The organism is Rhodococcus sp. YH1 (assembly GCF_009939605.1).
Classification (GTDB): domain Bacteria; phylum Actinomycetota; class Actinomycetes; order Mycobacteriales; family Mycobacteriaceae; genus Rhodococcus; species Rhodococcus aetherivorans.
In genome coordinates this window covers 1-49,309 of sequence record NZ_WVTE01000223.1, presented here as the reverse complement: position 1 = coordinate 49,309, position 49,309 = coordinate 1, and the positions used below count along the sequence as shown (strand labels likewise).

49 protein-coding genes and 2 tRNA genes are annotated in these 49,309 nt (G+C 70.7%); 19 read left to right on the top strand and 32 right to left on the bottom strand.

Annotated elements, in window-relative coordinates:
* Positions 1 to 292 precede the first annotated feature (292 nt).
* From AIIKEEIJ_RS18680 to AIIKEEIJ_RS18670, 3 genes are all read right to left on the bottom strand, one after another.
* Positions 293 to 490, bottom strand: a complete 198-nt coding sequence (locus tag AIIKEEIJ_RS18680) for a hypothetical protein (RefSeq protein WP_029547229.1) — start codon at positions 488 to 490, stop codon at positions 293 to 295.
* 286 nt (positions 491 to 776) lie between these two features.
* Positions 777 to 849, bottom strand: a tRNA-Thr gene (locus AIIKEEIJ_RS18675).
* Positions 850 to 914: 65 nt separating this feature from the next.
* Positions 915 to 2,102 carry a DNA polymerase III subunit delta' gene (locus tag AIIKEEIJ_RS18670; protein ID WP_029547228.1) on the bottom strand — a complete coding sequence of 396 codons (1,188 nt, stop codon included), beginning with the start codon at positions 2,100 to 2,102 and terminating at the stop codon, positions 915 to 917.
* 94 nt (positions 2,103 to 2,196) lie between these two features.
* Between AIIKEEIJ_RS18670 and AIIKEEIJ_RS18665 the strand changes: the two genes are divergently transcribed.
* On the top strand, positions 2,197 to 2,583 hold the full coding sequence (locus AIIKEEIJ_RS18665) for a VOC family protein (protein WP_050034523.1): 387 nt from the start codon (positions 2,197 to 2,199) through the stop codon (positions 2,581 to 2,583).
* A gap of 4 nt (positions 2,584 to 2,587) precedes the next feature.
* On the opposite strand, the gene AIIKEEIJ_RS34070 is transcribed toward AIIKEEIJ_RS18665, so the two are convergent.
* From AIIKEEIJ_RS34070 to AIIKEEIJ_RS18645, 4 genes are all read right to left on the bottom strand, one after another.
* Complete coding sequence (locus tag AIIKEEIJ_RS34070) at positions 2,588 to 3,262, bottom strand: helix-turn-helix domain-containing protein (RefSeq protein WP_006940060.1); 675 nt, start codon at positions 3,260 to 3,262, stop codon at positions 2,588 to 2,590.
* A 32-nt stretch (positions 3,263 to 3,294) separates the two neighbouring features.
* Entirely contained in the window at positions 3,295 to 6,228 is a 2,934-nt protein-coding gene (gene topA, locus AIIKEEIJ_RS18655) for a type I DNA topoisomerase (RefSeq protein ID WP_029547225.1), read from the bottom strand.
* A 135-nt stretch (positions 6,229 to 6,363) separates the two neighbouring features.
* Positions 6,364 to 6,951: a hypothetical protein gene (locus tag AIIKEEIJ_RS18650; RefSeq protein WP_006941359.1), complete on the bottom strand. Its 588-nt coding sequence runs from the start codon at positions 6,949 to 6,951 to the stop codon at positions 6,364 to 6,366.
* 129 nt (positions 6,952 to 7,080) lie between these two features.
* The gene (locus AIIKEEIJ_RS18645; protein ID WP_003935252.1) at positions 7,081 to 7,284 is read right to left on the bottom strand and encodes a cold-shock protein; all 204 of its coding nucleotides are present in this window, start codon (positions 7,282 to 7,284) and stop codon (positions 7,081 to 7,083) included.
* Between the two features lie 391 nt (positions 7,285 to 7,675).
* On the opposite strand from AIIKEEIJ_RS18645, the gene AIIKEEIJ_RS18640 reads away from it, so the two are divergent.
* Positions 7,676 to 10,021, top strand: coding sequence for a DEAD/DEAH box helicase (locus AIIKEEIJ_RS18640; protein ID WP_161996313.1), 2,346 nt, complete (start codon positions 7,676 to 7,678; stop codon positions 10,019 to 10,021).
* Positions 10,022 to 10,030: 9 nt separating this feature from the next.
* Here AIIKEEIJ_RS18640 and AIIKEEIJ_RS18635 read toward each other — a convergent pair whose 3' ends face one another.
* Genes AIIKEEIJ_RS18635 through ssd form a run of 7 tightly spaced genes read right to left on the bottom strand, consistent with a single transcriptional unit; the run spans position 10,031 to position 14,591 of the window.
* Entirely contained in the window at positions 10,031 to 10,375 is a 345-nt protein-coding gene (locus AIIKEEIJ_RS18635; protein ID WP_044476208.1) for an Rv3654c family TadE-like protein, read from the bottom strand.
* Entirely contained in the window at positions 10,372 to 10,686 is a 315-nt protein-coding gene (locus AIIKEEIJ_RS18630; protein ID WP_072634213.1) for a TadE family type IV pilus minor pilin, read from the bottom strand. The genes AIIKEEIJ_RS18635 and AIIKEEIJ_RS18630 overlap by 4 nt, the downstream gene beginning before the upstream one ends.
* A 17-nt stretch (positions 10,687 to 10,703) precedes the next feature.
* Positions 10,704 to 10,907 (bottom strand): DUF4244 domain-containing protein, encoded by a 204-nt coding sequence (locus AIIKEEIJ_RS18625; protein ID WP_006941350.1) that lies wholly within the window; start codon positions 10,905 to 10,907, stop codon positions 10,704 to 10,706.
* Between the two features lie 42 nt (positions 10,908 to 10,949).
* Entirely contained in the window at positions 10,950 to 11,588 is a 639-nt protein-coding gene (locus AIIKEEIJ_RS18620) for a type II secretion system F family protein (protein WP_072634206.1), read from the bottom strand.
* Positions 11,552 to 12,352 carry a type II secretion system F family protein gene (locus AIIKEEIJ_RS18615; protein ID WP_072634205.1) on the bottom strand — a complete coding sequence of 267 codons (801 nt, stop codon included), beginning with the start codon at positions 12,350 to 12,352 and terminating at the stop codon, positions 11,552 to 11,554. Before AIIKEEIJ_RS18615 ends, AIIKEEIJ_RS18620 begins: the two co-directional genes overlap by 37 nt.
* Positions 12,349 to 13,521, bottom strand: a complete 1,173-nt coding sequence (locus AIIKEEIJ_RS18610; protein WP_050036261.1) for a TadA family conjugal transfer-associated ATPase — start codon at positions 13,519 to 13,521, stop codon at positions 12,349 to 12,351. Before AIIKEEIJ_RS18610 ends, AIIKEEIJ_RS18615 begins: the two co-directional genes overlap by 4 nt.
* Positions 13,518 to 14,591 carry a septum site-determining protein Ssd gene (gene ssd, locus AIIKEEIJ_RS18605; RefSeq protein WP_006941338.1) on the bottom strand — a complete coding sequence of 358 codons (1,074 nt, stop codon included), beginning with the start codon at positions 14,589 to 14,591 and terminating at the stop codon, positions 13,518 to 13,520. Before ssd ends, AIIKEEIJ_RS18610 begins: the two co-directional genes overlap by 4 nt.
* 377 nt (positions 14,592 to 14,968) lie before the next feature.
* Here ssd and AIIKEEIJ_RS18600 point away from each other — a divergent pair, with 377 nt between their 5' ends.
* Positions 14,969 to 15,811 (top strand): HAD-IB family hydrolase, encoded by an 843-nt coding sequence (locus AIIKEEIJ_RS18600; RefSeq protein WP_006941337.1) that lies wholly within the window; start codon positions 14,969 to 14,971, stop codon positions 15,809 to 15,811.
* Between the two features lie 409 nt (positions 15,812 to 16,220).
* Here AIIKEEIJ_RS18600 and AIIKEEIJ_RS18595 read toward each other — a convergent pair whose 3' ends face one another.
* Positions 16,221 to 16,973 (bottom strand): oxidoreductase, encoded by a 753-nt coding sequence (locus tag AIIKEEIJ_RS18595; protein ID WP_161996312.1) that lies wholly within the window; start codon positions 16,971 to 16,973, stop codon positions 16,221 to 16,223.
* A gap of 204 nt (positions 16,974 to 17,177) precedes the next feature.
* On the opposite strand from AIIKEEIJ_RS18595, the gene acs reads away from it, so the two are divergent.
* Positions 17,178 to 19,115, top strand: a complete 1,938-nt coding sequence (acs, locus tag AIIKEEIJ_RS18590) for an acetate--CoA ligase (protein WP_161996311.1) — start codon at positions 17,178 to 17,180, stop codon at positions 19,113 to 19,115.
* Between the two features lie 71 nt (positions 19,116 to 19,186).
* Here the strand turns inward: acs and AIIKEEIJ_RS18585 are convergent, their stop codons facing one another.
* Positions 19,187 to 20,560 carry an MFS transporter gene (locus AIIKEEIJ_RS18585; RefSeq protein WP_161996310.1) on the bottom strand — a complete coding sequence of 458 codons (1,374 nt, stop codon included), beginning with the start codon at positions 20,558 to 20,560 and terminating at the stop codon, positions 19,187 to 19,189.
* Between the two features lie 196 nt (positions 20,561 to 20,756).
* On the opposite strand from AIIKEEIJ_RS18585, the gene nhaA reads away from it, so the two are divergent.
* The 3 genes from nhaA to AIIKEEIJ_RS18570 are packed head-to-tail and all read left to right on the top strand — an operon-like array spanning position 20,757 to position 23,424.
* On the top strand, positions 20,757 to 21,974 hold the full coding sequence (gene nhaA, locus AIIKEEIJ_RS18580; protein ID WP_029547217.1) for a Na+/H+ antiporter NhaA: 1,218 nt from the start codon (positions 20,757 to 20,759) through the stop codon (positions 21,972 to 21,974).
* Positions 21,971 to 22,471 (top strand): phage holin family protein, encoded by a 501-nt coding sequence (locus AIIKEEIJ_RS18575; protein WP_006945547.1) that lies wholly within the window; start codon positions 21,971 to 21,973, stop codon positions 22,469 to 22,471. The genes nhaA and AIIKEEIJ_RS18575 overlap by 4 nt, the downstream gene beginning before the upstream one ends.
* An 8-nt stretch (positions 22,472 to 22,479) precedes the next feature.
* Positions 22,480 to 23,424 carry an alpha/beta fold hydrolase gene (locus AIIKEEIJ_RS18570; protein WP_006945554.1) on the top strand — a complete coding sequence of 315 codons (945 nt, stop codon included), beginning with the start codon at positions 22,480 to 22,482 and terminating at the stop codon, positions 23,422 to 23,424.
* Positions 23,425 to 23,436: 12 nt separating this feature from the next.
* Here the strand turns inward: AIIKEEIJ_RS18570 and AIIKEEIJ_RS18565 are convergent, their stop codons facing one another.
* Genes AIIKEEIJ_RS18565 through nth form a run of 4 tightly spaced genes read right to left on the bottom strand, consistent with a single transcriptional unit; the run spans position 23,437 to position 26,774 of the window.
* Entirely contained in the window at positions 23,437 to 24,627 is a 1,191-nt protein-coding gene (locus AIIKEEIJ_RS18565; RefSeq protein ID WP_006945555.1) for a MarP family serine protease, read from the bottom strand.
* A complete protein-coding gene (locus tag AIIKEEIJ_RS18560) occupies positions 24,624 to 25,322 on the bottom strand; it encodes an NUDIX domain-containing protein (RefSeq protein WP_161996309.1) in 699 nt (232 codons plus the stop codon). The genes AIIKEEIJ_RS18565 and AIIKEEIJ_RS18560 overlap by 4 nt, the downstream gene beginning before the upstream one ends.
* Positions 25,319 to 25,942: a TlpA disulfide reductase family protein gene (locus AIIKEEIJ_RS18555; RefSeq protein ID WP_161996316.1), complete on the bottom strand. Its 624-nt coding sequence runs from the start codon at positions 25,940 to 25,942 to the stop codon at positions 25,319 to 25,321. The genes AIIKEEIJ_RS18560 and AIIKEEIJ_RS18555 overlap by 4 nt, the downstream gene beginning before the upstream one ends.
* 37 nt (positions 25,943 to 25,979) lie before the next feature.
* On the bottom strand, positions 25,980 to 26,774 hold the full coding sequence (nth, locus tag AIIKEEIJ_RS18550) for an endonuclease III (RefSeq protein WP_037201375.1): 795 nt from the start codon (positions 26,772 to 26,774) through the stop codon (positions 25,980 to 25,982).
* Between the two features lie 72 nt (positions 26,775 to 26,846).
* On the opposite strand from nth, the gene AIIKEEIJ_RS18545 reads away from it, so the two are divergent.
* Positions 26,847 to 27,116, top strand: a complete 270-nt coding sequence (locus AIIKEEIJ_RS18545) for a hypothetical protein (RefSeq protein ID WP_029547213.1) — start codon at positions 26,847 to 26,849, stop codon at positions 27,114 to 27,116.
* Between the two features lie 198 nt (positions 27,117 to 27,314).
* Positions 27,315 to 27,989: a Crp/Fnr family transcriptional regulator gene (locus AIIKEEIJ_RS18540; RefSeq protein WP_003935274.1), complete on the top strand. Its 675-nt coding sequence runs from the start codon at positions 27,315 to 27,317 to the stop codon at positions 27,987 to 27,989.
* Positions 27,990 to 28,051: 62 nt separating this feature from the next.
* Here AIIKEEIJ_RS18540 and AIIKEEIJ_RS18535 read toward each other — a convergent pair whose 3' ends face one another.
* The 3 genes from AIIKEEIJ_RS18535 to AIIKEEIJ_RS18525 all read right to left on the bottom strand — a co-directional run bounded on the left by AIIKEEIJ_RS18535 (position 28,052) and on the right by AIIKEEIJ_RS18525 (position 29,557).
* Positions 28,052 to 28,840: an MBL fold metallo-hydrolase gene (locus tag AIIKEEIJ_RS18535; RefSeq protein ID WP_161996308.1), complete on the bottom strand. Its 789-nt coding sequence runs from the start codon at positions 28,838 to 28,840 to the stop codon at positions 28,052 to 28,054.
* Positions 28,841 to 28,907: 67 nt separating this feature from the next.
* Complete coding sequence (locus AIIKEEIJ_RS18530) at positions 28,908 to 29,387, bottom strand: RidA family protein (RefSeq protein WP_006945565.1); 480 nt, start codon at positions 29,385 to 29,387, stop codon at positions 28,908 to 28,910.
* Between the two features lie 5 nt (positions 29,388 to 29,392).
* Positions 29,393 to 29,557 (bottom strand): DUF4177 domain-containing protein, encoded by a 165-nt coding sequence (locus AIIKEEIJ_RS18525; RefSeq protein WP_006945567.1) that lies wholly within the window; start codon positions 29,555 to 29,557, stop codon positions 29,393 to 29,395.
* Positions 29,558 to 29,599: 42 nt separating this feature from the next.
* On the opposite strand from AIIKEEIJ_RS18525, the gene AIIKEEIJ_RS18520 reads away from it, so the two are divergent.
* Together AIIKEEIJ_RS18520 and AIIKEEIJ_RS18515 are read left to right on the top strand one after the other, a co-directional pair.
* Entirely contained in the window at positions 29,600 to 30,613 is a 1,014-nt protein-coding gene (locus AIIKEEIJ_RS18520; protein WP_006945568.1) for an ArsA-related P-loop ATPase, read from the top strand.
* Entirely contained in the window at positions 30,610 to 31,749 is a 1,140-nt protein-coding gene (locus AIIKEEIJ_RS18515; RefSeq protein ID WP_029547210.1) for an ArsA family ATPase, read from the top strand. Before AIIKEEIJ_RS18520 ends, AIIKEEIJ_RS18515 begins: the two co-directional genes overlap by 4 nt.
* 25 nt (positions 31,750 to 31,774) lie before the next feature.
* On the opposite strand, the gene AIIKEEIJ_RS18510 is transcribed toward AIIKEEIJ_RS18515, so the two are convergent.
* Positions 31,775 to 32,098 carry a WhiB family transcriptional regulator gene (locus AIIKEEIJ_RS18510; protein WP_026137870.1) on the bottom strand — a complete coding sequence of 108 codons (324 nt, stop codon included), beginning with the start codon at positions 32,096 to 32,098 and terminating at the stop codon, positions 31,775 to 31,777.
* A 301-nt stretch (positions 32,099 to 32,399) separates the two neighbouring features.
* Between AIIKEEIJ_RS18510 and AIIKEEIJ_RS18505 the strand changes: the two genes are divergently transcribed.
* Entirely contained in the window at positions 32,400 to 34,751 is a 2,352-nt protein-coding gene (locus AIIKEEIJ_RS18505) for a penicillin-binding protein (RefSeq protein ID WP_161996315.1), read from the top strand.
* 43 nt (positions 34,752 to 34,794) lie between these two features.
* Here the strand turns inward: AIIKEEIJ_RS18505 and AIIKEEIJ_RS18500 are convergent, their stop codons facing one another.
* Positions 34,795 to 35,271 (bottom strand): GatB/YqeY domain-containing protein, encoded by a 477-nt coding sequence (locus tag AIIKEEIJ_RS18500; RefSeq protein ID WP_006945572.1) that lies wholly within the window; start codon positions 35,269 to 35,271, stop codon positions 34,795 to 34,797.
* Between the two features lie 65 nt (positions 35,272 to 35,336).
* Here AIIKEEIJ_RS18500 and AIIKEEIJ_RS18495 point away from each other — a divergent pair, with 65 nt between their 5' ends.
* The 3 genes from AIIKEEIJ_RS18495 (at position 35,337) to AIIKEEIJ_RS18485 (ending at position 37,085) form a co-directional block, all read left to right on the top strand.
* Positions 35,337 to 36,290, top strand: a complete 954-nt coding sequence (locus AIIKEEIJ_RS18495; protein ID WP_161996307.1) for a metallophosphoesterase — start codon at positions 35,337 to 35,339, stop codon at positions 36,288 to 36,290.
* Between the two features lie 54 nt (positions 36,291 to 36,344).
* Positions 36,345 to 36,418: transfer RNA gene (locus tag AIIKEEIJ_RS18490), tRNA-Pro, on the top strand.
* Positions 36,419 to 36,614: 196 nt separating this feature from the next.
* The gene (locus AIIKEEIJ_RS18485; RefSeq protein ID WP_161996306.1) at positions 36,615 to 37,085 is read left to right on the top strand and encodes a DUF5994 family protein; all 471 of its coding nucleotides are present in this window, start codon (positions 36,615 to 36,617) and stop codon (positions 37,083 to 37,085) included.
* Positions 37,086 to 37,105: 20 nt separating this feature from the next.
* Here AIIKEEIJ_RS18485 and AIIKEEIJ_RS18480 read toward each other — a convergent pair whose 3' ends face one another.
* Positions 37,106 to 37,828 carry a TetR/AcrR family transcriptional regulator C-terminal domain-containing protein gene (locus tag AIIKEEIJ_RS18480; protein ID WP_238406466.1) on the bottom strand — a complete coding sequence of 241 codons (723 nt, stop codon included), beginning with the start codon at positions 37,826 to 37,828 and terminating at the stop codon, positions 37,106 to 37,108.
* A 114-nt stretch (positions 37,829 to 37,942) separates the two neighbouring features.
* Here AIIKEEIJ_RS18480 and AIIKEEIJ_RS33705 point away from each other — a divergent pair, with 114 nt between their 5' ends.
* From AIIKEEIJ_RS33705 to AIIKEEIJ_RS18470, 3 genes are all read left to right on the top strand, one after another.
* The gene (locus AIIKEEIJ_RS33705; protein WP_006945579.1) at positions 37,943 to 38,071 is read left to right on the top strand and encodes a hypothetical protein; all 129 of its coding nucleotides are present in this window, start codon (positions 37,943 to 37,945) and stop codon (positions 38,069 to 38,071) included.
* 66 nt (positions 38,072 to 38,137) lie between these two features.
* Complete coding sequence (locus AIIKEEIJ_RS18475) at positions 38,138 to 39,379, top strand: fatty acid desaturase (RefSeq protein WP_161996305.1); 1,242 nt, start codon at positions 38,138 to 38,140, stop codon at positions 39,377 to 39,379.
* Positions 39,380 to 39,430: 51 nt separating this feature from the next.
* Positions 39,431 to 40,450 (top strand): ABC transporter substrate-binding protein, encoded by a 1,020-nt coding sequence (locus AIIKEEIJ_RS18470; RefSeq protein ID WP_006945587.1) that lies wholly within the window; start codon positions 39,431 to 39,433, stop codon positions 40,448 to 40,450.
* A 12-nt stretch (positions 40,451 to 40,462) separates the two neighbouring features.
* On the opposite strand, the gene AIIKEEIJ_RS18465 is transcribed toward AIIKEEIJ_RS18470, so the two are convergent.
* The 3 genes from AIIKEEIJ_RS18465 to AIIKEEIJ_RS18455 form a co-directional block, all read right to left on the bottom strand.
* Positions 40,463 to 41,227, bottom strand: a complete 765-nt coding sequence (locus AIIKEEIJ_RS18465; protein WP_161996304.1) for a maleylpyruvate isomerase family mycothiol-dependent enzyme — start codon at positions 41,225 to 41,227, stop codon at positions 40,463 to 40,465.
* Positions 41,228 to 41,292: 65 nt separating this feature from the next.
* A complete protein-coding gene (locus AIIKEEIJ_RS18460) occupies positions 41,293 to 42,744 on the bottom strand; it encodes a family 43 glycosylhydrolase (RefSeq protein WP_161996303.1) in 1,452 nt (483 codons plus the stop codon).
* A gap of 139 nt (positions 42,745 to 42,883) precedes the next feature.
* Positions 42,884 to 44,668, bottom strand: a complete 1,785-nt coding sequence (locus AIIKEEIJ_RS18455) for a cholesterol oxidase substrate-binding domain-containing protein (RefSeq protein ID WP_161996302.1) — start codon at positions 44,666 to 44,668, stop codon at positions 42,884 to 42,886.
* 291 nt (positions 44,669 to 44,959) lie between these two features.
* Here AIIKEEIJ_RS18455 and AIIKEEIJ_RS18450 point away from each other — a divergent pair, with 291 nt between their 5' ends.
* The gene (locus tag AIIKEEIJ_RS18450) at positions 44,960 to 46,090 is read left to right on the top strand and encodes an LLM class flavin-dependent oxidoreductase (protein WP_161996301.1); all 1,131 of its coding nucleotides are present in this window, start codon (positions 44,960 to 44,962) and stop codon (positions 46,088 to 46,090) included.
* Between the two features lie 14 nt (positions 46,091 to 46,104).
* Here AIIKEEIJ_RS18450 and AIIKEEIJ_RS18445 read toward each other — a convergent pair whose 3' ends face one another.
* The 3 genes from AIIKEEIJ_RS18445 to AIIKEEIJ_RS18435 all read right to left on the bottom strand — a co-directional run bounded on the left by AIIKEEIJ_RS18445 (position 46,105) and on the right by AIIKEEIJ_RS18435 (position 49,275).
* The gene (locus AIIKEEIJ_RS18445) at positions 46,105 to 46,899 is read right to left on the bottom strand and encodes a metal-dependent hydrolase (protein WP_006945629.1); all 795 of its coding nucleotides are present in this window, start codon (positions 46,897 to 46,899) and stop codon (positions 46,105 to 46,107) included.
* A gap of 143 nt (positions 46,900 to 47,042) precedes the next feature.
* Complete coding sequence (locus AIIKEEIJ_RS18440) at positions 47,043 to 47,516, bottom strand: Dps family protein (protein ID WP_006945630.1); 474 nt, start codon at positions 47,514 to 47,516, stop codon at positions 47,043 to 47,045.
* A 298-nt stretch (positions 47,517 to 47,814) separates the two neighbouring features.
* Positions 47,815 to 49,275 (bottom strand): catalase, encoded by a 1,461-nt coding sequence (locus AIIKEEIJ_RS18435; protein WP_161996300.1) that lies wholly within the window; start codon positions 49,273 to 49,275, stop codon positions 47,815 to 47,817.
* Positions 49,276 to 49,309 lie beyond the last annotated feature (34 nt).

Sequence of the window (49,309 nt, the reverse complement as noted above, 5' to 3'; positions counted from 1 at the left end):
GAACACGCGCACACCATCGCTCCGCACTTTTCAGTGCTTCACTCCGGGGCAACCGTTCCAGCCTAACATCGGGGGCTTTCGGAATCAAAATCCGCGGCCGATCCGATCTCAGGAGCGATTGGAAACCCTACCAGAAGGTTTTCAATCGGGTTAATCAGGCGCCTTCGTCCAACCTCGTTTTCCCGGGCCCCTGCGGGCCGGGTCGGTGTCCGTGTCGCTCTGACCTGGAATAAGTTACGTGAACATTGCGCTCTCACCAAATCGCCTGGTCAGACCGCTTTTCTGCGCCGAGTCAGGGCACCCAGTACTTCACGGCCAGCTCCTCCACGACGGCATCGCCCTCGGCGGCCTGCTCCAGCAGCGCCAGGTCGAGGTCGATGTCGATGAGCCGGGGGTTGTCCCCTTCGGCGTCACCGAGAGGGCGCCCGCCGTCTTCGCCGCGCTGGCGCAGAATCTTCGCTCGCACCCGCTCTTTCAACGACTCACTCATAAGTCGAGTGTACTGAGGGGGCGCCGCCCGAGCGGGGTGCCGAGCGGCGAAGACCGACCTAGTGGTCGTCGTCGCGCCGGCGGAACACGCGCATCGCGGTGGGGATGAGAACGACCAGAGCGCCGACGATCAGAACGATCGAGAAAATTTCCAGAAGCACACGTGCCATCATCCGGCACGGAGGGCGCCGGCGGGCGACTTCGTCGTGGGCGAGCGGACCGGAAGGGTCCCCCGGTCGACGAAGGCCCTCCACCCGTCTTCCGGGTGAAGGGCCTTCGTCGCTCCGAGCTGCCTGCGAGAATCGAACTCGCGACCTTTTCATTACGAGTGAAATGCTCTACCGACTGAGCTAAGGCAGCGTGCCTGACGGCGCGCACGAGTTTAGCGCCTACCCCCCTGTCCAATGCAAACCACCCCTCGCCGCCTACCGGAATGCCGAGCTCAGCCGGGCCGCCATGGCGGCCACCGCGAAGCGCGGTTTGACGTTCTGTGCGAGAACCTCACGGCATTCGAGGATCGCCTCGATGCAGGTCAGCAACGCCTCCGGCCGGGCCCGCGAAGCCAGGTCGGAGGCACGCTCGGCCATGTCGGGATGGTTGGCGGTGCCGGAAGCGCCCAGGGAACGTGCCAGCGCATCCCGGTAGAGACCGGCCAGATCGATGAGGGCGCGGTCCATGATGTCGCGCTCGGTCCGCGTGCGCCTGGACTTCTGGGTGCGTTCGAGGTCCTTGAGGACGCCGGCCGCACCGCGGAGCGCCCCGGCGGCGCCCTTACCGGTGCCACCGGCGCCGAGAGCCGTCCGGAGTTCCTCGGTCTCGCGCTCGTCGCGCGCGACGCTGATCTCCTTCGCCTCGGCCTCGGCACGCTGGACCAGCTCGTCTGCGGCGGTGTAGGTGGTCGCGGGGCGGAGCACGGCTTCGGCCAGATCCAGCGCACGCCGCCGGCTGGCGCGGGCGGACTCGTCGGTGGCCAGACGCCGGGCACGGCCGACGTGGCCGCCGCTGATCGACGCCGCCCAGCTCGCGGTCTCGGCGTCGAGCCCGTCGCGTTCGCGCAGGACCCGGGCGATCGCGTCCGGGCTGGGCGTGACGAGTGCGACGTGCCGGCATCGCGAGCGCAGGGTCACGGAGATGTCCTGCGGATCGATCGACGGCGCGCACAGCAGGAACACCGTGCGTTCGGGCGGTTCCTCGACGACCTTGAGCAGCGCGTTCGCGGCGCCCTCGGTGAGCCGGTCCGCGTCCTCGATCACCACGACCTGCCACTGCCCGGTGCTCGGGCGACGCGAGGCGGTCCGAACGATGTCGCGCATCGCCTTGACGCTGATCGTGAGCCCCTCGGGGATCACCCGACGGACGTCGCCGTGGGTGCCGGCCATGGTGGTGCTGCATGCGTGGCAGTGACCGCAGCCCGGTGCCGCGGGGTCGGTGCACTGCAGGGCGGCGGCGAAGCAGAGGGCGGCGATCGACCGCCCGGAGCCGGGGGGCCCGGTGAACAGCCACGAGTGCGTCATCCGAGAACCGGCTCCGCCCCCGCGCGCGGCGGTGGCCGCGGCGGTCAGTTCGGTCTCCACGTCGCGCTGGCCGACGAGACGTTCGAAGACACCGGGCATGGCCTCAGCGTAGCGACCGGCTCCGACGCGGCCGGTGCGTCGGCCGTCCGAAACCTTCAAGACGGCGACGTCGCGGCGGCCTAGCGTCACCGTCATGACTGCACAACTCGCGCTGGTCGGGCTCGTCGTCGCCGACATGACCCGTTCCTTCGACTGCTATCGCCGCCTCGGGCTGGACCTGCCCGCCGGCTCCGACGAACCGCACTACGAGACGACGCTGCCGGGCGGGCTCCGCCTGGCGTGGGACACCCTCGAATCGGTCCGGACCTTCCATCCGGGCTTCCGGCCGGGCACCGGTGGTCCTGCACTCGCGTTCGACTGTGGTTCACCAGCGGATGTGGACGCGACGTACCGCGACCTGCTGGAGGCGGGATGCACGAGCGTGCTCGAACCGTGGGACGCGTTCTGGAAGCAGCGGTATGCGAGCGTGCACGATCCCGACGGGCACAGCATCGAACTGTTCGCGGCCTTGCCCGCGTGACCGCTCAGCGAACGAGCGCGCCGAGCGTAACGCCGGAGAGGGCGCGTACCTCCCGTGCGAGGTGGGCCTGGTCGCTGAAACCGCACTCGGCCGCGACGTCGGAGAACGACCGGCCGGCGCGCGCGAGACCGACCGCGCGACGGAATCGCAGCACGCGCGCCAGCGTCTTCGGACCGTAGCCGTAGACCCGCAGCGCGTGCCGGTGCAACCGCCGCGCACTCCAACCCATCGACGTCGCCACCTCGGCGACGGACGCTCCGGCGCCGAGCTGCGACGCGATGCCCGTCTCGACGCTGCGGTCGACGCCGTCCAGGCGGCGCCGCGTCTCGTGCAGGAGCGCACCGAGCGGGTCGGACTCCGCGGCCGACACCAGGCGACGAACGTGCGCCTCGGGCCGGATGCGGTCCAGCGGTACGCGCGCGTCGCGCAGCTCGGCCGCGTCCACCCCGAGCACCGCCGGCCCCACCCCGGGACCGAACCGCACCGCGGTCAGGTCCCGGCGGGTGCCCAGGTCGGAGAACTGGGCGCGGGTATCCGGTCCTGCCACCAGGAAGCCGTCCTCGTGCCAGATCAGATCCGTGCAGCCGTCGGGCAGCACGGACGTTCCGGCCGTACCCGCGGTCCTCGTCGCCGTCCACACGAGCACGCCGGGTATGCCGGACGCCGCCTCGCGGTACACACGGCGAGGATAGGCCGCCGCTCCGGGGAGGGTCACTCCTTCTTCGCGGCGGCCTTCTTCGCGGTCGTCTTCTTTGCCGCGGTCTTCTTGGCGGCCGTCTTCTTGGCCGGAACCTTCTTGGCCGCGGTCTTCTTCGCGGTCTTCTTCGCCGGGCCCCGGGCGCGACGATCCGCGAGCAGCTCGGAGGCGCGTTCGTCGGTGATGGTGTCGACCTCGTCGCCCTTGCGGAGGCTGGCGTTGGTCTCGCCGTCCGTGACGTACGGGCCGAAGCGCCCGTCCTTGATCACCATCGGGCTGCCACTGACCGGGTCGGTGCCCAGCTCCCGCAGCGGCGGCGTGGCGGCGGCCTGCCGACCGCGGCGCTTGGGCTCGGAGTAGATCTTCAGCGCCTCCTCGAGGGTGACGGTGAACATCTGCTCCTCGTCGGCCAGCGACCGCGAGTCGGTGCCCTTCTTCAGGTACGGCCCGTAGCGGCCGTTCTGGGCGGTGATCTCCTCGCCCGTCGCGGGGTCGACCCCGACCACCCGCGGCAGCGACAGCAGCCGCAGGGCGTCCTCGAGCGTCACCGTCGACAGTTCCATCGACTTGAGCAGCGAGGCCGTGCGCGGCTTGGGGCCGGCCGCCTTCTTGGCGGCCTTCTTCGCCGGCGCCTTCTTCGCGGCCTTCTTCGTCACGGTGGCCGTGCCACCACCAGTCGCGGTGCCGCCCGCCGAGGGTGCCTCCTCGACCGGGATGGGCGTGATGTCCGGTTCCGGCTCCGGCTCCGGTTCGCGCAGCAGCTCGGTCACGTACGGACCGAAGCGGCCCTCCCGCGCGACGATCTCGTTGCCGCTGGCCGGGTCGACGCCGAGGACCCGGCCCTCCTGCGGGGTCGAGAACAGCTTCTCCGCGTACTCGAGCGTCAGCTCGTCCGGCGGCAGGTCGTCGGGCAGGTTCGCCCGCTGGGAGACCGGTTCCCCGTCGGGGGAGTCGGGATTGGGGACCATCCGCTCGAGATAGGGGCCGAACCGGCCGACGCGCACGTGGATCTCCCGGCCCTCGGCGTCGTCGAACAGCCGGATCGAGTTGATCTCGCGGGCGTCGATGTCCTCGAGGTTCTCTCCGACCATCTTCTTCAGGCCGCCCTCGCGCGCCACCGAGTTCTCGGCGCCGTGGGCACCACCGAAGTAGAAGCTCGTCAGCCAGTCGGTGCGCTGCTCGTGGCCGCCCGCGATCTCGTCGAGGTCGTCCTCCATGGCGGCGGTGAAGCCGTAGTCGACGAGGCGTCCGAAGTGCGCCTCGAGCAGCCCGATGACCGCGAACGCCACCCACGACGGGACCAGGGCGCTGCCACGCTTGTAGACGTAGCCGCGGTCGAGGATGGTCTTGATGATCGACGCGTACGTCGACGGCCGGCCGATGCCGAGATCCTCGAGCGCCTTGATCAGGCTGGCCTCGGTGTAGCGGGCCGGCGGGTTGGTCGAGTGGCCGTCCGGATCGAGCTCGGTCGCGGTGACGCGCTGTCCCTCGGACAGGTTGGGCAGCCGGGACTCGGCGTCGTCGGACTGGCCGCCGGCCTCCTCGTCGACGCTCTCGACGTACGCCTTGAGGAAGCCCGGGAAGGTGATGGTGCGGCCCGACGAGGAGAACGTGCACTCCTCGCCGCTCGCGGCGGTGCCGGTGATGCGCAGCGTCAGGGTGGTGCCCCGCGCGTCGGCCATCTGGGAGGCGACGGTGCGCTGCCAGATGAGCTCGTAGAGCCGGTACTCGTCGGTGTCGAGGCGTGAGTGCAGCTCGCCGGGCGTGGCGAACACGTCGCCGGCCGGACGGATCGCCTCGTGCGCCTCCTGCGCGTTCTTCACCTTGCGGGTGAACTGCCGCGGGGTGGGGTGCACGTACTGCGCGCCGTACAACTCGGTGGCCTGCGCCCGGGCGGCGGAGATCGCGCTCTCGGACAGGGTCGTCGAGTCGGTACGCATGTACGTGATGTAGCCGTTCTCGTACAGGCGCTGCGCGATGCGCATCGTGCGCTCTGACGAGAACCGCAGCTTGCGGCCCGCCTCCTGCTGCAGGGTCGACGTCATGAACGGCGCGTACGGCTTGCGGGTGTACGGCTTGCTCTCGACCGACGTCACCGTCAGGTCGACACCGTGCAGGGCCTCGGCGAGCCGTCGCGCGTACGCCTCGTCGAGCACGACGACGCCGGTGGACTTGAGCTGCCCGTCGGGTCCGAAGTCGCGGCCGGCCGCGACGCGGGCGCCGTCGACACCGACGAGCCGGGCCCCGAACGAGCGGGGGCTCGCGTCGGCGCCGGCGTCGAGCGTGGCGGCGATGTCCCAGTACGTCGCGGACCGGAAGGCCATGCGCTCGCGTTCGCGCTGCACGATGACCCGGGTGGCGACGGACTGCACGCGGCCCGCCGACAACCGCGGCATGACCTTCTTCCACAGCACCGGGCTGACCTCGTAGCCGTAGAGGCGGTCGAGGATGCGGCGGGTCTCCTGGGCGTCGACGAGGTTGTTGTCGAGGTCGCGGGTGTGTTCCGCGGCGGCCCGGATGGCCGGCTCGGTGATCTCGTGGAACACCATCCGGCGGACCGGGACCTTCGGCTTGAGGGTCTCGAGCAGGTGCCAGGCGATGGCCTCGCCCTCACGGTCGGGGTCGGTCGCGAGGTACAGCTCGTCCGCGTCCTTCAGCAGCCCCTTCAGTTCGGTGACCTTGGACTTCTTCTCGGGACTGACGACGTACAGCGGCTCGAAGCCGTGGTCGACGTTCACGCCGAGCCGGGCCCACGACTCGCCCTTGTACTTGGCCGGCACGTCGGCGGCACCGCGCGGCAGGTCACGGATGTGCCCGACGGAGGCCTCGACGACGTAGTCCCGGCCCAGGTAGGGCGCGATCTTCTTCGCCTTGGTCGGGGACTCGACGATCACGAGCCGACGCGTGCCCGACGAGCCGTTCGACGTGCTGTTGTCCCGTGCTGCCACAGCGCTGCCCGCACCTTCCCTGTTCGCTGACATGTCGTGCTTCTCCCCGACATGTATACCGACCCGTTCCCCGGACGCGGCCATACACAGGGTCGCACACCTGCGACGGAAGGCCTGTCACCTGTGATGCGGCGCCTACCGCACGCGCGGCCAGATCTGCCGCGCGCGGGGGTCGTCCGGCGGCGCCCCGATGTTCTCGACGAGACGCATCAACCTGCGTCGCCCGGACACCCGCAGGCCCGGTGCGGCGCCGCGCGTGCCGATCAGCGTCGGCGCGATCCCGGCGCGCATCAGCGACTGGGCCAGCACCGGGTGGGTGTCCGGGGCATGCGGATCCAGCCCCAGCACGTAGCGCTCGCCCTCGGCCTCGGCGCGGCCGGCCGCGAGCACCCACGCCCGCAGGGCTCGCGAGCCCGGCACCCATCCCGCCGGCACCGCCTTCACCGCACCCCGTGTCCATGCGGCCGCCACCGGGACGAGTTCCGGTAGGGCGGCGGTGCGCACCAGGGGGTGTCCCTCGTCCGTCCGGGTGACCTCCGGGGACAGCGCGGCCTGCGCCATCAGCTCCGCGATCGCCTCCGCCCGCCACGGCTCGTCCACGACCACGGAGATCCGTGCGCCGTCACCGGAGACCACCGCGTGGCCGTGCGCGGCCAGCAGGCCGCCGAGGTCGGTCGGGTCCGGGGGCATCTCCTCGGCCCCGAAGAACGACAGTTGGCTCACTCACCCGCCCTTCCTCCGCTACCTGCCGCAGAAACAGATCGTCCCCCCTCACCGATGGTGACGGGGGACGATCGAGGATTCGGTCCCTGCGGACCGAGTCACGTCAGGCTCCGGCAGGAGCGTCGACGATCAGAGCGCGCGAACGCCGGTGGCCTGCGGGCCCTTGGTGCCCTGGCCGACCTCGAACTCCACGCGCTGGTTCTCCTCCAGGGTGCGGAAGCCGCTGCCCTGGATCTCCGAGTAGTGGACGAAAACGTCGGCGGAGCCGTCCTCGGGAGCGATGAAGCCGAAGCCCTTCTCCGCGTTGAACCACTTCACAGTGCCCTGTGCCATGCTTTTCCTTCTCTTTCTAACACCGGATGCGGCGGTTCGCGGGCGAGCGAGCCGCCGGGCCGGTTCCGACCGCTGTACTTCTTGATCCCCCCACAGGAAGAGCAAAGCACCGCGCTCGCAACCATCGATCCTGCGAGCCGTGCACTTTCTCAAGTCACCGAACACAGAAGCTGCGACCGATGTCAGTGAACCACGTTCCGGGCGCAGACAACAGTAGGCGGGCGCACAATTCGCCCGAAAATTTGATCTTGTATATGCCGACGGCAGGATTACTCGCCGGTACGGTTACGTCGATGTTACCCCGCGCGCGACCGGACACCGACCGAACGCCGGGAGCGATGGCCTACTACGCTGGTTACCCATCCCGACCGCATCCTCCGGAGTACCCAGTGTGACCAGCTCGCCGCACCGCCGTCCCGTCGGCGACGGGCCGTCGAGCTTCGGCCACGAACTGCTCGAACGGGTGCTTGCCGGCACGCCGGCCTCGGAACATCCCCTCACCCACAGCGCGGACCTGCCCGCCCGCGACGTTCGCCACACCGACTGGCCGGACTGGGCGTCCGACGCCGTCGTCCGGGCTCTGCGCGCCACCGGCGTGCCCCGGCCGTGGAGCCACCAGACAGAGGCCGCCGACCTCGCCGCCGGCGGGGAGCACGTCGTCGTCTCCACCGGCACCGCCTCGGGCAAGTCCCTCGCCTACCAGCTACCCGTGCTCACCGCCCTCGCCGAGGACCCGCACGCCACCGCGCTGTACCTCTCCCCCACGAAGGCGCTCTGCGCGGACCAGTTGCGCGCCGTCACCGAGGTGACCGCCGCCGAGCCCGAACTCGGTCACGTGCACGCGTGCGCCTACGACGGCGACACCTCCACCGAACTGCGGCAGTGGGCGCGCAGCCACTCACGGTGGATCTTCACCAACCCCGACATGCTGCACATGTCGATGCTGCCCGGGCACGCCCGCTGGTCCCGGTTCTTCCGCCGGCTGCGCTACGTGGTGGTCGACGAGTGTCACTCCTATCGCGGCGTCTTCGGCTCCAACGTGGCCCTGGTGCTGCGCCGGCTGCGGCGGATCGCCGCGCGCTACGGCGCCCGGCCGGTCTTCGTCCTCGCCTCCGCCACGACCGCCGACCCCGGCGCCGCGGCGTCCCGGCTCGTCGGCGCGCCCTGCCGGGAGGTGACCGAGGACGGCTCCCCGCACGGACCTCGCACCGTCGCGCTGTGGGAGCCGCCGCTGCTCGAGCAGGTGACCGGCGAGAACGGTGCCCCCGTGCGCCGCGCCGCCGGAACCGAGGCCGCCCGCATCCTCGCCGACCTCGTCGTCGAGGGTGCCCGCACCCTCGCCTTCGTGCGGTCCCGGCGCGGTGCCGAACTCACCGCGCTCGGTGCGCAGCGGCTGCTCGCCGAGGCCGCCCCCGAGCTCGTCGATCGGGTCGCCGCCTACCGCGCCGGCTACCTCGCCGAGGAGCGCCGCGAGCTCGAGGCGGCCCTGGCGGACGGCCGGCTGCTCGGTGCCGCCAGCACCAACGCCCTGGAACTCGGCATGGACATCGCCGGCCTGGACGCCGTCGTCGTCGCCGGATTCCCGGGCACCGTCGCGTCGTTCTGGCAGCAGGCCGGCCGGGCCGGGCGCCGCGGTGCGGGATCGCTGGTCGTGCTCGTCGCCCGCGACGATCCGCTCGACACCTACCTCGTGCACCATCCGGCGGCGCTGCTCGACAAGCCCGTCGAGGCGACGGTCACCGATCCCACCAATCCGTACGTGCTCGGCCCGCAACTGCTGTGCGCCGCGCTCGAGCTGCCGCTCACCGACGCCGAGGTCGAGGAGTTCGGTGCGGCCGACGTGCTCGCCGCCCTGGCCGCGCAGGGAGCGATCCGGCGGCGCCCGCACGGCTGGTTCGTCACCCCGGACACCCGTCCCCACTCCGACATCGACATCCGCGGCGGCATCGGCACCCAGATCGCCATCGTCGAGTCGGACACCGGACGGATGCTCGGCACCGTCGACGGCGGTCGCGCACCGGCGACCGCGCATCCGGGAGCGGTGTACCTGCACCGCGGCGAGTCGTTCGTCGTCGACGAGTTGCACCTCGACGACGGGATCGCGCTCGTGCACGCCGAGGACCCCGAATGGTCCACCTCCGCGCGGGAGATCACCGACATCGTCGTGACCGCCGTGGCGGAACAGCGCTCGCTCGGGCCGGTGACCGTAGGCCTCGTCGAGGTCGAGGTGACCCACCAGGTGGTCTCGTACCTGCGACGGCTGCCGTCCGGCGAGGTGCTCGACAGCACCGACCTCGACATGCCGTCCCAGTGCCTGCCGACGCGCGCGGTGATGTACACCGTCACCCCCGAACTGCTCGACCGGTGCGGGATCGGACCGGAACGGGTACCCGGCGCGCTGCACGCCGCCGAGCACGCCGCCATCGGCCTGCTGCCGCTCGTGGCGACGTGCGACCGCTGGGACATCGGCGGCGTGTCCACCGCGGTGCACCCGGACACCGGGCTGCCCACCGTCTTCGTCTACGACGGGCATCCCGGGGGCGCCGGTTTCGCCGACCGCGGGTACGCGCGCATCGCCGAGTGGCTCGGTGCAACCCGCGCGGCCGTGACGGCCTGCGAATGCGCCGCCGGTTGCCCGTCGTGCGTGTACTCCCCCAAGTGCGGCAACGGCAACGACCCGCTCGACAAGGCCGGCGCGGTCGCGTTGCTGGGCGCGGTGCTCGACACCCTCGCCTGACCTCGCGCCTCACCCGGCCGGCCCCGCCCGCGCGATCGCCCGGGCCTGCCGCCCAGCCGGCAGCGACACCTCGGCCCCGACCTCGACGACGGCGTCCCAGCCGTCGACGGTGCACGAGCGCACCTGCACCCGCATCCGCGCCGCGATCCGGTCCGCCTCCGAGCATGCGGTGTCCGATCCGCGATCGAGCGCACCGGCCACCGCCAGGGCCGCCAGGTCGGCCGCCGCCTGCGCCCGGTGCCGCGTCGCGACCCCCGCCCCCGTCTGCACGAGCAGCCCGGTGACCACGATCAGCGCGACCGCGACGAAACACCCCAGCACGCTCGCACTACCCCGGTCGTCCCCGAATGTCACTGCGCCACTTCCGGTTCGATCACGGATACCGCCTCCGCCGTGAGCGTCACCATCGGCAGCAGCGGACCGTCCGCCGTCACCGTCGCCACGACGAGGTCACCGTCGGGGCGCACGGAGATCCGTGCGCCCTCCGGAGCGACCCGCGCCGCCACCTCCACCGCTCGCACCCCGTCGCCGCGAGCCGCGAGCCGGGCGGCCTCCCGCGCCGCGTCCTGACACCGGAGCTGATTCGAAACACACAGCACCGCACCGAGACACAGCACGAGAACACTCACCAGCGTGGTGAGGGCGATCGCCGCCTCGACGGTCACCCCGCCGTCGTCCCCGCTCACACCGCCGTGTTCAGCGCGCGCTCGACGATGCCGGTGAGCGCGGTGACGATGTTGTCGCCGGTGACCACCGTGTACAGCACGGCACCGAACGCCGCCGCGGCGATCGTGCCGATCGCGTACTCCGCGGTGGACATGCCGTCCTCCGCCGCGACGGCACCGCTCAGCCGCTGCGCCGCCGCCCGAATCACGTTGCCTACCATGGTTCCTCCCCTCCTTCGGCGCGGACCGTCCGCGCCGACGTCTCACAACAGCCCGTCGCCGAGCACGCGTCCCGCGAGCCCGATCACGACGGGCACGATGCCCAGGCACACGAACGCCGGCAGGAAACACAGCCCGAGCGGGCCGCTGACCAGGACCCCGGCACGCTCGACGGCCGCAGCCGCCCGGTCCTCCGCCTGTTCGCGCTGTCGCTCCGCCACCTCGGCGACGATGCCCGACAGCGGGGCACCGGACCGCGCCGATCGCCGCGCCGCGCGGGCGAAGGCCTCCAGCGCCTCCGTCTCGGCGCCGGAGCCGTCCGAGGTCGCGTCCCCGAGACCGCTCCACGCGTCCGTCGGGGCGGCCCCGAGCTCGAGCCGGTCCGCGCCCCGACGCAGGGCCCGTGCGAGGGCCGGCGGCGCCGAGTCGGCGACCGTCCGGGCCGCCGTCGCCGTCGGCAGGCCGGCACGCAGGCAGGCGGCCATCAGGTCGAACGCGGCGGGCACGGCATGGGGGTCGTCCGGCGCACCGCCGGAGTCGGCCGCTCCGCCGGACGTCGCGGCCCCTGCGGCGAGGGCCTGCAACCGTCGCGCCTGCAGGTCCGGCAGGATCACGAGCGCCACGGCAAGGCACACCAGCGACGCCGTCACGATGCCACCCGCGTCGCGATCCGATCGGTCCACAGCAGCCCGGCGCACGCCAGCACGGTGCCCACCACCAGCAACACACCACCGAGACCGTCGCCGAGCAGCACCGTCACCGGCGCGGCCCCCATCATCTGCCCCAGCGCCACACCGAGCGCCGGAAGGGCCGCGAGCACCGTCGCCGTCGCGCGGGCCCCCGCCAGTCCCGCCTCGGTGCGCGAGCGCAGCCGCATGCGGCCGGACAGATCCGAGCGCGCGGCCGTGAGGAGTTGCGCCAGCGCCAGCCCGTGCCGGTCCGACACCTCCCAGGCCGCGGCGAGCCGCTCGAGCGACGCGGCGAGCCCCGGCTGTCCCGGCGCGCGGGCCGCGGCGCGCAGGCCGTCGGCCGCGCTGCCGCCGAGCCGGACCCGCGCCGCCGCGACGCGGAAGGCGTCGGCAGTCGGCCCGGTCGTCTCCCGCGCCGCCGTCGCGCACGCCTCGGCCGGATGGGTGCCCACCTCGAGCTCGGCGACAACGGTTTCGAGCCCGGCGAGCAGGGTCCGCTGCTCGGCGTCGAGTGCGCGGTCCCGGCGCCGTCGCCGCAGCCGTCGCACGGCGGTGCCGGCGACGACCGCCGCCGCGACGGCGGGCGCGACGCCGAGCAGCAGCGCCGGGAGGACGCACAGCCCGACCGTCACCTCCTGCGGCGGCCGCCACGACCGTCCGGCGGCGACCGTCGTGCGCAGTGCCCGCAGCCGCGGCGTGGCGACCGCACCCGGCGCCACCAGCACGGCCGCGGCCAGGCACAGGGCCGCCGCGGTCACCGCGGTTCCCGTCGGCGGAACAGCTCTTCGAGTCGGTCCATGCCGGCCTCCGTGCCGCGCTCGTGGGTCCACGCGGGCGCGACGACGACACCCGACACGGTGTCCCGCTGCACGACACCGATCTCCGTCAGCCGGCGGGTCCCGTCGGGGGTGCGGTGCACGTGCAGAACCACCTGCACCGCCGCGACGAGCTGGCTGTGCAGGGCGGCCCGGTCCAGGCCGCCGAGTGCGGCGAGCGCTTCGAGCCGCGCCGGCACCTCGTCCGGCGAGTTGGCATGCACCGTGCCCGCGCCGCCGTCGTGACCGGTGTTCAGTGCCGTCAGAAGATCGACGACCTCGGCGCCGCGCACCTCGCCCACGACGATGCGGTCGGGCCGCATCCGCAGCGCCTGCCGCACGAGGTCGCGCACCGCGACCTCACCGACGCCTTCGACGTTGGCGGCCCGGGCGACGAGCCGCACGACGTGGGGATGGGCGGGAGCGAGCTCGGCGGCGTCCTCGACGCACACGATCCGCTCGCCCGGGTCCACCGTGCCGAGCAGTGCCGCGAGCAGGGTGGTCTTGCCTGCCCCGGTGCCCCCGACGACGAGGAAGGCGAGCCGGGCGGCGACGATCCGTCGCAGCAGCCGATAGGCGTGCGGATCGACGGCGCCGCGATCACGCAGCGCGTCGAGCCCCTGGGTGGCGGGCCGCAGCACGCGCAGCGACAGGCAGGTGCCGCCCTGCGCGACGGGTGCGAGGACGGCGTGCAGGCGCACCCCGAAATCGCCGTGCCCTGGCAGCCGGCCGTCGACCCACGGCTGCGCGTCGTCGAGGCGCCGTCCGGCGAACAGCGCGAGGCGCTGGGCGAGTCGCCGCACCGACGCCTCGTCGGGGAAGGCGACGGGAGCGAGCCGCAGCCCGGCGCCGCGGTCGACCCAGACCCGGTCCGGGGCGGTGACGAGGACGTCGGTGACGCCGGGCTCGGCGAGCAGCGCTTCGAGCGGGCCGGCGCCGGAGAGCTCGGTCTGCAGGTGCCGCAGGGCCGTGAGCAGGTCGAAGTCGCCGAGAACCCCGCCGGACTCCGCACGCAGCGCGGCGGCGACGCGGTCCGGCGTGGGTTCGCCGGCCTCGGTCGCGAGCCGTTCGCGGACCCGGTCGAGCAGCTCGGCGGTGAGGACGGCGCTCATGCCGCCCACCGCGAGCCCGGTTCGGGTCCGGTCAGCACGTCGAGGACGGACTCGGCGGCGTGGACGAGTGGAGAGCGCCGTCCGAGCCGCAGTCCGCCGCGTTCGAGCGCCGCGGCGAGCCCGGGCTGCGCGCGCATCGTGGTGATCAGCGGCAGCCCCACCACGTCGGCAACGTCCCGGCCGCGCAACCCGCCGGGGGCCGGGCCGCGCACGACGATGCCCTGATTGGTGTTCTGTTCGGCGACCCAGCCGGCGACCCGCCCCGCGGCGAGGGCGGCGCGGACGCGGGCGGGCACCACCAGCACGGTCAGGTCGGCGGCGGCCACCATCGCCTCGGCGGCGGGCCCGCGGCTGCGGGGCACGTCGCACACCACCAGGTCGCCGGAGCGGCGGACGGTGTCGAGCACGGCGGTGACCGCGGCGGGCGCCGGCTCTGCGGCGGACTCGCGATCTGCGGACAGCACGCCGAGTCCCGGCAGCCATTCGGGCACCGCATCGCGCAGGGTCCGGGCGGAGAGCCGGCCACGATCGACGGTGAGACCGGGCCAGCGGACACCCGGCCGGTCCTCGATTCCGGTGAGGACGTCCAGTCCCCCGCCCAGGGGGTCGCCGTCGACGAGGAGGGCTCCCGCACTGCGCCGGAAGGCGGCGACCGTCCATGCCAGGGCGGCTGCGAACGTGGACGCGCCGGCGCCGCCGCAGCCGCCGAGGACAGCGACGACGTGGCCGCCGCCCGCGTCGGGCTCGGCGGCCGTGCCGAGCACGGTGAGCAGTTCGACCTCGTCGTCGGGCAGTCCCACCACGTGTTCGGCGCCGACCGCGGTGGCCGCCTGCCAATCGGGGAGGTCGGCGCCGCCGGCGGTGACCAGGACGATTCCGCCCCGCCGGGGGAGCTGCTGCGCGCATGCCAGGGCCGCGGTGCGGTCGATCACGACGAGTCCGGCGTCGAGCCAGGTTCTGCGCGACGGCGTCGTCACCGTCTCACCGACCGTGCGGTCGGAGGCGGCCGCCACGCGACGCAGGCTCGCCATCAGCGCGGGATCGTCGACGAGGGCCAGGACATCGGTCATGGCGCCCAGCTTGCGCGGTGGCCGGGCGCCCCGGAAGCAGCTGCCGGGGGAACCGGCGAATCTGTGGATGAACGCGCTGCCTGTGGATGAACGCGCCGGGCTCCGAAAGGTCCCGGAACAGAGGACGACCCTCGCCAGGGGGGGAGGAGGCGAGGGTCGTCATGTTCAGCCCCGGGGGGGCGGGCTGAACACCCCCTGGACTATGTCCAGGTGTCGTCGATACTACGCCCCGACCCGATATTTGCAAGTTCAACCGTCGCGCATTTCACGCAGTGTGCAGGTTCGACCGTCGCGCGTTTTGCGCAGGTGGAGGGGCCGGACGACCGGCCGGAGCGCAGGGCGTACCGGGAAGGAGCAGTCACACCTATTGTGGTGCCGTGACCGACGCGACCGTGGCCCCGACCCAGTCCGGCCGAATCGCCGCCTTCTTCGACCTCGACAAGACCGTCATCGCGAAGTCCAGCGCACTCGCCTTCAGCAAGCCGTTCTTCGCCCAGGGACTCCTCAACCGGCGGGCGGTGCTGAAGAGCAGCTATGCCCAGTTCCTGTTCATGCTGTCCGGGGCCGACCACGATCAGGTGGAGCGCATGCGGGCCCACATCGCGGCGATGTGCACGGGCTGGGATGTCGAGCAGATCAAGTCGATCGTCGCCGAGACGCTGCACGATATCGTGGATCCTCTGGTCTTCGCCGAGGCCGCCGATCTCATCGCGGACCACAAGCTCCGCGGGCACGACGTGATCATCGTGTCCGCGTCCGGGGAGGAGGTGGTCACTCCCATCGCGGCGGCACTGGGGGCGACGCACAGCACCGCCAGCCGGATGCGGATCGAGGAGGGCCGCTACGCCGGAGAGCTGGAGTTCTACTGCTACGGCGAGGCCAAGGCGGAGGCGATACAGGCACTGGCGCTGCAGTACGGTTACGATCTCGCACGTTGCTACGCGTACTCCGACTCGTCGACGGACATTCCGATGCTGCGGGCCGTGGGCCATCCGCGCGCGGTGAACCCGGATCGGGTGCTGCGTCGAGAATCCCTCGAAAATGGTTGGCCGATACTTACTTTCACGCGTCCTGTGCCGCTCCTGCATCGTCTCACCGCGACGCCGCCGGCCGCCGTCGCCGCGACGGCCGCGATCACGGCGGGCGCGGTGGCGGCGGGCGCGGCGACGTACCTCGCGCTGCGCCGGCGGCACCGGCCGGGGTTCGCGGCGCGCGGGTGACGGTCCCGAAAATGGGACTTGCCCCCCTCGGAGACCGGGAGTAGAAAGGAGTTACGGAAGGACGGAAGGCCAAGAGCGAATCGGAAGAGAAGGTTCGATCTCCCGACCGGAATTCCCAGCACGGACACCGAGCACCCACGCGGAGCCGATGCCACTATAAGGGCAAAAGTGTTGTGGGCTTGCGAGATTCGGGTCTTCGAAGGCGAACACCCCGCACCCGTTGCGAGGACGAACCAGCGATATCCGAACCCTCGCCGAGGCCAGTGACACACAACCCATGCAGCACGCTTGGTAACTCGGCAGTCCGTGCCGGCGGGCGACGCCACCGAAGTCATTCGGCGACGTCGCCCGCTTACATGTGGTCACCTGCATGAAAATCGGTGACACGCAAGACGATTCACGCTCCGGATCATCCTCCGGCGAAGGCGTCCGCGATCGATGTCGCCTCGCGCGCGCCCGCTTCCAGCCCGCCGCAGCAGAAGACGATCCAACCCCCGACGCCCTCCGCGGTGCCCGACTCGAAGCCCGCGAGCCCGTCGCGGTAGACCTGGGCGCGACGCATCCAGCTCACCTCGGGAATACCGAGATTGTGCACGTCCAGCCCGCTCGCGACCGACACGAGGCGGGACGCCGCCCGGGCGATCACGCCGTCGGCGACACCGAACGGGCGCAGCACCGCCAGCTCGCCGTGCACCACCGCGGCCAGCACCGGCGCCGGCGCCCGGGTGCCTCCGGTCACCAACTGGGCGAGCGCGTCGAGCCGCTCCCCCACGCCCGGTTCCGTGCGAGGCCGGCCCAGCGCCTCCGACTCGTCGACGAGGTCGGCCGCCGCGAGCAGGTGCAGGCGCGCAAGGGCCTGCAGGGGCGCGCGCTGCCAGGTGGACACCATGACGGCCAGGCCGTCGCCGTCGAGCGCCTGCGCCACCCGCAGCGCACCGGAGAGGATCGGATCACCCGCCTCCCCCGGCGGCGGCAGCTCCATCGATCCGCCGTCGAGCGCGGCGGAGGCCCGGGCCGCCCGAACCGACGCCTCGGCGGCGGTGTTCGGCCAGCCGCGCCGGTTGGTCCTGTGCCGGTGCACCTCGGCGAGGGCATCGCGCGCCCGGTCCGCGGCATCGCGCACTCCGGGCAGGTCGAGCAGGGGCTGCAAGGGGTCGGTCACGGCATCCGACGGTACCGGCTGTTGCCGACCACCCGCGCCCGCGGTTCCACTGGCCGCGGAGGCCGACCGCCCGTCGCGCGGGACCGACCGATTGTCGAAAGTGACCAGGTTGCAGCCGGATGCAACGGTGCGATGTCGGTCACAGGTGACTACCCTCACAGGTGCCCGAACTGTTTGGACCGACCGGAAAGAGGCCCCGCAACCATGACGAGCGCAGCGCAGGACCACGAACAGCAGGTGTACCCACCGAGCCCCGAGTTCGTCGCCACCGCCAACGCCGGTCCCGAGTTGCAGGCCGCCGCAGACGCCGACCGGCTCGGATTCTGGGCGACGCAGGCGCAGCGGCTGGACTGGGCCACCGAGTGGTCCGAGGTGCTGGACTGGTCCGACGCGCCGGTGGCGAAGTGGTTCGTCGGTGGGCAGCTCAACGTCGCCTACAACTGCGTCGACCGGCATGTCCTCGCCGGCAACGGCGACCGCGTCGCCATCCACTTCGAGGGCGAGCCCGGCGATTCGCGCGCGCTGACCTACAACGATCTGCTCGCCGAGGTGTGCAAGGCGGCGAACACCTTCACCGACCTGGGCCTGGTCGCCGGCGACCGGGTCGCGATCTACATGCCGATGATCCCCGAGGCGATCGTGGCGATGCTCGCTTGCGCCCGCCTCGGCCTGACCCACTCGGTGGTCTTCGCCGGGTTCTCCTCGCACGCGCTGCGCTCGCGCATCGACGACGCGCAGGCCAAACTCGTCGTCACCGTCGACGGGCAGTGGCGCCGCGGTCAGGCCGCCCCGCTCAAGCCGGCCGCCGACGAAGCTGTCGCCGATGCGGCGTCGGTGCAGCACGTGCTGGTGGTCAAGCGCACCGACATCGACGTCGACTGGACCGAGGGCCGCGATCTGTGGTGGCACGAGACGGTCGACAAGGCCTCCGCCGAGCACGAGGCGCAGCCGTTCGACGCCGAGCACCCGCTGTTCATCCTCTACACCTCGGGCACCACCGGTAAGCCCAAGGGCATCATCCACACCTCCGGGGGCTACCTGACGCAGGCCTCCTACACCCACCACTACGTGTTCGACCACAAGCCCGGCCGCGACGTGTACTGGTGCACCGCCGACATCGGCTGGGTCACCGGGCACAGCTACATCGTGTACGGGCCGCTGAGCAACGGCGCGACCCAGGTCGTCTACGAGGGCACCCCGAACTCGCCGAACGAGCACCGGCACTTCGAGATCATCGAAAAGTACGGGGTGAGCATCTACTACACCGCCCCGACCCTGATCCGCACCTTCATGAAGTGGGGCCGGGACATCCCCGACGCGCACGACCTGTCCTCGATCCGGCTGCTGGGCTCGGTCGGCGAGCCGATCAACCCCGAGGCGTGGCGCTGGTTCCGGGAGGTCATCGGCGCCGGCCAGGCCCCGATCGTCGACACCTGGTGGCAGACCGAGACCGGCGCGATCATGATCTCCCCGCTGCCGGGGATCACCGCCACCAAGCCGGGCTCGGCGATGGCGCCGCTGCCCGGCATCTCCGCCAAGATCGTCGACGACAACGCCGTGCCGCTGGGGGCCGGCGGCAACGGCTACCTGGTGCTCGATCAGCCGTGGCCGTCGATGCTGCGCGGCATCTGGGGCGACATGGACCGCTACAAGGACACCTACTGGTCCCGGTACGCCGAGGAGGGCTGGTACTTCGCCGGCGACGGCGCCCGCTACGACGAGGACGGGGCCCTGTGGGTCCTCGGCCGCGTCGACGACGTCATGAACGTCTCCGGACACCGGATCTCGACCTCGGAGGTCGAATCCGCGCTCGTCGGGCACCCGGCCGTCGCCGAGGCCGCCGTCGTCGGTGCCGCCGACGAGACCACCGGCCAGGGCATCGTCGCGTTCGTCATCCTGCGCGAGGGCGTGACCAACAGCGGCGATCAGCTCATCACCGAGCTGCGCAACCAGGTCTCCACCGAGATCTCCCCGATCGCCAAGCCCCGGCAGATCTCGATCGTGCCGGAACTGCCCAAGACCCGCTCCGGCAAGATCATGCGCCGCCTGCTGCGCGACGTCGCCGAGGGTCGCGAGCTCGGCGACACCTCCACCCTGGTCGACCCGAAGGTCTTCGAGGCGATCCGCGCCCAGGGCAAGTAGGCAGCGGAGCTGCCGGTGCGTCCTTCGGGTTGTCGTAGCCGCCCGAAGGACGCACCGGCCGCGAAGCGGCCCTACACCTCCTCGAGGTGGCGGTCCTTGGTCTCGTGCATCACGAGCAGCGCGACGAAGGTCAGCGCGGCGGCCACCAGCAGGTACACACCCACCCAGCCGACGCCGTAGGTGGTGGCGAGCCACGTCGCGATGAACGGGGCGACGGCCGCGCCGAGGATGCTCGAGACGTTGTAGGCGATGCCCGAACCGGTGTAGCGCACGTTGGTCGGGAACAGTTCGGGCAGCACCGCGCTCATGGGGCCGAAGGTGAAGCCCATGAGGATCATGCCGATGATCAGGAACAGGAGCATGCGCGGTTCGCTCATGCCCTCCGGGGCGAGCAGGATCCCGAAGGTCAGGCCGAACGCCATGATGGTTCCGGTGATGACCAGCAGCGTGATGCGGCGGCCGTGGCGATCGGCGAGACGACCGGACACCGGGATCGCGGCCGCGAAGAACAGCACGGCGACGAGTTGGAGCACCAGGAAGTCCGAGTACTGGAAGCCGGCGCCGGTGCCGCCCTGGGCGGGGGTCTTGCCGGTGCCGTGGCTGAGCACCCAGGTCGTCATGATGTAGAAGAGGGTGTACGTCGCGAGCATCACGAAAGTGCCGATGATCAGCTGACGCCAGCTCGTCCTGAACACCTCGGCCAGTGGCGTCTTGACCTTCTTGCCCTCGGCGACGGCCTGGGCGAACACCGGGGTCTCCTCCAGCTTGAGCCGCACGTAGAGGCCGATGATCACCATCACGGCGCTGAGCAGGAACGGGATCCGCCAGCCCCACGTCAGGAACGCGCTGCCCAGGTCGGGGTCGGCGTTGTCGTGGTTCAGGAACAGCGTGATGATCAGGAACAGGCCGTTGGCCAGGAAGAATCCGATCGGCGCGCCCAACTGGGGCCACATGGCGGCCCAGGCCCGCTTGCCCTTCTCGGCGGTCTCGGTGGCCAGCAGCGCCGCGCCGCTCCATTCGCCGCCGAGGCCGAGGCCCTGGCAGAAGCGCATCAGTGCGAGCAGTGCGGGGGCCAGCAGTCCCACCTGGTGGTACGTGGGCAGGATTCCGATGAGGAACGTCGCGATGCCCATCGTCAGCAGCGAGCCGACGAGGGTGGCCTTGCGGCCGATGCGGTCCCCGAAGTGGCCGAACAGGATCGAGCCGACCGGCCGGGCGACGAACGCGAGGCCGAACGTCGCGAGCGAGGCGAGCAGGGCGGTGGTGCCGTTGCCCTTCGGGAAGAACAGGTGCGGGAACACCGACACGGCGGCGGTCGCATAGATGTAGAAGTCGTAGAACTCGATCGAGGTGCCGACGGTGCTCGCGACGATGATGCGGCTGCGCGGTACTCCCGCGACCAGCGATCCGTCCCGCCCGGCGGTGTTGTCGAGGGAAGTGCTCACGAAACCAGCTCCAGAGAATCACATGATGGGAATCGATCCCAGTTGCTAGGAAAGTGAACACTTCCTTTCCCGAGCGAATCAAATCGGACATCGGTCGTCCGGGTCGGCGACGGCTACGATTCGTGCCGGGATACGCCGGGACGTCCGTTCGGCGGCGCTCCCCGCGTACCCCGAATTCGCGAATCGAAAGGCCTTCGTGAACCAGCCACTGCGCTCGGAACTCACCCGGTACCTGCGTACCGAGACCGTCGGTGGCGCGATCCTCCTGGTCGCCGCCGCCGTGGCCGTGCTGTGGGTCAATTCCCCGCTCGGACCCGCCTACGAGGCGCTGCGCGACTTCCCCCTCGGGCCGGAATCACTGCACCTGAACCTCACCGTCGGCACCTGGGCGCAGGACGGCCTGCTCGCCGTGTTCTTCTTCGTCGCCGGACTCGAACTCAAACGCGAGCTGGTCGTCGGTGAACTGGCGGACCGTAAGAGAGCCCTGCTGCCGGTCATCGCCGCGTGCGGCGGCGTGCTGCTCCCGGCGCTCATCGCCGCCGCGGTCGGGTGGGGCAGCCCGGGCATGGACCGCGGCTGGGCGATCCCCGTCGCCACCGACATCGCTTTCGCACTCGGAGTCCTCGCCCTTACCGGTTCCCGCATCCCCACCGGCGCGCGCGTCTTCCTGCTCAGCCTCGCCGTCGTCGACGACCTCATCGGCATCGCACTGATCGCCGTCCTGTTCACCACGTCCATCGCGGCACTGTGGCTGCTCGGGACCGTCGCGTGCGCCGCCGCCTACTGGTACGCCCAGCACAAGCGGATCACGACCTCGTGGCTGTATGTCCCACTGGCGCTGCTCACCTGGTACGGCATGCACGAGGCCGGCATCCACGCCACCATCGCGGGCGTCGTGCTGGGCCTGCTCACCCGCGTCCGCACCGACCCGGGCGAGCGGCAGGCACCGGCCGAACGGCTCGCCCACGACATCCAGCCCTGGTCCGCCGGCCTGTGTGTGCCCCTGTTCGCGCTGTTCGCCTCCGGCGTCCCCATCAACGGTGAGGTCCTCGGTGACGTGTTCACCAGCCCGGTGGGCCTGTCCGTCCTGCTGGGCCTGCTGATCGGCAAGACCGTCGGCATCTTCGGCGCGTCCTGGCTCGCGATCCGCGTGGGCGTGGCCACCAGGCCGACCGGGCTGGCGTGGCAGGACCTGCTGGCACTCGCCGTGCTCGGAGGCATCGGATTCACCGTGAGCCTGCTCATCGCCGACCTCTCGCTCGCCGGTATCGACGGCGGGGCGCCCGCGGAGATCGCGAAGGCGTCCGTCCTCGTCACGTCACTGATCGCCTCGGTGCTGGGATCGACGCTACTGTTACGGCGTGGGCGAGCCCACCGTAGTCAATACGAACCAACTGGAGGGGTCGACAATTGAGCGTGACGAACGGGAACCGGAAGCAGGGTGACGGGGTACCGACGAGCATCTCGTCCATTCCGCTGACCGAGGTGCGCGCCCGCACTCCTCAGGAAGCGAGCATCGGAGACCTGGTCCGCGATGCCACGGCACAGGTCTCGACGCTGTTCCGCGCCGAGGTCGAACTCGCCAAGGCCGAGGTCACCGGGGAGGTGAAGAAGGGCCTGCAGGGCAGCCTGTTCTTCATCCTGGCCTTCGCGGTCCTGGTGTTCAGCTCGTTCTTCTTCTTCTTCTTCCTCGCCGAACTGATCGACATCTGGACGCCCCGCTGGCTGGCGTTCCTGATCGTCTTCCTCATCATGGTCGTGGTCACGGCGATCTTCGCCCTGATCGGCTACCTGCGGGTGCGCAAGCTGCGCGCCCCGGAGAAGACCATCGACTCGCTCAGGCAGGCCCGTACCGTCCTGCCGCAGCAGCACGACGCGGAGCCGGCACCGGGCCCCCGGCACGCGCGCTGACCCTCCACATGCAGGGCACCGTGTCCCTCCCCGATCCGTCCACGGTCCGGTACCCCGGGCCGTGGACGCACCGCGACATCCACGCCAACGGCATCCGCCTGCACGCCGTCGAGGCCGGCCCGTCCGGCCCCGACGCGCCGCTGGCGCTGTTCCTGCACGGGTTCGCCGACCTGTGGTGGTCGTGGCGCCACCAGCTCACCGCCTTCGCGGACGCCGGATACCGCGCCGTCGCCGTGGACCTGCGCGGCTACGGTGACTCCGACAAGCCGCCGCGCGGCTACGACGGCTGGACCCTGTCGGGCGACGTCGCCGGCCTCATCCGCGCCCTCGGCTGCTCCGAGGCGACGCTGATCGGACACGCCGACGGAGGCCTGGTGTGCTGGGCGACGGCCGTGCTGCACCCGCGGCTCGTCCGGGCGATCGCCCTCGTGGACTCGCCGCACCCGATCTCGCTGCGGGACGCGGCGCTGCACGACCGCGCGCAGCGGTCGGCGCTGCTGCCCACGTTCCTCGCCTACCAGGTGCCGTGGCGGCCCGAACGCAAGCTCGTGCGCGACGACGGGTGGGAGATCGAACGACTGCTGCAGGCCCGTTCCGGCGCGCGGTGGCAGCAGTCGGACGAATTCCGGGAGGTCGCGGAGCGGATGCGGTCGGCCATCCGGATTCCCGGCACCGCGCACTGCACGCTCGAGTACCAGCGCTGGGCGTTCCGCAGCCAATGGCGGCCGGACGGACGCCGGTTCATGGCCGCAATGGACAAGACGCTGACCCTGCCGGTCCTGCAACTGCACGGCACGCTGGACCCGTACGTGCTGCCGGCGACCGTGCGCCGGTGCGTCCGCCACGCTCCGGGCCGGAAACTGCTCATGATCGACGACGCCGGGCACTACGCCCACCAGGAATGCGCCGACGACGTGACCGCCGCGCTGCTCGACTTCGCCGCCGGACTGTAGGGACGCCCCAGCTCAGGCGATGCACGTACCCGTCGCCACCGCCGCGAAGGAATCGTCGGCCAGCTCCAGCTGACTGCTCACCTCCGCCGCGGTCAGCACGAACCCGGTATCGCTGTTGTCCACGGCCGCGCCGAACACGACGCCGAGCACACGGCCCTGATCGTCGACGAGCGGCCCGCCGGAGTTGCCCTGACGAATCGAACCGCGGACGGTGTACACCTCCCGTTCGACGGTGCCGGAGCGGTAGATGTCCGGCCCCTGCAGGTCGAGTGTCTCCCGGATCCGTGCGGCGCTCGCCGTGTACGGGCCCCCGCCGGGATATCCGAGGACGAGGGCGTCCTGACCCGAATCGGCGGGCGCGGGCGCGAACGCGAGCGGCGCCACGTCGAGTCCCGGCACCGAGAGGATCGCGACGTCGACGGCGGGATCGAAGAGCACGACCTCGGCGTCGAGCGCCCCACCGAGCGTCTCCACCGACACCGCCGACGTGCCGGCGACGACGTGCGCGTTGGTCATGACGCGTTCGGGCGCGACGACGAACCCGGATCCCTCGAGCGCACGCTGGCAGCTCGGCGCGACGCCGTTGATGCGCAGCACACTCGGGTGCAGGTCGAGCGCGACGGGACTGGCGAGCACGCTCGGGTCCGGCGGCTCCACCTCGGTGATGGGCGTGCGGCCGAACGGCCCGATCACCTCCGGCAGGCCCGAGGTGTCGAGCAGCGCCGAGAACTCCTTGGGGACGCCGCGCAGCCAGTCCGGGGCCAGCACGTCGACCGTGGCCAGCACCCGGGAGCCGCGTACGGCGGCCGAGATCTCCGGTTGCGACGACGCGGTGAGCGGAATCGCGAGCAGCCACGCCGCGACCAGCACCGCCACGGCCTGCAGACCGGCCCCGACCACGCTGTCGACGCCCCGCGCGACGGGGCTGTGCATGTTGCTCCGTGCCGCCCGGCCGAGCACCATGCCCGCGACCTCGCCGATGATGACGAGCACGACGATGAGCGCAATCCCGGCGAGGATCCGCATCCGTCCCTCCTCGACGTGCACGAGCACGTGCGGGGCGATGAGGATGCCGGCGACCGCGCCGAGCACCACGCCGAGGAACGCCAGCGCAGACGCCACCGCGCCCTGCCGCAGGCCCGACGACGCGGCCACGAGCACGACCAGCAGGATGAGCACGTCGATCCATCCGGACGGTGTCACGGTTCGACCACCCCTGTCTCGAGCTCGGCGAGCGTGACCTCGAAGTCACGGATGTCGGTGTGGTCCCACTCGATCTCCCAGCCCGACACCGCGAACAGGCCCGCCAGGATCCCCGCCGTGAACCCCCACACGAGCATGTCGTCCACGAGGAAAGCCGGTCCCTGGTAGCCGCGCTCGTGCCGGATCTGGAAGCGGTTGTCCGGATCGAGCAGGTCGTGCAGAGAGACCCGCACCACCCGGACGGCCTCGCGGGGATCGACCACCCCGATGGGGGTGGGCTTCTCCCAGAAGGCGACCACCGGGGTGACGTCGAACCCCGACGGTGGGATGAAGATCTCGGGCAGCACCGTCAGCGGACGGACGCCGACGGGGTCGAGGCCCGTCTCCTCCTGCGCCTCGCGCAGCGCGGTCGCGATCGGGCCGTCGTCCTCCGGGTCGGCGGCGCCACCCGGGAAGGCGACCTGCCCGCTGTGCTGACGCATCGTCGGCGCCCGCTGGGTGAGCAGGACATCCGCGTCGGCGGGCAGACCGCCCCGCGCGAGGGGATCGGGTTCGGACGAGCCACCGAACAGCACGAGCACGGCCGCCGGACGGACGGTGAACCCGTTCGGTGCGCGGCGGTCGAGCACCGGGTTGACCTGGTGCGGATCGCTCGGCGCCACGGTGGACACGCGGCGCAGCCAGTACGGCGTCATACCTTCACCCCCAGGTGGTTCTCCACGGCTGCGGCGACGTCGTCGGCGCTGCGGAACGGCTGAGGCAGCACCTTCGCGACGGAACCGTCGGGCCGGATCAGCACCGTCACCGGCAGCACGGGTGGCGACTGCACCGCTGCCTGCACGCGCGCGGACCCGTCCTGCACCCCCGGCAGCCGTACGGCGTACTCGGCGAGCCGGGACAGGGCGTTGGCCTCGTTGGGGTCGGTGTGGACGGTGACGACCGCAACCGCGTCACCGGCACGCTGCGCGTACTCCTGCAGGTAGGGCAGTTCCTCGGCGCACGGCCCGCACCACCAGGCCCACAGGTTCACCAGCGCGGGCCGGCCCGCGAGCGCGGCGGCCAGATCGACGCTGCTGCCGTCGCCGAGGCACTCGAACCGCAACCCCGCGAGGGGCCCGGCCCCGTTCGCGGCCGGGGCCGGGCAGGGCTCGAGCGCCGCCGCGGCACGCAGCGGCGCGAGGGATTCGGGGGTGTCCTGGGCGCGGCGGTCCACCGGCGCCGCGGTCGGGCGACCACCGTCGGCGGCCGGCGCCGGGTCGTCGGCGTCGCGGGGCCAGATCGCGACGATCAGGGCCACCACGACGACGAGGGCCACCAGGCTCCAGCGGCCTGCGCGGGTCAGTTGCACCGGGTCACCGTCCGGCCAGTTCGAGCAGGTGCTCGGTCTCCGGTCCCTTCACCAGCGCGGCGGCGGTCACGGGGTCGGTGGGTCCGATGCCGTAGGACGGGCAGTCCTTGGCCAGCACGCAGATGCCGCAGGCGGGTTTGCGGGCGTGGCAGACGCGCCGGCCGTGGAAGATCACCCGGTGCGAGAGCAGGGTCCATTCCTTGCGGTCGACGAGCGCGCCGACGGCGTGTTCGATCTTGACGGGGTCGGTTTCCTCGGTCCACTTCCAGCGGTGCACGAGACGCTGGAAGTGGGTGTCGACGGTGATGCCGGGGATGTCGAACGCGTTGCCGAGGACCACGTTGGCGGTCTTGCGGCCGAATCCGGGAAGTGTGACGAGATCCTCGAGGCGGCGCGGTACCTCGCCGTCGAACCGCTCGAGCAGGGCCTGTCCGAGGCCGATCAGGGAGTTGGCCTTGTTGCGGTAGAAACCGGTGGGCCGGATGTACTCCTCGAGCTCGGCCCGGTCGGCCTCCGCGTAGGCGCGGGCGTCCGGGTAGCGGGCGAACAGGGCCGGGGTGACCTGGTTGACCCGCACGTCGGTGCACTGCGCGGACAGGATCGTGGCGACCGCCAGCTCGAGCGGCGTGGTGAAGTCGAGTTCGCAGTACACGTGGGGGAACGCCTCGGCGAGCCGCCGGTTCATGCGGCGGGCCCGCCGCACCAGGGCGAGCCTGCTCTCGGGTTTCCGCTCGCCTCCGGACACGCGTCGTCGGCGCACGTCGGGACTCTCGGACGGGGTCGCATGCACCTGCTCCACTGTACGTACCCGGCCGGTCGCGGATTCGGCGCTGTGTCGCTTCTGAGACCTTTCTTGTGTTTACTTCCCGGTATGCAAGCTCTTGCTGTCGTACTCTTCCCCGTGCTGCTCATGCTGTTCGCATTGGCGATGGAGCGGGTCGAGTCCCGGCTGAGCCGTCTGTCCGTTCGCCAGCAGGAGGTCGAGGAGTTCCTCGACAAGGCGAGCCACGACGACGTCGCCACCCTGGCCAGGGAGGGATTCCCCCACGCTCTCGCCCGGTTCCACCGCCGTCGGCGGCGGGTCCTCGTCATGGAGCTCGACGATGCGGAGTCCGACATGGGAGCGCGCCGCGCGAGCTGATTTCGGGACGCATCGGTAGGATGCGTGGGCGTTGCTGCAGGAACGGCACGGCAGCTGTCGTGGTGTCAATCACTCATGCCGAGTGCGCGCACAGTAGACTTCGTTTCCGTACGCGTTGCAGGTGGCCTGTCCGGGCGCCCGTGGACGTCGTGCAGACCCGGCAGCATGACGACGAGAATATTCCCCAAAGGAGCGCACGTGGACGACGTCCTGGCCAGAGCAGGCATCTTCCAAGGAGTCGAACCCTCGGCGGTTGCGGCGCTGGTCAAAGAGCTTCAGCCGGTCGATTTCCCCCGCGGACATGTCATCTTCAACGAGGGTGAGCCGGGCGACCGCCTGTACATCATCGTCTCCGGCAAGGTGAAGCTCGGCCGCCGCTCGCCGGACGGCCGCGAGAACCTACTGACCATCATGGGCCCGTCCGACATGTTCGGTGAGCTGTCGATCTTCGACCCGGGCCCGCGTACCTCCACCGCCACGACCGTGACCGAGGTCCGCGCCGTGAGCATGGACCGCGACGCCCTCAAGGCCTGGATCGACCAGCGCCCGGAGATCGCGGAGCAGCTGTTGCGCGTGCTCGCGCGCCGTCTGCGCCGCACCAACAACAACCTGGCCGACCTGATCTTCACCGACGTGCCCGGTCGCGTCGCGAAGGCTCTGCTGCAGCTCGCGCAGCGGTTCGGCACCCAGGAGGCGGGCGCGCTGCGCGTCACGCACGACCTGACCCAGGAGGAGATCGCACAGCTCGTCGGCGCCTCCCGCGAAACCGTGAACAAGGCGCTCGCCGACTTCGCCCACCGCGGCTGGCTGCGGCTCGAGGGCAAGAGCGTGCTCATCTCCGACTCGGAGCGCCTCGCCCGCCGCGCGCGGTAACACCCGTTCCACGAATCGAGGCCGGTGCATCGTCGATGCACCGGCCTCGATCGTTCGGGAGGTCAGGCGAAGCTGCGCAGGTACTCGAGCTGGACGTTGACCGACTTCTCCGCGACCGGCCACAGCGACGGGTCCACGTCGGCATACACGTGCTCGACGACGGACCGCGGCGTGGCGTCGTCCCCCAGCACCCGCAGCGCGGCCCGCACCTGGTCGAGCCGCTCCTCCCGATGGTCGAGGTAGCCGCGGGCGATGGTCTCCAGGTCGGGCAGGTCCGGTCCGTGCCCGGGCAGAACGGTGTAGCCGGCGCCGAGGTCGATCAGCCGGCGCAGCGACCCGAGGTAGTCCCCGAGGTCGCCGTCGGAGTCGTCGAGGACGGTGGTGCCCCGACCGAGGATGGTGTCGGCGGTGAGCACGCTGCGGTCGTCCTCGACGACGAAGGACAGCGAGTCCGCCGTGTGACCCGGCGTGGCGAGTACCCGGATACGCAGTCCGGCCGCCTCGATCACCTCGCCGTCGACCAGGCCCGCTCCCCCGCCGTGCCGGTGCCGGGCGTCCACGGCCCGCACCGCGCTGCCGGTGAGTTCGGCGAACCGTCCGGCGCCGTCGGTGTGGTCGCCGTGCCGGTGGCTGACCAGGGTCAGCGCCACGGGCACCCGGGCGACGCGCGCGAGGTGCGCCTCGTCGAGCGGGCCCGGATCGACCACGACGCACTCGTCGCTGCCGGGCGCCCGCAGGATCCAGGTGTTGGTGCCGTCGAGCGTCATCATCGACGGGTTCTCCGCCAGCACCACCGCGGCATTGGCGGTGACCTGTCGCAACTGCGCGTACGCGGGGTGAACCAGCGTCATGATCCGGCCTCCTCCGTCGGAAGGTGTGGGGTGCGTCCCACTCTAGATCCGGCTCACCCCGCGCCCGTCAGCGCACCTCGGCGATGATCTCGACCTCGACGGGGGCGCCGAGCGGCAGTTCGGCCACGCCGACGGCGGAGCGGGCGTGCACGCCCGCCTCCCCGAAGACCTCACCGAGGAGTTCGGACGCGCCGTTGATCACACCCGGCTGGCCGGTGAAGCCCTCCGCCGAGGCGACGAAGCCCACGACCTTCACGATGCGGACGAGGTTGTCGATGCCGACGAGGCCGTCCAGTGCGGCCAGCGCGTTGAGCGCGGCGATGCGCGCCGCGGACTTGGCGGCCTCGGCCGAGACGTCGGCGCCCACCTTGCCGACGAGACCGAGCGTGCCGTCGACGAACGGCAGCTGCCCCGAGGTGTAGACGTGGTCACCGGTGCGGACGGCGGGAACGTAGGCGGCGACGGGTGCCGCCACCGGCGGCAGGCTCAGACCCAGTTCGGCGAGCCGCGCCGTCCAGGTCCGCCCCGCGGAATCCTCTGCTGCCACGCGGCTCAGCCCTTCGGGCGCTTGAGGTAGGCGACGTGCTGCTCGCCGGTGGGTCCCGGGAGCACCGACACGAGTTCCCAGCCGTCGGCTCCCCACGTGTCCAGGATCTGCTTCGTGGCATGGGTCAGCAGGGGCACCGTCGCGTACTCCCACGTTGTCAATTCGCTCATGTCTCGACCCTATATGCGCACCGGACTTATAGGCTCGACGTCGTGGCATCAACGACTGCTGAACACGACGTCTGGCCGGCGACGGCCGCGCAGGCGCGGCTGCACTTCGTCTCGGGCAAGGGCGGTACCGGTAAGTCGACCGTCGCGGGGGCGCTGGCCCTGGCCCTGGCGGCGGGCGGCCGCAAGGTGCTGCTCGTAGAGGTCGAGGGACGGCAGGGCATCGCGCAGCTGTTCGACGTGCCGCCGCTTCCTCCGGTCGAGACCAAGATCGCCACGACGGACAGCGGCGGCGCCGTATATGCCCTCGCCATCGACATCGAGACGGCCTTCCTCGAGTACCTGGACATGTTCTACAACCTCGGGTTCGCGGGACGGGCGATGCGCCGGATCGGTGCGATCGAGTTCGCGACCACGCTCGCGCCGGGCCTGCGGGACGTGATCCTCACCGGCAAGATCAAGGAGACCGTGGTGCGTACCGACCGCACCGGCGAACCCGTGTACGACGTGGTCGTGGTGGACTCCCCGCCGACGGGACGCATCGGCAGCTTCCTCGACGTGACCAAGGCGATGGCCGACCTTGCCAAGTCGGGTCCGATCCGGTCGCAGAGCGAGGGTGTGGTGCGGCTGCTGCACTCCGACGAGACAATGGTCCACCTGGTCACTCTGCTCGAGGCGCTGCCGGTCCAGGAGACCGCCGACGCGGTGGCCGAGCTGCTCGCGGCGGACCTGCGGCTGGGCACGGTGATCGTCAACCGCACCGCCCCCGACTTCCTGCCCGAGGAGATGGTCGACGAGGCCGCCGCCGGCCGGATCGACGCGGAGGCGGTACGCGAGGGGCTCGACCGCGCCGGGGTCGCCCTCGGCGACGAGGACTTCGCGGGTCTGCTGACCGAGACGATCGAGTACGCATCCACCCTGCAGGCGCAGCAGGTCAGCGCCGCCCAACTCGACGAGGTGAACGTGGCACGAATGCATCTGCCCGCGCTGGCGGACGGCGTGGATCTCGGCGGGCTGTACGAACTCGCCGAGCAGCTCGGCGAACAGGGCGTGCGGTGACCGCGCCGCGGGCGCACCACGCGCCCCCGCTCGACGTCCGATCCATCCTCGCCGACCCCTCGTCGCGCATCATCGTGTGCACCGGCGCGGGCGGGGTCGGCAAGACGACGACCGCGGCGGCGCTGGCCCTGCGTGCGGCCGAGCAGGGCCGCAACGTCGTGGTGCTGACGATCGATCCGGCTCGGCGGCTGGCACAGGCGCTGGGCGTGCAGGCCCTCGACAACAGCCCGCAACTCGTGCAGCTGGGGCCGGACGCGAAGGGCGAGCTGCACGCGATGATGCTGAACATGCGCCGCACCTTCGACGACATGGTGCTCGAGCACTCGGCACCGGACAAGGCGCAGCAGATCCTCGACAACCCCTTCTACCAGACGGTGGCCTCGTCGTTCTCCGGCACGCAGGAGTACATGGCGATGGAGAAGCTCGGGCAGCTCGCGGCGAGCGACACGTGGGATCTGATCGTGGTCGACACCCCGCCGTCGCGGAACGCGCTGGACTTCCTCGATGCACCGCAGCGGCTCGGGGCGTTCCTGGACGGCCGGATGATCCGGTTGTTCACCGCGCCGGGCCGCGGGCTCGGGCGGCTGGTCACGGGCGCGATGGGCCTGGCCCTGAAGGCGGTCTCCACGATCGTCGGCAGCCAGATGCTCTCGGATGCCTCGGCTTTCGTGCAGTCACTCGATTCGATGTTCGGCGGGTTCCGGGAGCGGGCCAACCGCACGTACCAGTTGCTGCAGCAGCCGGGCACCCACTTCATGGTGGTGGCCGCGGCAGAACCGGATGCGCTGCGCGAGGCGTCGTTCTTCGTCGAGCGGCTCTCCGAGGACCGCATGCCGCTCGCGGGTCTGATCCTCAACCGCACGCATCCCACGCTGTGCCCGCTGCCGGCCGACCACGCCCTGACCGCGGCGGATCTGCTCGAAGAGCAGGGCCGGAAGGAGAGCGCGCCGGCCGAGGCCGTGCTCCGGGTCCATGCTCATCGGGCGGTGACGGCGAAGCGGGAGCTGCGGCTGCTGGCCCGGTTCACGAGTGCGCACCCGCGGGTTCCGGTCGTCGGCGTGCCGTCGCTGCCGTTCGAGGTCTCGGACCTCGACGGGCTGCGCGCCGTCGCCGATCAGATGACCCGCGAGGCGTAACCTCGCGGGTCTCGGGGGTGCGCGGTCAGACGGCGTTCTGGTGCTGACGCTGCGCTTCGAAGAAGTCGGCCCAGGAGTCGACTTCGGGGTGCTGCTTGAGCAGCGCCCGGCGCTGACGTTCGGTCATTCCGCCCCACACGCCGAATTCGACGCGGTTGTCGAGGGCGTCGGCGCCGCACTGCAGCATCACCGGGCAGTGCCGGCAGATGACTGCGGCCTTGCGCTGGGCGGCGCCGCGGACGAACAACTGATCGGGGTCCACTTCACGGCATCGGGCTTTCGATACCCATGCGATGCGTGCTTCTGCTTGGTCTACGTCGAGCCGGGCCATCGGGGTGGTCATGTGCATTCAGTTGCCCCTTACTCTCCGAACGCCGTGTCACGGGGTCCTGGAAGGCGCGCAGAATCGGCGGCGTAGCACGACGGATCTGCACCACATTCCTATTCAGGTGTTATCTGCATCACACTGAGGACTCAATCTAGGTAAAGACTTCCCCGGATGCAAGGCGGAGAAACACTTTTCTGGTACGCCCGTGCATCACTGCACGTCGGAGGGCTTTTGCCAGCGCAACGCACACACGGGAACGCGTGCGCCGGGGTCTGCGCCCCGGGGTGGCACGTACTGTGTAGACGTGTCGATCGGAAAAACGGTGGCGAAGCTCGCAGGATGCACGGCACTGGGCGGAGTCCTGCTGGCCGGTGTGATGTTCCCGGCGGCCGGAGGCTTCGGCTACGTGTCGAACCGCGCCGCGGACACGGTGGACAACAGTTCCGCCGAACTCGTCGAGGGTGTGGTGCCGGCGGTCACCACGATGACCGATGCGGCGGGTACCCCCATCGCCTGGCTCTACGACCAGCGCCGGTTCGAGGTGCCGAGCGACCAGATCTCCAACGAGATGAAACTCGCCATCGTCTCCATCGAGGACAAGCGCTTCGCCGAACACCAGGGCGTGGACTGGCAGGGCACGATCCGCGCCTTCCTCACCAACACCACCAGCGGTCAGGTCGAGCAGGGCGCGTCCACGATCGACCAGCAGTACGTGAAGAACTACCTGCTCCACGTGGTCGCCAAGACCGACGCCGAGCGGCGCGCGGCGATCGAGACGACGCCCGCGCGCAAGATCCGGGAGATCCGGATGGCGCTGACGCTCGACGACGAGCTGACCAAGGACGAGATCCTCACCCGCTACCTGAACCTCGTGCCGTTCGGGAACGGGTCCTTCGGCGTGCAGGACGCCGCCCAGACGTACTTCGGCATCGACGCGAAGGATCTGAACGTCACCCAGTCCGCGATGCTCGCCGGCATGGTGCAGTCCAGCTCCGCGCTGAACCCGTACACCAATCCGGACGGCGTGCTGGCGCGACGCAACGTCGTGCTCGACACGATGATCCAGAACATCCCCGAGCGCGCCGCCGAGATCCGGGCCGCGAAGGAGCAGCCGCTCGGCGTCCTGCCCGAGCCGAAGACCCTGCCGCGCGGCTGCATCGCGGCGGGCGACCGCGGGTTCTTCTGTGAGTACGCCCTGCAGTACCTGGCCGAGGCCGGGTTGTCGCGCGAGCAGATCGACAAGGGCGGGTACCTGATCCGCACCACGCTCGACCCCGAGATCCAGGGCTCGGTCAAATCGTCGCTGGACAAGTTCACCAGCCCGACCGTCGACGACGTCGCGACGGTGATGAACGTGATCCGGCCCGGGGAGGATTCGCACCGCGTCCTGGCGATGGGGTCGAGCCGCGTGTACGGCCTCGACGGCGGGGCCTCGCAGACGGTGCAGCCGCAGCCGTACTCGCTGACCGGTCACGGCGCCGGCTCGGTGTTCAAGATCTTCACCGTCGCCGCGGCGATGGAGAAGGGCCTCGGCACCAGCGCCGTGCTGGACGTGCCGTCCCGCTACAACGCCCGCGGCCTCGGCGACGGCGGTGCCCCCGGATGCCCGCCGGCCACCTACTGCGTCGAGAACGCCGCACCGTACCCGGCGAAGCTGTCGGTGCCGGACGCGCTCGCACAGTCCCCCAACACCGCCTTCGTCAAGCTGATCGAGGCCACCGGTGTGGACGCGGTCGTCGACATGTCGGTGCGGCTGGGCCTGCGCTCGTACGCGCAGCCCAACACGTCCGGCTTCGGCGAGCAGAGCATGGTCGACATGCAGAAGGCCCAGCACCTCGGCTCGTTCACGCTCGGCCCCACATGGGTGAACCCGCTGGAGCTGTCGAACGTCGCCGCCACGCTGGCCTCGCACGGCAAGTGGTGCCCGCCGACGCCGATCGACGCCGTGTTCGACCGCGACGGCAAGCCCGTGCCGATCACCCAGCAGGCGTGCGAGCAGGTCGTCGAACCGGGGCTGGCCGACACTCTCGCCACCGCCCTGAGCAAGGACACCGCGGGCGGTGGTACGGCGTCCGGTGCGGCCGGATCGGTGGGCTGGAACCTGCCGGTGGCGGCGAAGACCGGAACGACCGAGTCGCACATGTCGTCGGCGTTCGTCGGGTTCACGAACAACCTGGCCGGGGCGGTCTACACCTACGGCGACTCCCCCACACCGGGGCAGATCTGCAGCGGACCCGTGCGCCCGTGCTCCGACGGCAATCTGTTCGGCGGCACCGAGCCGGCCCGCACCTGGTTCACGGCACTGCTGCCCGTCGCGAACAAGTTCGGGCCCACCGAGTTGCCGCCCGCGGACCAGAAGTACGTGCGCGGCGCCGGCAATGCCCAGGTGCCCAACGTCGTGGGTCTGAACCGTCAGCAGGCGAGCCAACGGCTGATCGACGCCGGCTTCCAGGTGACGGAGACGACGGTCAAGGCGGAGGGCCGCAGCGGCACCGTCGCCTCGGTCTCCCCGTCCGGGTCGGCCGTCCCGGGGTCCACGGTGACGATCTTCGTCAGCGACGGCTCGGTGCGCGCCGCGCCACCGAGCCCGAGCGCGACCCCCGGCCGACCGACCGAGAGCCAGGTGCCGGACACGACGGTGCCGGCCGCGCCGGCACCCATCCCGGGACGATGACCGTCACCCGTCCGGTCGCGCGACGACCGGACGGGGTCTTCGGCTACAGGCGCGACTTGACGGCGGCGGACAGGCGCTTGCCGTCGGCCTTCCCGGCGGCGATCGCGGTCGCGGCCTTCATGACCTGACCCATCTGCCGCGGCCCGGGCCGCTCCCCGATCTCCTCGGCGACCTGCGCGATGGCGGTATCCGCGACGTCGGCCAGTTCGGCGTCGGTGAGCGGCGTCGGCAGGTACTCGTCGATGATGCGGGCCTCGGCGTGCTCCTTGGCCGCCAGTTCGCCGCGACCGTTCTCGGTATACACCTCGGCAGCCTCGCCGCGCTTCTTCGCCTCGCGCGCGAGCACCGTCACGACGTCCTCGTCGGTGAGCTCGCGCGCCTGCTTGCCGGCGACCTCCTCGGTCTGGATCGCGGCAAGCAGCATGCGCAGCGTGGTGATCCGCAGCGGATCCTTGTCCTTCATCGCGGCCGTGAGGTCGGCGCGGAGCGTGGACTTGAGCGAGGACGTGGTGTCGGACATGCCTCGACGCTACGCGGCGCCCCGCGAACCCGTGCGCGGACGAGCCCCGGCGGTACGCTGGAGACGTGCCAGACGTTCCCACTCTTCGACGTGCCGCGATCGGTGCGGCCGGTGCCGCCGCCCTGGGCCTCGGCTACGCGACGCTCATCGAGCGCAACGCCTTCGCCCTGCGGGAGGTGACGCTCCCGGTCCTTGCGCCGGACGCCTCGACGCTGCGCGTGCTGCACCTGAGCGACATCCACATGACGCCCGGGCAGCGGCTCAAGCAGAACTGGCTCCGCGAACTCGATCGCCTCGAACCCGACCTCGTGGTCAACACCGGCGACAACCTTGCGCATCCGAAGGCTGTGCCCGCCGTCGTGCAGGCGCTCGGCGGTCTGCTCGCCCGGCCGGGGCTGTTCGTCTTCGGCAGCAACGACTACTTCGGGCCCCGGGTGAAGAACCCGCTGAAGTACTTCGACCGCGACCACGAGCGCGTACACGGCGTGCCGCTGCCCTGGAGCGATCTGCGCGCCGCGTTCAGCGAGCGCGGCTGGCTCGACGTCACGCACGTGCACCGCGAACTCGAGATCGCCGGGGTGCGCATCAGCGCGGCCGGTGTCGACGACCCGCACATCGACCGGGACCGGTACGACACCGTCGCGGGTCCGGCGAACCCGGCGGCGGATCTGCGGCTGGGGCTGACCCACTCACCCGAACCGCGCGTGCTGGACCGGTTCGCGGACGACGGCTACGACCTCGTGCTGGCGGGCCACACCCACGGGGGCCAACTGTGCCTGCCGCTGGTCGGCGCGCTGGTGACCAATTGCGGGCTGGACCGGTCGCGGGTCAAGGGCGTGTCGCGCTGGGGCTCGCACATGCGGTTGCACGTGTCGGCGGGCATCGGCACGTCGCCGACGGCCCCCGCCCGGTTCTGGTGCCGGCCCGAGGCGACGCTGCTGACGCTGACCCCGGCCCCGCGCGAGCAGACTCGCAGCACCGCGGACGCGGGCACCCGGAGCACCTTTTCACCGCACTGACCAGGCGATTTAACCGTCACCCCGATCGTGCTGTAAGCTAACCGAGGTTCGAAACGGGGTGTGGCGCAGCTTGGTAGCGCGCTTCGTTCGGGACGAAGAGGTCGTGGGTTCGAATCCCGCCACCCCGACTCGTGAAGGACCTGATCGGGGCCCCTTCTCCATCCGGAGAAGGGGCCCCGATCCCGTTCTCCGAGTCTCGGCACGACGCGCCCGACGCGATCGTGAAGTACGGTGAGCAGACCGGCACGTTTCCCGCCTCGAGCGCCCGGCTCGACGCCTCCCGGTGACAAGTCGGCCTCCTCGAGGCCGCGCAAGGAGCGTCTCATGACGCACAACCACGCCATCACGCACAGCAACGGGAATCGCTCCGGCCCGCCCGAGCGCCCCCTACCGTCGCGACGCCCCCCTGCTCGATTTCCCGCACCGACCCAGACTCCCCGCTTCCTGCTCCGGCCGAACTCGGCACCACCGTCCCCGATCGACGGCTCGTGGTTCCCCTGGACCGCGAACCTCACCGATGAGCTGGACGACCTGATCTCCGCGCTCACCCTGCGACTCGGCCCCGTTGCCCGGGTCTGCTTCGACTGGAACGCCCTGCAGATATCGCGAAAGCGAATCGACGAGTTCGACCTCGACTCCGGCGGTATCGCACTGCGCGAGCCGGCACCCGGACAACCACCGCACACGATGTACTTCCTCGGATGCAACGGCACCCAACTCGTGCTGGCACTCCTGTCCCCCGACACCGAACCGGATCACGCCTACGGCATCATGCGCACGCTGGCGGATTCGTAGGTCCGGCCGGCGCCGGCGGCTCATCCGGACGGCCGGCCGCCCCCCGCGTCCAGAGTTGCCCTCAGGCCGGAGAAGAAGAGGTCGAGGCCGCGTTCGAATTCGGCGGCGCCGTCGTAGGAGGCCAGTATCGGCGCGAGACTGCGCAGGAGCGGGAATTCGTCGATCGGCAGGCGATGCAGTCCCAGGCGGAGCAGGTCGTCGGACTCCTCGGGCTGCTCGACGAGTTCCTGCAGCTCGTCGAGGACGTGACCGTGGAGGAATCCGAACAAGGCCCGGTAGACGTGCAACGCCTCGGCCGCGGAGAATCCGGCCCGGGTGAGCAAGGTCAGGATGCCTTCGAGCGGACGCAGCGTGCCGAGCGGCCGCAGCGCGAGGGGTGTGGACAGGGGGCGGGTGACCAGCAACGGAACCACGTGCGGGTGGTCGAGGGCAAGTTGCCGGAAATCCCTTGCAACCGTGCGTAGTTGTTCTTCCCAGTCGCCGTCGCGGGGGTCGACGACCAGTTGCTCGAGGACGATTTCGGCGACTCCGTCGAGGAGGGCGGCCTTGTTCGGCGCGTGACGGTAGAGGGTCATCGGATCCCGGCCGAGAGCCTTGCCGAGGCGGCGCATCGAAAGCCCCTCGACGCCGTCGCGATCGATGATCGCGAGCGCAGACGCAAGGATCAATTCCCGGGCTCGAGTGTTCCTGCCGGACCTGCCGTCGTCGAATCCGATCGAGCGGCCCGCAGGAACCTTCGGCATCACGGACTCCTCTCCGTTCGCCTCCACTGTAGCCCTATGCTGTAGGTCTACAGTGTTGACACCTCGAGCGCTGCGGGTGTTGACTGGGTCTACACTCCAGGCCCGGAGGCCGCCATGATCGACGTTCTGCGACCGAACCCCCTGCTCGCTGCCGTGATCGTCGGGCCCGGAGGGCCGAGCGACAGCGAGCGGGCACCCGACTCCACGGAGTACGCCGTGGCAAGCCGCCGCAACCACTACTGATTCAGTCCTGCCGTGCGGGGCCGCATCCGGCATCGCACGTTGCGGACTCGATACGGAAAGAACACGATGGCGATCTCCGACATCAAGGAATATGCGCACCTCACCGCGGAAGACGTCGAGGCGCTGAGCACCGAGCTGAACGGGATCCGCCGGGACGTCACCGAGTCGCTCGGCGCGGCGGACGCCGCCTACATCCGGCGCACGATCGCATTCCAACGTGCACTGGATGTCGCTGCGCGGTTGATGATATGCGCCAGCAAGGCGCCGGCCGGGTGGGCGCTGGGGGTGACGGCCCTCGCCGGGGCCAAGATCGTGGAGAACATGGAGATCGGCCACAACGTCTCGCACGGGCAATGGGACTGGATGAACGACCCGGAGATCCACTCCACCACGTGGGAATGGGACATGGCCGGGCTCTCCTCACAGTGGCGGTACTCCCACAACTACCGCCACCACGTCTTCAACAACGTCGTCGGCATGGACGACGACCTCGGCTTCGGCGTCATCCGGATCACCCGCGACCAGCCTTGGCATCCGGGCAATCTGGCGCAACCGCTGCGAAACCTGCTGTTGGCAACCACATTCGAGTGGGGAATCGCACTGCACGGTCTGCACTCCGTGAACGAGCACGCCGGCAGCGCGGCCGAGAAGACCGACCACAACCGGGCACTGCTGGGAAAGGTTGTCCGCCAATCACTCAAGGACTACCTGGTCTTCCCCGCCCTCAGCGGTCGTCGCTGGCGGCGCACCCTGACGGCCGGCCTGGCCGCGAATCTGCTCCGGAACCTGTGGTCGTACGTGGTGATCTTCTGCGGGCACTTTCCGGACGGCGCCGAGAAGTTCACCCTCGTCGAGCTCGAGCGCGAGACAAGGGCGGAATGGTATCTCCGGCAGATGCTCGGAAGCGCCAATTTCCACGCCGGTCCGGTGTTGGCCTTCATGAGCGGTAACCTCTGCTACCAGATCGAGCATCACCTGTTCCCGGACCTGCCCAGCAACCGCTACGCAGAGATCTCCACGAAGGTCCGGGCGCTGTGCGAGAAGTACGATCTGCCGTACACCACCGGCTCGCTCGTCCGGCAGTACCTTCTGACGCTGCGCACGATCCACAAGCTCGCTCTGCCTGATCGATTCCTGCGCGCGACCTCCGATGACGCCCCGGAAACCGCCTCCGAACTGAAGTTCCGCTCCCCGACTACCGCGCCGACCGTTCCGCCGGCAGTCCCGCGACCCGGCCGTCGGGCAGTTCTGCGGACCCTGCACATCGACCGGCGCAACCGCCGGCGAGGGACCCCGACAACGGGTTGATCCTCCGGGGGTGGGGCCACGGAGGATATGAGGCAAGGATAGCCTGCCCTCATGCACAAGCTCAGACACCTCGGCCGCCTCACCGCCGCGGCCCTGCTCGTCACCTTCACCGTCGCGGCGTGCGGCGGCGCGGCCGAGTCGACCCGCGACACCGGCTCCGGCAACACCGACGTGGCCACCGGCGGCCGGCTGTTCGCCACCGCCGACGAGGAGACGGCGAAGCTCGGCAGCGACGCGGAACCCGGCCGGTTCCCCCGCGTGGTCACCCACGCTCTCGGCGAGACGGAGATCGCGGCCAAGCCGCAGCGCGTCGTCGTGCTCGACGGCGGCGAACTCGACGACGTCCTCTCCCTCGGCCTCACACCCGTGGGCCTCGCGAGTCCCGAGGGCGCGGCGGAGCAGCCGTCGTACCTCGCGGACCGGCTCGCCGGTGTCGCCGACGTGGGCACGATCAACAACCTCGATCTCGAGGCCATCGGCGCGCTGCGGCCGGATCTGATTGTCGGCAGCAAGCTCCGCGCGGACAAGATGTACCCGCAGCTGTCCGCCATCGCCCCGACCGTGTTCTCGATCCGGCCCGGTTTCCCGTGGAAGGAGAATTTCCTGCTCGTCGCGGACGCGCTGGGCGAGGAGGAGAAGGCCGAGTCCGTCCTCAACGCCTACCAGAGCCGCGCCGACGAGGTGCGGGACTCCATCCAGGGCGATCCGAGCATCTCGCTCGTGCGGTTCATGTCCGGCAAGATCCGCCTGTACGGGAACCTCTCGTTCATCGGCGTCATCCTGCAGGACGTCGGGCTGCGACGTCCGCCGGTCCAGGACATCGAGGAACTTGCGGCCGAGGTCAGCCCGGAAACGATCACGGAGGCGGACGGCGACCGGATCTTCTACTCGAGCTACGGCAGGGAAACCGACGAGGCGGCGGTCGTCGGCGGCCCGCTGTGGTCGAGCCTCACAGCCGTGCAGCAGGGGCGCGCCGTCGCGGTGAGCGACGAGACGTGGTTCCTCGCACTCGGCCCGACCGGCGCGATGCTCGTTCTCGACGACCTCGAGCGATTGCTCGCACGGCAGTAACCGAGATCGGCGTCAGATCGTCACCTCGTCGCGCCAACGGGTCAGCAGCGCGGCGTCACCGAACACGTCGAATCGATCGAGGGACGCCCGGTTCCACAGGAGGAGCAGCAGATCCGACGCCGGCCCGCGGACCGCGACGTCCCCCTCGGCGTGGGTGTGGACGACGGAAGGTTCGTCGGCATCGAAGGTGATCAACCATTCGCCCTCGCCGGCGGCGAGGGCGGGGTCGGTCGCATGCAGGTGCATCGTCTTCCCCGACCCGGCCGGCGACCCGGCACTCCCCGCCCCACCGAGGGCCCCCGCGCCGCCGAGGGCACGGAACGGGAGCAGCACCCCGAAGAGTTCGTCGATGCCCTCGACGGCCAGCGCGGTGTCGACGGGCGTGGTGCCCTCGCCCGCGGCGAGTTCGGCGTCGATCCGGTGCAGCGCAGTCTCGACCGCCATGCGACGGACCCAGAACGAAGCCGGTTGCGGTCCGGCGAAGGTCTGCTCGTCGACGTGCGGATCGGCCGACTGCACGGCCTCTGTCAGCTCCTCGAGTCCGTCCCGCACCCATGCGACGACGGCGGCCCCGGCCGGAGCCGGGGGGATCTCGGTGCGACCGCCGGTGCGCAACCAGCCCGCGGCGTTCCGGTGCACTCGGCCGACGTGCCCGAGAAGCCGTTCGACGGACCAGCGCGGGCAGGTCGGGACCGGCCGGTCGAGCCGGTCTTCGCCGGCGGCGAGCAGCCGCTCGGTGTCTGCGCGCAACAGCGCCGGATAGGAGGCTCGATCCATCCCTCGATTATGGGTGGCTCCCCCGTCGCGCCGAAGCCCCGGCGCGCCGGGGTGGGACCACGCGGTCAGCGGACCGTCTCGCGCACTCGCAGTGTCACCACGTCGAGGGGCTCGCCGACGTCCGAGAGCCCGTCGGATTTGCGGGCGGTGACGGCACCGAACTCGACCGTCTCCACGCCGTGGGTGCCGGCGAAGGCGTACAGGCCGTAGGTGCCGTTCGCCGCACTGTCGCTCACCGTGAAGGCGATTCGCTCCTCGCGGGTCTCCCCCGGCGCCAGATCGACGTCGATCGGGCCCAGGACCGGTTCGCCTTCCTCGCCGTTCGGACGGACCGCACTGCCCCACACCTGACCCGTGTAGGGCGCGTCGCCGGGTGCTTCGACGAGCATGGTGGCTTCGATCACCCCGCCCGAGGCGGGCAGCGTCGTGGCCGTGTCGGCCGTGAGCGAGACGCGCACGGGAAGATCCGTCCGGGGAACGTCGGGGCGGGTCGACGACGGGGACCCGTCGCCGATCTCCGGCCAGCCGTTGGCCCACACGATCCGGTCGATCATGCCCTCCCGTCGCTGGGCACCGCTGGGAAGCTGGAGATCGTCGCGGGGAATCGCGTGGTAGACGATCCAGTCGTCGCCGGCGTCGTCGGTCACCACCGTGTTGTGCCCGGGTCCCGCCCACGGATCACTGCCGGCCAGGATGAGCGCGCCGCCACCGCCGTCGAGGTCGTCACCCTTGCGGTCGACGTACGGGCCGGTCAACGACTCGGACCGGCCGACGAGCACCCGGTAGGCGGTGTCTGCGCCGTTGCAGCAGTGGCCGGAGGAGAGGAACAGGTAGTAGTAGCCGTCGCGGTATTCGACGTGCGGCCCCTCGAAGCGTTCGTCCGCGACCCGGACCGGTTCGCCTGCGGGCGCGGTTCCGTCCGCGGCGAGCGGGATGGCGTAGACGCCCTTGAAGTTCCCGACGAACATCGTCTTCGTCGTGCCGTCGTCCCACACGAACGGATCGATCGTGCCCTGGACGCCGACGTCCTCGGCACAGAACACGGGGCGGCCCAGGTCGGTCCACGGGCCGGCCGGTCCGGGTGCGGTGGCGAGGCCGATGCACGGATTCGCCCCGTCCGGCAGCGCGTAATAGAGGCTGTACCCGGTGTCCGACTCGATCACGTGGGGAGCCCAGACGTAGTTGTTCGCCGGATGCCATCCGGGACTCTCGGAGAACACGTCGTCGACGTACATCCAGTCCGTGAGGTCGAAGGACTTGAAGACGGACATCCCCCGCAGTCCCCGGCCGTCGCCCCAGTCGTCGCCCGTGGTGTACATGTAGTACGCCCCGTCGGGCGCCCGCACGATGCTGGGGTCGGCCGCGACGGGCTCGACGATCGGGTTCGCCGCGGCGGGTGGCGCCGGCGCGATCAGGAAGGCGAGCAGCGACATCGCGGCCGCGACGGATCCACGGCGGACGTGGCGTCGAGCCGCGTGGTGACCGCCCGCCTTCTTCCCCGTCTCGAACTTCCGCACGTCGCTCCCACCGTCGACTCACATGGAACGGGGCAAATGTATACGGATGTGACTGGTGTGGGAGTTGTGAAAGACGCAAGCGGCCGGATCGAAACCGAACCGTGCCCTCGGATCGTACCGGAACCCCCTCCCGTGGCCCCTACACCGGCGGCAGCAGCCGGTCCAGGAAACCGTTGCTGAACACCCGGTGCGGATCGTGCCGATCGAACGCCGCGCGCGCCGCGTCCCAGCCCTCGTCGGCGGACAGCCCGGTGCGGTACATCGCCGGGATCGTCTCGCCGAGGAACCGCGAATCCCGATGTCCCCCCTGCTCGTCGAACGCCCAGCCCTTCGACCACTCGGACCGGAAGGTGGCGTAGTCACCGGAGTAGTGGTCGACCATCCACTGCTCCATCTCCCGGAAGAACGCGGACTGCCCCGGGGTGCCGGGAATGGAGACGACGTTCATCCAGATGGCAGTGTCCCAGTCGGGCCGGTCGGGACGGGGACGCACGGCCGACAGATTCGGCGCTCCGGCCGAATCGACGAGCACCTCCGACTGGTCGTCGACGGCGCACAGTCGCACCTCGAACGGCATGTTGACCGGATACTGCCCGAGCGAGGCGTAGTGGGTCATCCGCTCGTGCAGCCAGGTGGTGAACTCGTGGACGACGCGGGCGATGTTCGCGCGCCGCGTGACGACCACCCCACCGCCGGCGATGACGCGCAGCGTGGTGGCCCGCAGGTAGAACAGCAGGTCCTTCGACCAGCCCCACAGGTCGGCGGTGCCGGTGGCGGCGAGACCGGCGGCGACGGCCCCGAACTGGCCGGCACCGAAGGCCGGGGTGGCAGCCTGCATCCCGCTCGCCACCCGGCCGAGAGGGGTGGTGACCTCCTCGGGGATGCTGTCGGAGAAGAAGTAGTTGTACGGGCCGTGCACCTCGCGCACGGTCGGTGGCTTCTCGGGGCACACCGACCAGATCTTCAGCCACGGCGTCTCGGTGAAGGGAAACCAGATCGCCTCGACGCGGCCGGACTCCTCGACGAACCGCTCGAAGGTACGGCCCGGGGAACCGGGCGGGGCGAACAGTTCCTGCCACGGCACGTCGGTGAAACTCTGGCAGCGCAGCCGGTAGTTGGCCCCGGCCTGCAGGGTCACCGAGGTGACGAAGCTGCGGCCCAGGTGGGCGAGCAGGGGCGTGATCTCGGGTTCGGACCGACGGAACTCACGCAGTTCGTAGGCGCCGGCGGCGGCGTTCCACACGACGGCGGTGAGGGCGACGACGAGGTTCGACAGTGAGCCGAACGACTGGCCGGGGAGCGCACGCTCCCCCGCGGCCGGATAGGTGGCGCCGTGCGCGCCGATCGACAGCGCGCCCGCGATGGTGATGTCGCCGATCGCGGGGGCATTGGCCCAGCCGAGGCCGTGCTGTTCGAGCGCGGCGAGGATCGACTCGATGCTCGCACCCGCGCCGGCGGTGACGGTGGCGGGTGTTCCCGCGGGATCGACGGTGACGGCGTTCAGGTGCACCATCGTGTCGATCAGCACGATCTTCTCGACGCTCTCGCCGGGCACGACGGTCAGCGGGCTCCAGCTGTGCATGGTGCCGCGCGGCCGGACGCGGTAACCGTGGGCGCGGGCCCAGTCGGCGATGCGCACGACGTCGTGCGCATCGCGTGCGGTGGCGGTCCACACCGCGTCGAAGCGGATCGTCCGGGCCCAGTTCTCGAAGCGCTGCTGGGCCAGCGGGATGTCTGCGGGGAACTCCGGGGGTGCCGGAATGGTGGCGCGCGGATCGCCGGCCGGGACCGCACCGGCGGGGGTCCAGGCGAGGCCGGTCAGTGCGACGGCACCGGCGGCACCGGCGGCGCCGAGGAGGGCTCGTCGGCTGAGGGTCGTGGTCGAGGCGGGGTCGCCGTCCGTCCGGGCGTCGCGGGGGTCCACCGGGCTGGGCTCCGATCTGGGAAGAGGCAGAAACAGAGCAAAAATAGAACAAGTTCTCTTTCGATGCCAGTGGTTCCGTAATGCGCCGCCGAACCGGCTGAACGCCGCCGTCCACGACCGGAGCGAGGACGTAGGACCCTAGCCCCGCACCCGGTCACGGGCAGACAGTGGCAAGTGCCGTTGCACGGCGGCGACAGAGTGCCGTTGCACGGCGGCGACAGAGTGCCGTTGCACGGCGGCGTCAGAGCACCGCCGGCCGCCGGTGAACGGACAGGCCCGGAAGGGAACGCCATGACGTCCACCACGATCGATACCGGCATGTACACCTCGTCCAACCCACCGTGGCGCGAGGTGCGGGTCATCACGGCGCTGGCGAGGTATGGCGGGCTGACGTCGCTGTTCGTCTGGGACCATTTCCAGGAGTTCTTCCCGACCGCCCTGTGGGACAGGACCTTCACCCGCTTCAGCGACCAGGTGTCGAGTCCGCACGAGGTGTTCGACTACCAGACCCTGCTCGGGGCACTGGCGGCCCCTGCGGGGAGGATGCGGCTCGGGGTGGCAGTGAGCGAGCCGATCCGGCGCCACCCCGTGCTGCTCGCTCAGGCCGCCCTGACCCTGGCGCATCTGACCAAGCGCGCGCCGATCCTCGGCCTGGGCTGCGGGGAGCGGATGAACATCGACCCGTACGGGTTGTCGCAGGCCCACCCGGTCGACCGACTCGCCGAAGCCGTGCAGATCGTCCGCCGCTGCTTCGACTCGCACGGCCCGTTCGACTTCCACGGCACGCACTTCCACCTGGACGGGGCGGTGATGGACCTGCAGGCCCCACCCGGGCGCACCCCGGAGATCTGGATCGCCGCCCACGGACCTCGGATGCTGCAGTTGACCGGGCGCTACGGCGACGGGTGGCTGCCGATGACCATCGCACTGCGCACCCCGGACGAGTACGCGGCGAAACTGGCGCGCATCCGTACCGCCGCCACCGAGGCCGGTCGCGACCCCGACCGGATCGTGCCGGCGTTGGTGGCCTACATCCTCGTCGCCCCCACACAGAAGCGGGCGCAGGCGATGCTGCACAGCCGGATGATGCGGTACTGGACGCTGCTGTTCTCCGCCGAGCACTGGGCTGCGGCCGGCGCGGTACATCCCTTCGGGCCGGAGTTCCGCGGCTCGGTCGACGTGATCCCGGAACGCTACGACCGGGCCCGGTGGGAGGAGGCGCTCGCGGCGGTGCCCCCGGAGGTCACCGAATACGGATTCCTCGTCGGCACACCGGGCCGGATCACCGCGCGGTTGCGGGAGTTCGGGGAGGCCGGGCTGCGGCATGTGGTGCTCGTCCCCACGTCGGCCTACCTGTCGCTGCAGGACTGGGCGTACACAGTGCCCGCCGTGTATCGCATCGCCGCGTCGCTGCGCAGGTGAGCACCCTCGAGGACCTACACGCCGACGGCCTCCCGCAGGAGTTCCGGCGCGCCGTCGATCGACCACACCGCCATCGCGAACGCGGCGATCGTCAGCCCTGGACCGAGGATCGCCAGCTCGAAGGCGCCGCCGGCGCGGATGGCAAGGAACCCGGGCATCTTGATCTCCCACCAGCGCTCGCCGCGCCACGGCAGGAACGGCGCGAGGAACGGTATGCCCTCCTTAGTGACGGCGTCGCCCAGGCAGTGCGTCGCGCATCCCAGCGCCACTGCCACCCCGAGGCCCACCGAACCGACCTCTCCGGGGAACCAGTTCCACATGAGCACCGACAGCACCGCCGAGGTCGCGGTCACCACGAGCCAGCCGTTGCGCTTGGCCCATCCGTCCGCGAGCCCGCGCAGCGCCAGGCCGAGCGTGACGAACAGGACGGCGACGACCGCGACCCGGTCGAACCGGGCGACAAGCGTCGACACCCCCGCCCCCAGCAGGCCCGCGAACAGGGCCGTGTGCGTCAGCGTGCGATGCCCGCCGCGACGGCTGCGGTCGCGGCGGCCCTTGGTGAGCGTGTAGTAACCGAGCGAGAGGTTGTCGATGCCGCGCGCCGCGACCTGACTCACCGGCCCGAAGGACCGCGCCACCGTCGACTGGGGCGTGTCGAGATCCGGCAGGAGGGCCGAACCGGCGCAGACCGCGGCGAACGCGAACGTCTCGGCCGTGGATGTGGGCCCGCCCCACTCGCGGGGCAGCACGTCGGCGACGAGGAGGCCGACCAGCGCCCCGGACACCGCGTGGGTGGGACCCATGACCATCGCTGCAGGCACCTTTCGATCGAAGAACGAACCGATGCCAACGTAGCAATCACATCCGACACTTCAGTAACACAGGTGTTCGATCGCCCGGCGCACACGAAGGGGGACCCGCGGGAACGGGTGGCCCTCTCGCACTCGACGGCTCAGGCGAGCTGCGCCTGCCACATCCAGTGCGCCTGCTCGAGGCCGGCGGTCTGGGCGATGAGCAGGTCCTGCGTGACCGGGTCGGCCTCGTCCGTCGCCGCGATGCGCTCGCGCAGGCGTCCGATGACGGCCGCGAGGTTGTCGGTGATCGCCGCGACGACCTGCTCGTCCTTGGTCCAGCCCGCGCCGAAACCCGTGGTGCCGGAGTCCTGGGCGACGGTGGTGGCCCGTCCGTCCGGGCTGACGCCGATCGCCGTGAGGCGCTCCGCCACCTCGTCGGTGTAGGTGCGGGCGGCCGTGACGATCTCGTCCAGCGCGAGATGCAGGCTGCGGAACTGCGGGCCGACGACGTTCCAGTGCGCCTGCTTGGCGATCAGGCTCAGGTCGATCATGTCGACGAGGGTGCCCTGCAGAGCGTCCCCGGCGACCTTCTGCTGGTCCGGGCTCAACGTGCTGGTGATCGGTCCGGTCATGATCCGAGCTCCTATCCGTGTCGATGTGCCTCCCGGCGGCGACGGACGTCGCGCGCCGGCCGTGCTTCGGACATGTCTCCCCCGCTTCAACGCTCGACGCGGTGACCGAGTTCCGCGCGGCCGCAGGCAACGAAGTGGATACGGGGCCCCTTCGGCCCGGAGTGTCCGTGGCAGCCGCGGCCGCGCGGGCGGATGATGGAGGAAGAATCCGTATCGAGGGAGGACAGAGTGATGCAGACGGTCATCGTGTGGATACTGGCCACCCTCCTCTACTGGTGGGGCATTCTCTGACGGGAGGTCAGGCCCGGCCCGCCCGCACGCCCTCCTCGACCTTCTTGCCGAGGTCGGCGTCGACGTTCGACCAGTATTCGAAGATCCGCTCGTACAACGCCGCCGCGGTCCCCCCGAGGATGTGGCCGACGATGTTGCCCACCAGCCGCTCACGGGCCGCGTCGTCGAGCACCTCGCGGACCAGCGTGCCGGCCTGACCGAAGTCGTCGTCCTCGGCATGCCGGACGTAGCCGGCCCGCACCGCCTCGGTGCCGAACTCCCACAAACCTTCGTCGCCGGCGGCCTGCGGGTCGGCGTGCGGGCCGCCGAAGCTGTTCGGCGCATACACCGGGGTGCCCGGGTCGTTGAACGAGTACCGCATGGCGCCGTCCTTGGAATACGAGTTCACCTCGTTCCTCGGCGCGTTGACCGGCAGCTGCGCGTGGTTCGCGCCGATGCGGTAGCGGTGCGCGTCGGCGTAGGAGAACACGCGGCCGAGCAGCATCTTGTCCGGCGACAGGCCGATGCCCGGCACGATGTTCGACGGCGCGAACGCGGCCTGCTCGATCTCGGCGAAGAAGTTGCGCGGATTGCGATTCAGCGTCCAGGTGCCGACCTCGATCAGCGGATAGTCGCGCTGCGACCACACCTTGGTCAGGTCGAACAGGTTGAAGCGATACCCCTCCGCCTCGGCCACCGGCATGATCTGCACCTTCAGCGTCCAGCTGGGGAACTCGCCCCGCTCGATCGCGTCGTGGAGGTCGGCGCGGTGGTAGTCGGGGTCGGTGCCGGCGAGGCGGTCGGCCTCGTCCTGGGTGAGGAATTCGATGCCCTGGTTCGTCTTGAAGTGGTACTTGACCCAGAACCGCTCTCCCGCGGCGTTGACCCACTGGTAGGTATGGGAGCCGAAACCGTCCATGTGGCGCCAGGTTCGGGGGATGCCCCGGTCACCCATCAGCCACGTCACCTGGTGGGCGCTCTCGGGTCGCAGCGTCCAGAAGTCCCACTGCATGGTGTGGTCGCGCAGACCCGAACCGGGTAGCCGCTTCTGGGAGTGGATGAAGTCGGGGAACTTGATCGGGTCCTTGACGAAGAACACCGGGGTGTTGTTGCCGACGAGGTCGTAGTTGCCGTCCTCGGTGTAGAACTTCACCGCGAAACCGCGCGGGTCGCGCCACGTGTCGGGGCTGCCCTGCTCCCCGGCGACCGTCGAGAAACGCACGAGGGATTCGGTTTTCGCGCCCGGCTGGAACAGCTTGGCCTTGGTGTAGGCACTGACGTCGCCCGTGACGACGAGTTCGCCGAACGCGCCGCCGCCCTTGGCGTGCACGACACGCTCCGGGACCCGTTCGCGGTTGAAGTGGGCGAGCTTCTCGATCAGGTAGTGGTCGTGCAGCAGTACCGGGCCCTGCGTTCCTGCGGTGAGCGATTCGTCGTCGCTCGCGACCGGAATGCCGACGTTGTTGGTGGTGGGGCGGGGATTCGTCACGGTGATCCTCCTCTGGAAGGGTGCACGCTCCGCG

Excerpts from the sequence above, each read along its gene's own strand:
- AIIKEEIJ_RS18680 (WP_029547229.1), bottom strand. The coding sequence starts at position 490 with ATGAGTGAGTCGTTGAAAGAGCGGGTGCGAGCGAAGATTCTGCGCCAG.
- AIIKEEIJ_RS18670 (WP_029547228.1), bottom strand. The coding sequence starts at position 2,102 with ATGCCCGGTGTCTTCGAACGTCTCGTCGGCCAGCGCGACGTGGAGACC.
- AIIKEEIJ_RS18665 (WP_050034523.1), top strand. The coding sequence starts at position 2,197 with ATGACTGCACAACTCGCGCTGGTCGGGCTCGTCGTCGCCGACATGACC.
- AIIKEEIJ_RS18645 (WP_003935252.1), bottom strand. The coding sequence starts at position 7,284 with ATGGCACAGGGCACTGTGAAGTGGTTCAACGCGGAGAAGGGCTTCGGC.
- AIIKEEIJ_RS18625 (WP_006941350.1), bottom strand. The coding sequence starts at position 10,907 with ATGGTAGGCAACGTGATTCGGGCGGCGGCGCAGCGGCTGAGCGGTGCC.
- AIIKEEIJ_RS18610 (WP_050036261.1), bottom strand. The coding sequence starts at position 13,521 with ATGAGCGCCGTCCTCACCGCCGAGCTGCTCGACCGGGTCCGCGAACGG.
- ssd (WP_006941338.1), bottom strand. The coding sequence starts at position 14,591 with ATGACCGATGTCCTGGCCCTCGTCGACGATCCCGCGCTGATGGCGAGC.
- acs (WP_161996311.1), top strand. The coding sequence starts at position 17,178 with ATGACGAGCGCAGCGCAGGACCACGAACAGCAGGTGTACCCACCGAGC.
- AIIKEEIJ_RS18570 (WP_006945554.1), top strand. The coding sequence starts at position 22,480 with ATGCAGGGCACCGTGTCCCTCCCCGATCCGTCCACGGTCCGGTACCCC.
- AIIKEEIJ_RS18560 (WP_161996309.1), bottom strand. The coding sequence starts at position 25,322 with ATGACGCCGTACTGGCTGCGCCGCGTGTCCACCGTGGCGCCGAGCGAT.
- AIIKEEIJ_RS18545 (WP_029547213.1), top strand. The coding sequence starts at position 26,847 with ATGCAAGCTCTTGCTGTCGTACTCTTCCCCGTGCTGCTCATGCTGTTC.
- AIIKEEIJ_RS18535 (WP_161996308.1), bottom strand. The coding sequence starts at position 28,840 with ATGACGCTGGTTCACCCCGCGTACGCGCAGTTGCGACAGGTCACCGCC.
- AIIKEEIJ_RS18525 (WP_006945567.1), bottom strand. The coding sequence starts at position 29,557 with ATGAGCGAATTGACAACGTGGGAGTACGCGACGGTGCCCCTGCTGACC.
- AIIKEEIJ_RS18510 (WP_026137870.1), bottom strand. The coding sequence starts at position 32,098 with ATGCACATGACCACCCCGATGGCCCGGCTCGACGTAGACCAAGCAGAA.
- AIIKEEIJ_RS18500 (WP_006945572.1), bottom strand. The coding sequence starts at position 35,271 with ATGTCCGACACCACGTCCTCGCTCAAGTCCACGCTCCGCGCCGACCTC.
- AIIKEEIJ_RS18485 (WP_161996306.1), top strand. The coding sequence starts at position 36,615 with ATGACGCACAACCACGCCATCACGCACAGCAACGGGAATCGCTCCGGC.
- AIIKEEIJ_RS18480 (WP_238406466.1), bottom strand. The coding sequence starts at position 37,828 with ATGCCGAAGGTTCCTGCGGGCCGCTCGATCGGATTCGACGACGGCAGG.
- AIIKEEIJ_RS33705 (WP_006945579.1), top strand. The coding sequence starts at position 37,943 with ATGATCGACGTTCTGCGACCGAACCCCCTGCTCGCTGCCGTGATCGTC.
- AIIKEEIJ_RS18475 (WP_161996305.1), top strand. The coding sequence starts at position 38,138 with ATGGCGATCTCCGACATCAAGGAATATGCGCACCTCACCGCGGAAGAC.
- AIIKEEIJ_RS18470 (WP_006945587.1), top strand. The coding sequence starts at position 39,431 with ATGCACAAGCTCAGACACCTCGGCCGCCTCACCGCCGCGGCCCTGCTC.
- AIIKEEIJ_RS18465 (WP_161996304.1), bottom strand. The coding sequence starts at position 41,227 with ATGGATCGAGCCTCCTATCCGGCGCTGTTGCGCGCAGACACCGAGCGG.
- AIIKEEIJ_RS18450 (WP_161996301.1), top strand. The coding sequence starts at position 44,960 with ATGACGTCCACCACGATCGATACCGGCATGTACACCTCGTCCAACCCA.
- AIIKEEIJ_RS18445 (WP_006945629.1), bottom strand. The coding sequence starts at position 46,899 with ATGGTCATGGGTCCCACCCACGCGGTGTCCGGGGCGCTGGTCGGCCTC.
- AIIKEEIJ_RS18440 (WP_006945630.1), bottom strand. The coding sequence starts at position 47,516 with ATGACCGGACCGATCACCAGCACGTTGAGCCCGGACCAGCAGAAGGTC.